The following is a 57671-nucleotide window of genomic DNA, read 5'->3' as shown; positions in this document are numbered from 1 at the left end:
AAAATTACACCAAAAGGAGAATCAGATCCAACTCCAGAGGAGAAATTGCTTCGTGCAATCTTCGGAGATAAAGCAGGTGATGTAAAAGATGCTTCATTAAAAGCTTCTCCATCTTTACATGGTGTAGTTCTTGACAAAAAATTATTTGCAAGAGCCGTAAAAGATAAACGTAAACGTACTCAGGATAAAGATGCTTTAGGCGCTTTAGAAATGGAGTTCGAAACTAAATTTGTTGAATTAAAAGACAGATTGGTTGAGAAATTATTCTTGATCGTTAACGGAAAAACATCTCAAGGTGTAATGAATGATTTGGGTGAAGAAGTTTTACCAAAAGGTAAAAAATATACTCAAAAAATGCTTTACGCAGTAGAAGATTTTGCTCACTTAAGCAAAGGTCAATGGGTTGCTGATGATGCTACTAATAAAATGGTTAATGATTTAATTCATAACTATAAAATTAAGCTGAACGACTTACAAGGAGCTTTAAGAAGAGAGAAATTCACTATTACAGTTGGAGATGAATTACCATCTGGAATCTTGAAATTGGCTAAAATCTATATCGCTAAAAAACGTAAGTTAAAAGTTGGTGATAAAATGGCGGGTCGTCACGGTAACAAAGGTATTGTTGCTAGAATCGTTCGTCATGAAGATATGCCTTTCTTAGAAGATGGAACACCAGTAGATATCGTATTGAATCCACTTGGGGTACCTTCACGTATGAACATTGGTCAGATTTATGAGACTGTTCTTGGATGGGCTGGTATGAATTTGGGTAGAAAATTTGCTACTCCAATCTTCGACGGTGCTTCTCTTGACGAAATCAATGCTTTGACTGATGAGGCTAATGTACCACGTTTCGGACATACATATCTTTATGATGGTGGAACTGGAGAGCGTTTTGCACAAAAAGCAACTGTGGGTGTAATTTACATGCTTAAATTAGGACACATGGTTGATGATAAGATGCACGCACGTTCTATCGGACCATACTCATTGATTACGCAGCAGCCACTTGGAGGTAAGGCTCAATTTGGAGGTCAGCGTTTTGGAGAGATGGAGGTTTGGGCACTTGAGGCTTATGGAGCTTCTAGTACACTACGTGAAATCTTAACTGTTAAGTCTGATGACGTTATTGGTAGAGCTAAAACTTACGAAGCTATCGTTAAGGGAGAAACTATGCCAGAACCAGGTTTACCAGAATCATTCAATGTATTAATGCACGAATTGAAAGGTCTAGGATTAGATCTTCGTTTGGAAGAATAAATAAAAAGTTTCCAGTTACAGTCTCAGTATTCAGTTTAGCGCTGAACACTGGGACTGAGACTGTTTACTAAATGTTAGAAGTTTTTAAAGATTTATACCCGTAAACCGTTCCGATTTTTTATAACAATGCAAGGCATTTTATAACTAGCACTTCAAATAAAAATTTGAGGTTTAGAGAAGTAACCCGAGGTAGTGTTTTAAGTCAAAAGTTTAAAAGTCCAAAGTCTAAAGTCGTTCATGACTTTATAACTTTATGACATTTGACTTTCGACTAGGATAAGAATCAATTTTTTAATTGCAAATAAATCAATAGTAAAAACTATGATGAATAACAGAAACAATAATAAAGATAAGAATCCAGTAAAAAGATTTAATAAAATTTCTATTGGATTGGCTTCACCAGAATCTATCTTGAAAGAATCAAGAGGAGAGGTTTTAAAGCCAGAAACTATTAACTATAGAACTCACAAACCAGAGCGTGACGGACTTTTCTGCGAAAGAATCTTCGGACCAGTAAAAGATTTCGAATGTGCTTGTGGTAAGTATAAAAGAATTCGTTACAAAGGTATCATCTGCGACCGTTGTGGTGTTGAAGTTACTGAGAAAAAAGTACGTCGTGATAGAGTAGGACACATCAACCTTGTTGTGCCAATTGCTCATATCTGGTACTTCCGTTCTCTTCCAAACAAAATTGGTTATATCCTTGGTCTTCCATCTAAGAAATTAGATATGATCATTTACTACGAAAGATACGTAGTTATCCAAGCGGGTATTGCTAAAAATGCAGATGGAGAATCTTTACAAAGACTTGATTTCTTAACTGAAGAAGAATACCTAAATATTTTAGATACTCTTCCACAAGAAAACCAATATTTAGATGATTTAGATCCAAATAAATTTGTTGCCAAAATGGGAGCAGAGTGTATTATGGATTTATTAGCTCGTATCGACTTAGATGCTTTATCTTATGAATTAAGACACAGCGCTAACAACGAAACATCTAAACAACGTAAAACTGAAGCTTTAAAAAGATTACAAGTTGTTGAGTCTTTCCGTGAGTCTAACGAAAACCGCGAAAACCGTCCAGAATGGATGATCATGAAAGTGGTTCCAGTTATCCCACCAGAATTACGTCCACTTGTGCCACTTGATGGAGGTCGTTTTGCAACTTCAGATTTGAACGACTTATACCGTCGTGTAATCATCCGTAACAACCGTTTGAAAAGATTAATGGAGATTAAAGCTCCTGAAGTTATCTTAAGAAACGAGAAACGTATGTTACAAGAATCTGTAGATTCATTATTTGATAACACTCGTAAAGCTTCTGCTGTTAAGACAGAATCAAACAGACCATTAAAATCATTATCTGACTCATTAAAAGGTAAGCAAGGACGTTTCCGTCAAAACTTACTTGGTAAACGTGTGGATTATTCTGCTCGTTCGGTAATTGTTGTTGGTCCAGAGTTAAAATTATATGAGTGCGGATTGCCAAAAGATATGGCTTCTGAATTATACAAACCTTTCGTTATCCGTAAATTGATTGAAAGAGGTATTGTAAAAACAGTAAAATCTGCTAAGAAAATCATTGACAAAAAAGAGCCAGTAGTTTGGGATATTTTAGAAAATGTAATTAAAGGACACCCAGTATTACTGAACCGTGCTCCTACTTTGCACAGACTTGGTATTCAGGCTTTCCAGCCAAAATTAATTGAAGGAAAAGCAATCCAGTTACACCCATTAGTATGTACGGCTTTCAACGCCGATTTCGATGGTGACCAGATGGCGGTTCACTTACCATTAGGACCAGAGGCTATTTTAGAGGCTCAATTATTAATGTTGGCTTCTCATAATATTTTGAACCCTGCAAATGGTGCTCCAATTACTGTACCTTCTCAGGACATGGTCTTGGGTCTGTACTATATGACCAAAGAACGTATTTCTACAGAAGATCACATTATTTTAGGTCAAGATTTGACTTTCTATTCTGCTGAAGAAGTAAACATTGCATTAAACGAAGGAAGATTAGAACTAAATGCTCGTGTTAAAATTAGAGCAAAAGATTTTAATGACGCTGGAGAATTAGTGTACAAAATCATTCAAACAACTGCAGGACGTGTATTATTTAACGAAGTAGTACCTGAAGCAGCTGGATATATCAATGACGTATTGACTAAGAAAAACCTTAGAGATATTATCGGACACATTTTAAGTGTGACTGATGTACCTACAACGGCAGCTTTCTTGGATAATATGAAAGATATGGGTTATAAATTCGCATTTAGAGGAGGTTTATCATTCTCTTTAGGTGATATTAGAATCCCAGAACAAAAAACGAAGTTAATTGCAGATGCCAGAGAACAAGTTGAAGGTATCTCAACTAACTATAACATGGGTCTTATCACAAATAACGAGCGTTACAACCAAGTTATTGACGTATGGACTTCAGCAAATGCTCAGTTAACAGAATTAGCAATGAAAAATATTAGAGAAGACCAACAAGGTTTCAACTCTGTATATATGATGCTTGACTCTGGGGCGAGGGGTTCTAAGGAGCAGATTCGTCAGTTAACTGGTATGCGTGGTTTGATGGCTAAGCCTAAAAAATCTACTGCTGGTGGTGGTGAGATTATTGAAAACCCGATTCTTTCTAACTTTAAGGAAGGTCTTTCGATCCTTGAGTACTTCATTTCTACTCACGGTGCTCGTAAAGGTCTTGCGGATACGGCTCTTAAAACGGCCGATGCTGGTTACTTGACAAGAAGGCTTCATGACGTTTCTCAAGATGTTATTGTTAACATCGAAGATTGTGGAACTCTTAGAGGTGTTGAAGTTGCTGCATTGAAGAAAAATGAGGAAATCGTTGAATCTTTAGGAGAGAGAATTTTAGGACGTGTTGCATTACAAGACGTTATCAATCCTCTTACTAATGAAGTAATGGTTCAATCAGGCCAGCAAATTACTGAGGCAATTGTGAAAACTATCGAAGCTTCTCCAATTGAAAAAGTAGAAGTTAGATCTCCATTAACTTGTGAGGCTTTAAAAGGTATTTGTGCTAAATGTTACGGTAGAAACTTAGCTACTGGTAAGATGACACAAAGAGGTGAAGCTGTTGGAGTTATTGCTGCTCAGTCTATTGGAGAGCCAGGTACACAGTTAACACTTCGTACGTTCCACGTTGGAGGGGTTGCTGGAGGTATCTCTGAAGAGTCTAGTATTGTTACAAGATTCGCAGGTAGACTTGAGATTGAAGATTTAAAAACAGTTAAAGGTGAAGACAGTGAAGGTAATGCGGTTGATATCGTAGTATCACGTTCAACTGAATTAAAATTAGTTGATGAAGGAACTGGTATCGTCTTAAATACACATAATATTCCTTATGGTTCTAGTATCTTTGTTAAAGATGGAGAAACTGTTGGAAAAGGAACTGTAATTTGTAAATGGGACCCTTATAATGGTGTAATTGTTTCTGAGTTTACTGGTAAGATTGCTTACGAAGATTTAGAACAAGGACAATCATTCATGGTTGAGATCGATGAGCAGACTGGTTTCCAGGAAAAAGTAATTTCTGAGGCTAGAAACAAAAAATTAATCCCAACTTTATTAGTTTATGGTAAAGAAGGTGAATTGATTCGTTCTTACAACTTACCAGTAGGTGCACACTTAATGGTTGAAAATGGTGAAAAAATTAAAGCAGGTAAAGTATTAGTAAAAATCCCTCGTCGTTCTTCTAAAGCAGGCGATATCACGGGAGGTTTACCAAGAATTACTGAGCTTCTTGAGGCTCGTAACCCTTCAAACCCAGCAGTTGTATCTGAAATTGATGGAGTTGTATCTTTTGGAAAAATTAAGAGAGGTAACCGTGAGATCGTTATCGAATCTAAATTTGGTGAGATTAAAAAGTATTTAGTTAAACTTTCAAGCCAAATCTTAGTACAAGAAAATGACTTCGTAAGAGCGGGAGTTCCATTGTCTGATGGTGCAATTACACCAGATGATATCTTAAGAATTCAAGGACCAGCGGCTGTTCAACAGTACTTGGTAAATGAAATTCAAGAGGTTTACCGTTTACAAGGGGTAAAAATTAATGACAAGCACTTTGAGGTTGTAATTCGTCAAATGATGCGTAAAGTAAAAGTTGAAGATCCAGGAGATACTCTATTCTTAGAAGATCAATTGATCCATACTAAAGACTTTATCCTTCAAAATGATAAATTATACGGAATGAAAGTGGTAGAAGATGCTGGAGATTCTTCAGTATTGAAACCAGGTCAGATTATTTCTCCTCGTGAATTGCGTGATGAAAATTCATTATTGAAACGTACAGATAAAAATCTTGTTGTAGCAAGAGACGTAATTACTGCAACTGCAACGCCAGTTCTACAAGGTATTACAAGAGCTTCGTTACAAACTAAATCATTCATTTCTGCGGCTTCATTCCAGGAGACAACGAAAGTACTTAACGAAGCTGCAGTAGCTGGTAAAGTAGATGATCTAGAAGGATTAAAAGAAAATGTAATTGTTGGACACAGAATTCCTGCGGGAACTGGTATGAGAGAATACGATAACACTATCGTAGGTTCTAAAGACGATTATAACGAAATGATGGCTAATAAAGAAGAATACATTTATTAATTAGGGAAACTATGAGTAATCCGAAACAACAACAAGAGCAAATTAACATTGAGTTAGACGAAACTATCGCAGAAGGAATTTATTCTAATCTTGCGATTATTAATCACTCATCATCGGAGTTTGTTTTAGATTTTGTGAGCATTATGCCGGGTATTCCTAAAGCCAAGGTAAAGTCAAGAATTGTCTTGACACCACAACATGCTAAAAGATTATTGAGAGCAATTGGTGAAAATATCCATCGATTTGAAGCAGCCCACGGCGAGATCAAAGAGACAGAACAAGCACCAATACCGCTTAATTTTGGTCCGGCAGGACAAGCATAAATTTTAAAGCCCCATTTTAATGGGGCTTTTTTTTTGCTCTATAATGAAAATTAAATGTAGTTTGTCTGATTTAATTTACTTTAGTCGACAAAATTTCTTTTTGCAGTCCTGTTATTCTAAATTGGCTGTTCCTATGATAGATTAATTTTTGAAATATAATGACTTAGTAAGGTTGATTTAATTCAAAGTTTAAAAAAGCGCTAACCTAATTAGCGCTTTTTTTGTTTTTGAAAATGAAGTGATTAACTTCTTAATTGTAAAATATTTTATTTTCTTCCCAACCTTTTTATAAAAAATATACTCTATATAAGTAAGAGCGATTCAGAAGTTTTTTAACTTAAATAAAGTATACTATGAAAAAGAAATTCACCTTAGAAATAGCAAATCCTTGTTCTGAAAATTTTGATAAAATGATTCCTAATGCAAATGGTTCATTTTGTAATTCCTGCATGAAAAATGTGATTGATTTAAGTAAGAAAACAAATTCTGAAGTTGCTAAATTCATTGCAGAAAATAAAGACAGATCTATTTGTGCGAGACTAAAAACTACACAGTTAGAAGAACAGTTCGAATACAATGAAACTTCTAAAATCAATACTTTAAAATATGCAGCAGTTGCAGCATCCGTTTTATTGGCGTCAAATCTTTCAGCGCAAGAAAAAGAGCCTGTTAAAACAGAAATAAGCTGTACGAAACCTAATGCTTATAAAGTAGGGAAAGTGGCTTATAACCATACTGCAAATCAAGAAATTTCTATAATTATAAAAGGAAAATTACTGGAAGTAAATACAAATAAACCTTTTAACAGAGAAACATACCCTAATTTAATGCTTGCTGTTGACGGTTCACAAAATCCTGTAAAAGTTAATCCTAAAACTGGAGAATTTTCGATAGAAACTAAAATTTTAAAAAACAGTAAATCACTAATGGTTACAATTACCGGAAATGATTATTATCTGTCAAAAGAAATAGATTTCGATTTAAAGTCAGTTAAAAATAATGTTTTGACACAAAATATAATTATTGGAGCAGAAGAACTTACTAAAATCTATATTGCTGGCGGATTAGGAATTAATTACACAAAGCAATAATTAAATTTACATTTTGGGGAATGTAAATGAAAAAGGCTGTCTAAATCATAGACAGCCTTTTGGTATTTTTGATCTAAAGGATATTAATCAAATTCAGATGTAAAGTATAATTTCACAGTAGGATATTTACTTTGTGTCATTTGTATTGTAAAATCAGAATCGGCTAAGAAAACTAATTGGCCATATTTATCATGAGCCAGGAATTTTTGTTTAATACGCTTAAATTCTTTGAATTCTTCATTTTTAGAATCGTCAGGTTTTACCCAGCATGCCTTATGTACAGGGAAGTTTTCATAAGTACATTTTGCGCCGTATTCATGCTCTAAACGATATTGAATTACCTCATATTGAAGTGCTCCAACGGTTCCGATAATTTTACGATTGTTCATTTCTAATGTAAACAACTGCGCTACACCTTCATCCATTAACTGGTCGACTCCTTTTTCTAATTGTTTAGCTTTCATCGGATCGGCGTTGTTGATGTATCTAAAGTGTTCTGGAGAGAAACTTGGAATTCCTTTAAAACTCATGATTTCGCCTTCAGTTAAAGTATCTCCAATTTTAAAGTTTCCAGTATCATGTAAACCAACAATATCACCTGGATATGAGATGTCTACGATTTCTTTTTTCTCAGCAAAGAATGCATTTGGACTAGAGAATTTTAAATTCTTTTTTTGGCGTACATGATAGTAAGGTTTGTTTCTTTCAAAAGTTCCAGAAACAATTTTGATAAAAGCCAGACGATCACGGTGTTTAGGATCCATATTTGCGTGGATTTTGAAAACAAATCCAGACATTTTTTCTTCTGTAGGTTCAACTGTACGAGTCTCAGAATCTTTTGCTCTTGGAGACGGAGCGATTGTAATGAAACAATCTAACAATTCACGAACTCCAAAGTTGTTCAAAGCTGAACCAAAGAATACAGGCTGAATTTTTCCATCTAGATAATCCTGACGTTCAAATTTTGGATAAACTTCATCAATTAATTCTAACTCTTCACGAAGTTTGTTAGCGGCTTTTTCTCCCACAATTTTATCCAATTCAGGATTGTTCTGTACATCAGAAAAGGCAATAGTTTCTTCAATATTTTTACGGCTGTCTCCACTAAAAAGGTTAATATTTTCTTCCCAAAGATTATAAATTCCCTGAAAATCATAACCCATTCCAATAGGGAAACTTAAAGGAGTAACTTTCAATCCTAATTTTTGTTCTACTTCATCCATTAGATCAAAAGCATCTTTACCTTCACGATCTAATTTGTTGATGAAAACAATCATAGGAATATTACGCATTCTACAAACAGCAACCAGTTTTTCTGTTTGTTCCTCAACCCCTTTTGCAACGTCAATTACAACAATTACACTGTCAACAGCAGTTAAGGTTCTAAAAGTATCTTCGGCAAAATCCTTGTGTCCGGGTGTATCAAGGATATTGATTTTTTTATCTTTATAATTAAAAGCAAGTACAGAAGTTGAAACCGAGATACCTCTTTGGCGTTCGATTTCCATAAAGTCACTCGTTGCTCCTTTTTTAATTTTGTTATTTTTTACCGCTCCAGCTTCCTGAATAGCACCTCCAAATAACAGTAACTTTTCCGTTAATGTAGTTTTACCGGCATCAGGATGCGAGATAATTCCAAATGTTCTTCTGCGTTGTATTTCTTTTAAAAAGCTCATATTTTGTATAAATAGGTTGCAAAAGTACTATTAAATACGACTTTATAAAAATATTCACTTCTTAAATTTAGGAAGTCTTTTCTATTGAGAGATTTTTAGAAAAAAAATAAGGCTGTTTTGCAACAGCCTTAGATAGTCATTTTTAAAATTACTGATTAATTGACCAAATTGAATATCCTCTTGGAGGGCATTGTATTTTTACCCATTTGTCAGCCTGAGTAGTTGGGTACCAAGATGAGTTTCCTGTAAAATCTTTAATTTGAGTATTTGCCCAATTGGTTTGAATCCATCTTTCCTGCCACGAGTCAGAATTGTTTATGTAAACAACCAATCCGGGATTTCCGTTGTATCCGTTTCTTCTGGCAACATATTCATCATTATCAGAATATAAAATAGAAGTTGTTCCAGTTGCTTTATTGTTGTGAATCCAGATTAGATTATTAAGTTTGTTCTTGTCTAACCATTCTTCATAATCTCTATAAAAAATTGTTGGATAACCTTCGTGCGTTAATATATAGGAGTAAGCTAACATTTTGCTCCAGATTTCGTCAGTATCATGATTGGTTACAAAAGTTACTGCTTTGTACGGATTGCGTTTCCACATCATATCATCATTTAATAATGCCAGATTATTTCCGTCAAAGGCATCATTCATTTTATAATAACATGCAAAATCAAATACAGAACTATTCGCATTGTTTGCCCAGTCATTTAATACATTTACATTAGAATCCCATAATTCTCCTACAGAAAACCCTCCAACATTAGAATTCCAGGCATTTACAACCCATGCACCAAAACCTTTTACATAGTCGAATCTCCAGCCGTCAAACTTCATAGTATTTTTGTAATATTTACCAACTCCGTCAGCACGCAGCCACAGCCAGTTCTGAACGTTAGGTGCAGCGTGGCATAAATCAGGAAACCCTCCAAAAGAGCCTTCGTCATTATTTCCGTAACTGTTTTTATAAAAATCATTATAGTTACGAGGAAATTTACCCGAAGCAACTCCTGTAAAATTAGTCCAGGTATTTGTTCCTGTAAATGGATTTGCTTCAGATTGTCCGCCGCTGTTATGATTGATTACGATATCTGCATAAACTTTGATATTCTCATTATGAGCAGCTGTAATTAAACTTACTAATTCAGTTTTTGATCCAAATCGTGTTTGAGTGCTTCCGTTTTGATTATAATCTCCAAAATCAAAATAATCAGTAGGATCATATCCCATAGAGAATGCTCCATTTTGAGCTTTTGAAGCAGGTGGGAGCCAAATAGAACCAATTCCGGCATTTCCCCAAGCGGTTACTTTCCCCTTTACAGTATCCCACCAAGTTCCTCCAGCAGGTACATCCCAATAAAAGGCCTGCATCATAACTCCTCCACCTGGGTTATCAACATATTTTCCAGTTAGAGAAGAAGATATTCCTGTACTGAAAGGCTTTCCGTCGTGATGTGTGACATTAATGATTTTAAACTGCTGACTTTCTGTTTTTGAGTCAACATCGTTTGTTTCGTTTTGCGAACAAGAGTACAAAAATCCTGTAAGCGCCATAACAAAACACAATCTTGCAATAGGTTTTTTCATAATAGATGTGGTTAAGGTTAAATTAATAAAGTTTGTAATTGTTTAGTTTTTAGTTTTTAAAATAAGATATTCTTAATTTTTACACGTTTAAATTATCAATTACGCATCTAAAGTAGGAGTTTTTTGATTCGATTTAGTTTTGTAGGAAAATAGTTTTACAACGAAAACGTTGTAGTGTTTAAAACTTTTTCAGAACATTTAAATTTCAGATTTCAATTTAAATTAAGTACATAGTAATTTGTCTGCAGATGAAAAGAATAAACATTTATATATTCGATTTAATTATCATCCACATAATTTTTTGTTAATACTATGGCTGATAGTTGTATTATGTAATTGAATTGTTATTTTTGTTCGTTTTATATAAGATAAAGAAATTTACTATTTGATTTTTCAGAATAACTTTTGAAAGAACAAATAAGGTCTTATTAAATTTTAAAGCACTGATCTTTAACATCCAATTAAATTTAAAATAATGTTATTAAAAAAATTACAGCTAAAAACAATTGATTACAAGTTAGTCTTAACAATGTGTTTTTTACTTTTTTTCACTTCAATAGTTTCAGCTCAGGAAATTATTAAGGATGTTGTAGCTGAAAAGCCTGCAGAACCAGTGCATGGTAAACAAAAAATAGACGGTATTATCGCAACAGTTGGAGATTATATTGTTTTAGATTCTGATATTGATAAAGGTTATTTAGAGATTTCAAGCCAGGGAGGTAATATTAAAGATATTACAAGATGCCAGATGCTTGGTAAACTTCTTGAAGATAAATTATATGCGCATCAGGCTATTCAGGATAGTATTATTGTGAGTGATGCCGAAGTTAGAGGTATGATGGAAGAACGTTTGAATTATATGATTCAACAAGTTGGAGACATCAATAAAGTAGTAGAATACTATAAAAAAAGTTCTGTAGAGGAATTTAAAACATATTTTGCTGACATCTTAAAAGAGCAGAAGTTGGCTTCTGAAATGAGAGATAAAATTGTTAAAGATGTAGAAATAACTCCTGAAGAAGTTCGTAATTTCTTTAGAAAAATTCCTAAAGACGAATTACCAACTTTTGGAGCTGAAATGGAAGTAGCGCAAATTGTGGTAGAACCAAAAGTTTCTAAAGAAGACAAACAAAAAGTAATCGATAGATTAAATGCTATTAGAAAAGATGTTTTAGAAGGATCAAGCTTTGCAACAAAAGCTGTTTTATATTCTCAGGATCCTGGATCTGCACCAAATGGCGGTTACTACAAAATGACACGTAAAACACCTTTTGTAAAAGAGTTTAAAGATGTTGCATTTAGTTTACAGGAAGGCGAAATTTCTGCACCATTTGAAACTACTTTTGGATATCATATTATAATGGTAGATAAAATAAAAGGACAGGAAGTAGAATTACGTCATATATTAATTGCTCCAACCGTTTCTGAAAGCGCTTTAAAAGAAGCAAAAGAAAGAATTGCAAACATTAGAGCTAAAATTGTAAGCAAAGAATTGACTTTTGCAGACGCTGCAAGAACAGAATCTGATGAAAAAGAAACCAGAGCAAATGGAGGAACATTAATAAATCCTAATACTCAGGATACTCGTTTTGAATTGACTAAAATGGATCCAACTTTATACGGTCAGGTTTCAAATTTAAAAGATGATGAAGTTTCTCAGCCGCTTTTAAACACAGACGATAAAGGAAAGAAAACGTATAAGTTGATAACTGTAACTAACAGAATCGACGAACATACAGCTGATTATGCTAAAGATTATACTAAAATTAAAGAATTAGCATTAAAAGAAAAACAAATCAATGCGATAGCAAAATGGTTTGATACTAAGATTAAAGATACTTATATCAAAATTATTGGAGAATACAAAGATTGTACGTTTGCTAATAATTGGTTGAAAAAATAATTTTTATTAAATAAAGAAAAAGAGTTAGTTTTATGAATTCATTAAACTAACTCTTTTTAATTTTAAATATATTCATAAATGTCTGACGTAACAGCAATTCATAATTTAGTTCAGAAACGCACCGAATTAAAAAACGAAATAGCAAAAATAATTGTAGGGCAGGATGCCGTAATTGACGAAATTTTACTTTGTATATTTTCTGGAGGACACGCTCTTTTAATTGGTGTTCCGGGGTTGGCAAAAACGTTAATGATAAATACTTTATCACAGGCTTTAGGTTTAGATTTTAAAAGAATTCAGTTTACACCAGACTTGATGCCTTCGGATATTTTAGGAAGTGAAATTCTGGACGAAAACAGACATTTTAAATTCATAAAAGGACCAATATTTTCTAATATTATTCTGGCTGACGAGATTAATAGAACTCCTCCAAAAACTCAGGCAGCTTTATTAGAAGCAATGCAGGAACGTTCAGTAACAATTGCAGGGCAGAATTACAAATTAGATCTGCCTTATTTCGTTCTGGCAACACAAAATCCAATTGAGCAGGAAGGAACGTATCCTTTGCCGGAAGCTCAGTTAGACCGTTTTATGTTTGCTATTAAACTAGAATATCCAACTTTTGAAGAAGAAGTAAAAGTGGTTAAACAAACCACATCAGATAATAAAGTAGAAATTAGACCATTGTTTACGGCTCAGGAAATTATTGATTTCCAGCATTTAATTCGTAGAATTCCAGTAGCAGATAATGTTATTGAATATGCTGTGACATTAGTGAGTAAAACTCGCCCCGATAATGCGTTAACGAATGATTTTGTAAAAAACTATCTGGATTGGGGAGCAGGGCCGAGAGCTTCGCAAAATTTAATTTTAGCAGCAAAAGCCCACGCTGCTTTTAATGGTAAATTTTCACCCGATATTGAAGATGTAAAAGCAGTAGCAACCGGAATTTTACGTCACAGAATTATTAAAAACTACAAGGCAGATGCAGAAGGAATAACTGAAGAAGTTATTATTAAAAAGCTGATGTAAATTATAATATAATAAATTGGAAAAAGCCTGATAATCTTATCGGGCTTTTTTGTTTTTTATTTGAAATCAATATTAAGAATTTGTCAATTTTGACATGAATAGATGAAGGTCGAAATGACGTTAAAAATTGCAACTATAACGTTATAATTATTTATTTAGAAAGATTCTTTATCAAAATAGGTGTAAAATCTTACTTGCTTCCTAACATTAAATTTCGACTTTGTTAATGAAAAGATTTTAAAATATCAATAATTCATTTTTTTAATACAAAATTGATATTTTAGCAAAAACAAGCAGTGAAAATCGTTTTTTAACAATAATAATTTTTGAAAAGGCGACTTCTATTATATTTTTTTTAATTATCGGCTTTAATGCTTAAATTTGCATAAAAAAAATAAATCTGCCTTAATTATGAACATTTATAAGGATTATATCCAAGAAATTGAAGAACGTAAAAATCAGGGACTTCACCCAAAACCAATTGATAGTGCTGAATTATTAAGCGAAATTATTGCACAAATTAAAGATACAAATAACGAATACAGAGAAGATTCTCTTAAGTTTTTTATTTACAATACTTTACCAGGAACTACAAGTGCTGCTGGTGAAAAAGCTAAGTTTTTAAAAGAGATTATTCTGGGTCAGTCTGTTGTAGCAGAAATTACACCAGCATTTGCTTTTGAATTATTATCTCACATGAAAGGCGGGCCTTCTATCGAAGTGTTGCTTGATTTAGCTTTAGGTAATGATGCTGCTATAGCAAAAGAAGCAGCAAAAGTTCTTAAAACACAAGTTTTCCTTTACGAAGCAGATACAGATCGTTTAGTAGAGGCATTCAAAAATAATAATACAATTGCTAAAGAAATCCTTGAGAGTTATGCTCAAGCAGAGTTCTTTACAAAACTTCCAGAAGTAGCTGACGAAATTAAGGTAGTTACATTTATTGCTGGTGAAGGTGATATTTCAACAGATTTACTTTCTCCGGGTAACCAAGCACACTCTCGTTCAGATCGTGAGCTTCACGGACAATGTATGATTACGCCTCAGGCACAGCAGGAAATTAAAGCATTACAAGCACAGCATCCAGATAAAAGCGTAATGTTGATCGCTGAAAAAGGAACAATGGGAGTTGGTTCTTCTAGAATGTCAGGTGTAAACAACGTGGCACTTTGGACAGGAAAACAAGCAAGTCCTTATATTCCATTTGTTAATATTGCTCCAATTGTTGGAGGAACAAACGGAATTTCTCCAATTTTCTTAACAACTGTAGATGTTACTGGCGGTATTGGTTTAGACCTTAAAAACTGGGTTAAAAAAGTTGATGCTGACGGAAATGTTATTCGTAACGAAAATGACGAACCAATTTTAGAGCAAACTTATTCTGTTGCTACAGGAACGGTTCTTACAATCAATATTAAAGAGAAAAAGCTTTATAACGGAGATCAGGAATTGATCGACATTTCTAAAGCATTTACTCCTCAAAAAATGGAATTTATCAAAGCAGGTGGTTCTTATGCTATCGTATTTGGTAAAAAACTTCAAACATTAGCGGCAAAAGTTTTAGATGTTGAGGCTCCTCTTGTATATGCTCCGTCAAAAGAAGTTTCTTATGAAGGACAAGGTCTTACTGCAGTAGAAAAAATCTTCAACAAAAATGCAGTTGGAATCGCTCCGGGTAAAGTATTACACGCTGGTTCTGACGTTCGTGTTGAAGTTAATATTGTAGGTTCTCAGGATACTACAGGTTTAATGACTGCTCAGGAATTAGAATCTATGGCAGCTACAGTAATTTCACCAATCGTTGATGGTGCTTACCAGTCAGGATGTCATACTGCTTCTGTTTGGGATAAAAAAGCACAGGCAAACATTCCAAAATTGATGAAATTCATGAACGATTTTGGTTTGATCACAGCTCGTGACCCAAAAGGTGTTTACCATGCAATGACAGACGTAATCCATAAAGTACTTAACGATATTACTATCGACGAGTGGGCTATCATTATTGGTGGTGACTCTCATACAAGAATGTCAAAAGGTGTTGCTTTTGGTGCTGACTCAGGAACTGTTGCTCTTGCATTGGCTACTGGTGAGGCTTCAATGCCAATTCCAGAATCTGTAAAAGTTACTTTCAAAGGAGATATGAAAGGGTATATGGACTTCCGTGATGTGGTTCATGCTACTCAAGCGCAAATGCTTCACCAATTTGGAGGAGAAAATGTATTCCAAGGAAGAATCATTGAGGTTCACATTGGAACATTAACTGCTGACCAGGCATTTACATTTACTGACTGGACTGCGGAGATGAAAGCTAAAGCTTCTATCTGTATTTCTGAAGATGATACTTTGATCGAATCATTGGAAATTGCTAAAGGCAGAATCCAAATCATGATCGACAAAGGAATGGATAACGATAAACACGTTCTTCAAGGATTGATCAACAAAGCTGATAAGAGAATTGCTGAAATTAAATCGGCAGAGAAACCAGCTTTAACTCCAGATGCAAACGCTAAATATTATGCTGAAGTTGTAGTTGATCTTGATTTGATTGCAGAGCCTATGATTGCTGATCCAGACGTAAATAATGCTGATGTTTCAAAAAGATATACGCACGATACTATTAGACCTTTATCTTTCTACGGTGGAGTGAAAAAAGTAGATCTTGGATTTATTGGATCTTGTATGGTTCATAAAGGAGATATGAAAATCCTTGCTCAAATGTTGAAAAATGTTGAAGCACAAACAGGAAAAGTGGAATTCAACGCTCCTCTTGTTGTTGCTCCTCCAACATATAACATTGTAGATGAATTGAAAGCTGAAGGTGACTGGGAAGTATTACAGAAATATTCTGGTTTTGAATTCGATGATAATGCTCCAAAAGGTGCGGCACGTACAGAATACGAAAACATGTTGTATTTAGAGCGTCCAGGCTGTAACCTTTGTATGGGTAACCAGGAAAAAGCTGCAAAAGGAGATACGGTAATGGCAACTTCTACGCGTCTTTTCCAAGGAAGAGTTGTAGAAGATAAAGAGGGTAAAAAAGGAGAATCATTACTTTCTTCTACCCCGGTTGTAGTATTGTCTACAATTTTAGGAAGAACTCCTACGATTGAAGAATATACAGCAGCTGTAGACGGTATCAACTTAACTAAGTTTGCGCCTTCAAACAAATCGTTAGTAATGTAATCTTACGATTATTAATATTATAAAGCCCGAGTGATAAACTCGGGCTTTTTCTTTTATAGCTCTTCTATTTTTTGTAACTTGTCATGTTCAAAATAAAAAAAACAAAACAATAAACTTATGGCTTTTGATATTGAAATGATAAAAAAAGTGTATGAGAACATGCCGGAACGTGTTGATAAGGCACGCGAGCTAGTTGGTCGTCCACTTACTTTGACAGAGAAAATTTTATATAATCACCTTTGGGATGGAGCACCATCTCAAGTTTTTAAAAGAGGTGTAGATTATGTTGATTTTGCACCAGACCGTGTAGCGTGTCAGGATGCTACAGCACAAATGGCATTATTGCAGTTTATGCATGCCGGAAAATCTAAAGTAGCAGTTCCAACAACGGTGCACTGCGATCACCTGATTCAGGCAAAAGTAGATGCCGCAACTGATTTGGCGAGAGCTAAAACGCAGAGTAATGAAGTTTTCGACTTCCTATCATCTGTTTCTAATAAATATGGAATTGGTTTCTGGAAACCAGGGGCGGGAATTATTCACCAAGTAGTACTTGAAAACTATGCTTTCCCTGGCGGAATGATGATTGGTACCGATTCTCACACAGTAAATGCCGGAGGTTTAGGAATGGTAGCAATTGGAGTTGGTGGAGCAGATGCTGTTGATGTTATGTCTGGTATGGCTTGGGAACTTAAATTTCCTAAACTTATTGGAGTGAAATTAACTGGTAAATTATCAGGCTGGACAGCTCCAAAAGATGTAATTTTGAAAGTAGCAGGTATTTTAACTGTAAAAGGTGGTACTGGAGCTATTGTAGAATATTTTGGTGAAGGTGCGACGGCTATGTCTTGTACTGGTAAAGGGACTATTTGCAATATGGGTGCTGAGATTGGAGCTACAACTTCTACTTTTGGTTATGATGCTTCAATGGGGCGTTATCTTCGTTCTACAAACCGTGCCGATGTTGCTGATGCTGCAGATAAAATTGCGCCATACCTAACAGGAGATCCCGAAGTCTATGCTAATCCTGAAGAATATTTCGATCAGGTTATCGAAATTAATTTATCTCAATTAGAGCCACACTTAAACGGACCATTTACTCCAGATTTAGCTACGCCGATTTCTAAAATGAAAGAAGAAGCAATCAAAAATAACTGGCCGCTGCAAATTCAGGTAGGATTAATTGGTTCTTGTACAAACTCTTCTTACGAAGATATTTCTCGTGCAGCTTCTTTAGCAAGACAAGTTGCTGCGAAAAACTTAAAAACAAAAGCCGAGTTTACCATTACTCCGGGTTCTGAAGTAGTACGTTCTACTATAGAAAGAGACGGATTTATAGATACGTTCCATAAAATTGGAGCAACTGTTTTTGCTAACGCCTGCGGACCATGTATTGGTATGTGGGATAGAGATGGAGCAGAGAAAGAGGAAAGAAATACAATTGTTCACTCTTTCAATCGTAATTTCTCAAAACGTGCAGATGGTAATCCTAATACACTTGCTTTTGTTGGTTCTCCAGAATTGGTAACTGCAATGGCAATTGCGGGTGATTTAGGTTTTAATCCATTAACAGATAAGCTGATTAATGAAGATGGAGAAGAAGTAATGCTGGATGCTCCAACAGGAGATGAGCTTCCTGCTAAAGGCTTCTATGCTGAAGATCCAGGATTTCAGGCTCCGGCAGCGGATGGTTCAGGTGTTCAGGTTGTGGTAAATCCAACATCAGAGCGTTTGCAGCTATTAGCTCCTTTTGACGCTTGGGATGGAAAAAATATTACTGGTGCTAAATTGTTGATCAAAGCATTCGGAAAGTGTACAACTGACCATATTTCTATGGCTGGACCATGGTTACGTTTCCGAGGACATTTGGACAATATTTCTAATAATATGCTTATTGGAGCTGTAAATGCTTATAACCAAAAAACAAACTCTGTTAAAAATCAATTGACAGGTCAATACGATGCTGTTCCTGCGGTTGCTCGTGCATACAAAGCAGCTGGGGTTCCTTCTATTGTGGTTGGGGATCATAACTACGGAGAAGGTTCTTCTCGTGAGCACGCGGCGATGGAGCCTCGTTTCTTAGGTGTTAAAGCGGTATTAGTGAAATCTTTCGCTCGTATCCATGAAACTAACCTTAAAAAACAAGGTCTTTTAGGATTGACTTTTGCAAACGAAGCAGATTACGATAAAATTCAGGAAGATGATACAATTAACTTCTTAGATTTAACTGAATTTGCTCCTGGTAAGCCATTAACATTAGAGTTTGTGCATGCAAATGGCACAAAAGATATCATTTTGGCAAACCATACTTATAACGCTGGGCAAATCGGATGGTTTGTTGCAGGTTCTGCATTAAATTTAATTGCAGCAGGAAAAGCTTAATTTTTTAAGATTCGATTATACTTAAAAGGCGCTCTGTATATACAGAGCGCTTTTTTATTTTATTAATTAATTTTGTCTGATTTGATTTCTAATGTTTTAATTCTATTTGGTTTTGTTGTTTGAAATTCATCAATTGAGATACTGTATGTATTTGAAGAAGGAGTTTTAGAATAATCATTATGTGTATAGCCGCCAATTATATAAAGTTTGTCATTGTAAAAATGCATAGAACAAGATTTTAAACCCAGATCAATTTTATATTCTTTAAGCTGTTTTGTTTTTAAGTGATAGGTGTATATTACTGTGTCTTCAAAAAAATAAATGATATTGTCATGATAAGTTATTGCTGGTCTTTCTAATCCCGAAAATAATTCACCTTCAATCTGCCATTTTTGTGTAATCAAATCAAAAGTTTCAATTTCAGGCAGAGACGGGCTGTTATTTCCTCCAATAAGATATATTTTATCATTAAGCAGAATTCCTGTCGTTTCTTTTGCAGTTGGCATGTTGTCTAGTTCATACCAATAGCCGGAAGTAATGTTGTACATATGTACTTTATTAGTAAAAGTTTTTTTACCGCTTTCGGTCATTTTTACAGAACCGCCCATTATAATAATATTGTCTTTGTAAGTAAACGAAGCAAAATCTGCAGCTTGATGCGGATTTGTATTGTCGACTTTTGTAGTTTGATTACTAAGGTTTAAAACTTCAATCTGATCTTGTAAATATTCAAATTTTCCATTTACAGAAATCCTTTTTCCGCCTAATACATACACTGAGTTATCATATAAATGTGTGTTGTGATATGCTCTTTTTATGAATTTTATGGGAGAATCTTCCCAAGTATCAGTTTTAATATTGTATGTAGAAAAATCTCCTTTGTAAAACAAAAAAGTTGAATTTCGACTTAACTCATCCTGAAGATCTTTTAAAGTGGGTGCGGCTTTTTCTGCAGTAACTTTTTTCCATGAATCAGCTTCACGTGATCCATTCCCGCCTATAACATAAATTTTATCGTCCTTTAAAAACGATCCAAAAGAGAAGATAGGGAATTTTAAAGGAGCCAGTTTATTAAAGTTCAGCTTTGATTTTAATTTTAACTGATGATTGGCTGTAATTGTCAATTCAGATAAATTCTCGACTTCATTAACTAGAAAGATAGTGAAATTTGCTTTCTTAAGGTCTTCTAGGTGTACTTTTAGGCTGGTAAAACCAATATGAGAGAATTCTAAAATTTCATCATTTTTAAATTGCGGCAGCAGCTTTAAATAGAATTTTCCATTCAGATCAGTTATTGTTCCTACTTTACTTGACAAGGCAAATACATTGGTGTTTTCAATAGGAAGATTTTCTTTTTGAGAAAATACTTCGCCATTTATGTTTTGCGAGAGAGAAAAGAAAGGAATGAAAATAAAAATCAAGAGTAATTTTTTCGCCATTTTTAGGTTTCAAATTTTGGATTTTTTGAAAAAAAGAATGCTAAATGTAAAAAACTGCATTTCAAAAAGTTGGCTCAATTTTTATGCCGAGGTTGTTAATTTGAAGTAAATTAGTTGTTAAAAAACGTGGAAATTTTACTTTAAAAAGTTAAATTCGCCTTTTAGGCAATATATTTGTGCTTTTTGAGTTTCAAAATAGTGTCTAAACTTAAAAAAGGAGTAATAACTTTAATAGGTGAGTATGGTTTTTAGATTAATTATAGTATTGTTTTTTTTTAGTGTTGGTGTTTTTTCTCAGGAAAAATTTACCAAACATAAAATTTCAAAAGGAGAAAACCTTACTGTAATTGCTAAAAAATATGGAGTAAAGGCAAAAGACATTCAAGAAGCGAATCCAAATGCTCCTAAAATTTTAAAACTAAATTCGGTTTTATTGATCCCGAATAAAAATGCAAAGTCTGCTCAAAAATCTACACCATCAATAGCCAACAATACTTCTGTAAATACTACTCCTGGTTCGCACGAAGTTTTACAAAAAGAAACACTTTGGGGAATCTCTAAAAAATACAATGTTAGTGTTGATGATTTGAAAAAAGCAAATCCTGCGCTGGAAACAGAGGGACTGAAAATTGGACAGCAAATCGTTATTCCTGTAAATACAGCAGCAATTGCTGAAAATACAGCTCAGGAAACAGAAAAACCTGAAATCATCTCTTCTACAGATGTTGACCTTGAGGTTAAAGTACAGCCAAAAGAAACAAAATACGCAATCGCAAAAAAATACGGAATAACGGTAAAAGAACTGGAACGCCAAAATCCTTCTATAAAAGCTAAACTTCCCGTTGGATATGTTTTGAAAATCAAAACAACAAAAGAGAAAGCAGATGCTGTAAATGCTTTAAATGAACCTAAGACTTTATTAGACGAAAGTTTTGGTTCTGAGCCTCAAATTGCAGATAATAATACAACAGTTAAAAAAGATTCTACATTTGTTTATAATGGAAATCATTCTGATTTAATCGACCAGATTATTGTAAGTGCGACTGAAAATATTGGAACCCGTTATCGTTCAGGTGGTACTACAAAAGCAGGTTTTGACTGCTCAGGTTTAATGTTCTGCACCTTTGGAAATTTTGATATAAAACTGCCAAGAAGTTCAATCGAACAATCTCGTATGGGAACTAAAGTAGCTTCTGCAGAAGCGCAAAAAGGAGATTTGATTTTCTTTAAAACTAATGGTAGACGTCATATTAATCATGTAGGAATGGTAGTTGAAGCAGCTGACGGAGAAATTAAGTTTGTTCACTCATCAACACATGGCGGAGTTATGATTTCTTCTACAAAAGAACCTTATTATCAAAGAACTTTTTCTCAGGTAAACCGTATTTTAGAATAAGAAACTATTTAAAAATTGCTTTTTTAATTCTTCAACCGGAATAGGTTTGTTTAAAAAATCACAAACATATTCGTTTTTTCTAATTTGTTCTATTTCGTCAGAATCTAAAGTTGAAGAAACCACATAAATCTGAGTTTCCTTTTGAATTTCTGTATTAAGCGTTTGAAATATATCTAAAAATTCAAAACCATTCATTATAGGCATTTGTATGTCTAGTAGAATGACTAATTTCTGCTTTGCCTTTTTATTCTTTATAATCCATTGCAGGCCTTCTAATCCATTATTCGCAATAGCAACTTGGTTTATATCAAGAATTTTTTTCAGTAATTGTTTTGTAACAAGCTGATCAATTAAGTTGTCTTCAATTAATAATATAGTTGAGTTAAATTCCATAAGAAGTTGGGATAGCTACAATAAATTTACTTCCAATGTTGTTTTCAGAAACAACTGAAATATTTCCTTTAATATTTTCGACAGCTTCTTTTACAATATAAAGACCTAATCCAGATCCTTTATTTTTGTTTGTTCCAAAGTACATTTCAAAAATATAATCTTTACAATCTTCTTTAATACCTATTCCGTTGTCAGAAACCTCAATTCTGTTAAAGCCGTCAGAAAGATAAGTCTTAATTGAAATAAACATTTCTTGTTTGCTGTTGTCGGCATATTTAATTGCATTAGAAAGTAAGTTGCTGATAATGATTTTTAAACGCAGACCATCGCTCTGAATTTGATCTATCTCTAATTCTTGTTTAAAAGTAATTTTGCTTGCATTTTCAATGTGCATTAATTGAGAAATAGCTTCGTTGAAAATCTCCTTAAGGCTTACAGGTTCAATAACAATTTGTTTTCTTTTGTTTTTAGAATAATCAATAATATCACTTATGAATTTGATCCTGCTTCGTTAAACTTTGATGCATTAATTTTAAATAGTCTTTTATTTGATCGATGTCATCCTCTAATTGTGTAATCTCAATCAGCCCTTTTAAAGATGTAATAGGAGATCTTAAGTCGTGAGAGGCGCTGTAAACAAAGCGGTCTAATTCATGATTAACTAAAGTTAGATTCTCATTTTTAACTTCAATTTCCTTTTTAGAAATAGTCAGACGTTTTACCATTATTGAATAATAAGAGCAAACACTTAAAACGATTATTAAAATAAAAACGATGTTGGTAATTGTTAAAAGTGTTTTTATTTTTCGGGTTCCTTCTCCCAGAGTATTCGAGAAATTACGCTGATTAATAGTAAGCTTATCGCTGATACGGCTGATTTTAAGAATGAATTTCTTTTGATCAGCTTCAGTCAATGAATTGTGTTCGATTTTTGCATTAATTTGAGTTCCAATTATAAAAAGTTCATCAATTAAATTATCTCCCTGTTCCCATTCGTGAATTGCTTTTGCCAGAAATGAAACTTTTTTAAAATTTACAAACAGCCAGACAATATCATCTAAATCATCTTTATGATTACGACCGGCTAAAAAACCTTTTCTCGCTACCTCATTATCATCTGCCTTTAAAAGAGTTTTTCGGGCAATTCCATCGCCTTGAGGGACTTTTAATTCTTCTTTGTATAGTTTCCATTGATTTGGGTCTTTGTTGTAGAGATAAGTGATAAGATGGCGTGAAGCATCTTTTTGTCCCTTAGAATAATGTGATTCTCCATTAACATAAGCCCTGTTGGCAGATAAAATTTTAATCGTGAAAAAATTAATGCAGATCAATAGTGCACATGAAATGAATACAATTAATATTAGAATAAAAACATTTGGCAAACGGAGGTTTCGTAAAGAGCGAACCTTATGCATGATTTTCATATTAGTAGGTTTAATATTAATGTTCTGCCTTATGTTTTGATTGTTTAGTTTATTCTTAAAATAATCTTGAGGCTGATTATTTATAAGAAATTAAAATAAACAATTGTTAATAAAAATATCTAAATTTTAAGACTAATGAAGTCTTTTATCAAATTTAGTAAAAAATACGAATCTTTTTACAAGACTAGTTATTTTTTGTTTCTTATTTTTGTTTTAAATATAATTAATTGATTTTTAATATTTTAGTATTGTATTTTTCTGTATGAATTAAAACGTGTAATTTTATTTCTGCTGTTTTTAAATGAAAACACAGAAATTAATATTGGATTTTTGTTTAATTATATTCAATAAAAAAACTGCAAAAATATTTGCAGTTTTGATGTAATTATAGATTCAGTTTATTATTAAATTATAATTGATCGCTTTCCTTTTATATTATCATTAGATACAGTATCCCAAGAAACTCCAGATGCAGGTACAGCTCTCTCGCGTCCCCAAACTCTAATAGCTTCGATTTTTTCTGGAGCAGTTTTACTTAATGGTACAATGTTTTTAAAACATTTTTCAAAAAGATTATCATCTACAAGATCATCTCCATGAATTACAGCCTGAATAGCAACATCTCTTACTGCACCTTCAATATCTGATCCGGCAAATCCATCCGAAATTTCTACAAGATGATTTAATGTAGGCGGGGATGGTTGAGGTAACAAATTGCGATTTATATAGAGATTAATAATATCTTTTCTTTCTGCTTCTCCGGGCAGATCAACAAAAAACAATTCATCAAAACGCCCTCTTCGTAACAATTCTGGAGGTAATTTACTAACGTCATTTGCTGTAGATACAACAAAAACTTTTGCCATACTTTCCTGTAACCAAAACAAAAACTGTCCAACCATTCTTGTTGATGTTCCCCCATCATTTGAGCCAGCTGCGCCAGAAAGGCCTTTTTCTATTTCATCAATCCACAATACGCAGGGAGCAGCATTATCTGCAGATGCTAATGCTTCTTTTAATCGATTTTCAGATTGTCCAAGATATTGCCCTTGAATAGCAGCAAGATCGAGACGATACAAAGGAAGATTCCAATTAGCAGCAATAAATTTAGCAGATAGAGATTTACCGCATCCAGGAACCCCTACAAGTAAAACTCCTCTTGGAGGACGCATTTTTCTTGCTTTTAAATCTGCTGTTAAAAGTTGCTTTTGATTATCCAGCCAATGCTGTAAACCTGTCAAACCTGCAACCGAGAGAGTAGATGAGTCAATTTTTACTTTCTCTAAACCAGATATATTACTAAACAACTTGTCTTTGGCATTGCTTAATTCTCTAATGTCTTCTTTAGTTAAAGAACCTTTTGCCATTTGGGTTGCTAAAACATTTTCGGCTTCAATTTTAGTCATATTTGCTAAAATAGTTGCGGCCATTTTAAAATCTGTTTCGTCCCACTCGAGCGGAATAGAACCTTTATATGGAGTAACACATTCTTTAACAACTTCTAACATTTCATCTTCATTAGGAGCGTCTAATGTAATTGTCATTCCTAATCGCTGTAATTGGGGCCATATTGATTTAGTTGTAATTAAGCAAATGCTTCCGCCTCTTTCAATGGCTTGAATTACACAATCATAGAGATGTCTGGATACTAAATTATCATCTTCAATATCACTTACTTCAGTAAAAACAAAGGTCAAATTTTGTCTTTGAGAAATGTTTTGAACGGCATAGTCCAGACCGCCGGCGACAGAACGATCATCGTTGACACTTTTCTTTGTTTTTATATCAATTGTTCCATGAGATAAATTATGAAAATAAATAGGAATATTGATTTCTTCAGCTAATTGTTGAATAACCTCAAGTACTCTTGCCCGCTCAATACTTTTAATCGATATAAAAGGTATTCTTGCTCTAAACATTCGCAAAAGCGAAGTTTTGAATTCTGATTTATTTGCCATTTAGAATAGTATTTTTCTGCCCGTTGGAGCAATTATTTCATTAAAGCTTTCTTTTTTAATTTCTGTAGAAGTTGTATTAAGTTGAAAAGAATTTAATAATACTTGTATTTTTTCACTTCCTGAAGTTTTAGAATTGTTCTTTTTTAGAGATGTTCTTATTTCAGTAATAAAATCTTCCAGATCTTTTTGAAGCATTTTTTTTAAATCTTCTGGTAATCCCTTTACATTAATAAAATGGTTCAAGACAATAAGGTTTTGTTTTCCATTTCTTAAGGCAATTTCAAAATCATCTTCAGTTTTAAGACTCTGTAACTGAAAAGATTTTTGAAATTTATCCAGCCAATTTTGTTTTCGTTTTTTATATACTTCTTCTACTTTATGATAGAAACGATTTGCAGTGCCGGCATCAATTAAAAAGCTTCCTGAATTTAATTGATCTAAAACTGAATCATTTCCATCCCCAAATTGATTAAGTAAATTTACCCATTCAGAATATGTTGTTGGAGCTTTCATTATTGTGCTTTAATTCTGGGATTAATGAATTGATTTGGAGGCACAATATCCCATTCTGGAAATTTAGCGTTCTCTAAATCAGCTTCTGTTCGACCTTGAAAAAGATTTGGTTTAATACTAATTTCTTTTTTTAATTCTTGCGGGTTATCTTCAGTTTTTTCTGAATGATTATCTAAAATTATTTTTGTCATAATTGATTTTTTAGGTTAAATAATACTTCTGGCTGTTTCGTGTGATACACTTGAAAAATCTTCTGGGGTAATTGATGAAATAAGATTTCTTAGTTCTTCTGCATTATTGTCTTCTGTAGAGTGTTCTATTCTATAATCTACTGTTTCGGCAATACATCCTCTTAGTACTTCTTTTGCTTTTCGTTTTCTTTCTTCTACAGTTTCAAGAATTTTATCTTTAGATTTCTTGTATCCAGATATAGAGTTCCAAATTATAACTGCCCCAATTCCGCTGCCAATAATGCCAAGTATTGCATGAACGCTGAAAGCCCAAAAACCTAAAAAACAGATCAGGATTCCAATAATAATTGTGGCGTAAGGAAAAGAAATTTTACTTAATTCTGTTTCTAACACTTTATCATAGTAAGTTTCTTGTTCTTTTAAAAGTTCATTTTCTTCACTTCCATCTTTTGTAGAAGTTTTAAAATCATCGATTGAAAGTTCAATGCATTGTGGAATTCTATTTCTGCATTGTGCCGTAAAAGTGTCATAAGCTTCTAATATCCAAGGCTGACTTATAGAAACTGCAAGGGCTTGAGTTACTTTAGTTGCTCCAGATAATTCAGGATTAAATGATGCATTTGTTAAAAGTTGTAAAAAGTCTACTTTTTCATCAAAAATATGTTTTTCTGCATCCATTATGGCCTGAGCCGCAGCTTTGTCTCCATCCATTTGTATGATAAGCTGATTGAGTCTGACTTGTTCTTGCAGCGGAAGTTCTTCATCATCAAAATTTGTAACAAGAAGAGATAATATTTCATCTAATTGAACTTTAATTCCTTTTGAAAAATCAGATGAAGAAGAAATTATATTTTTAAAATGTGTATTTAAGATATCATGTGTTCTGGCTTCTTTTAAAGAATTTTCCAGTGAGTTCCAGTTAGTGGAAAACTTTTCTAATAAAGGATATTTGCCTTCTGGTAAAGGTCCTAATGCTTCGAAAAACTTAATCCATTGGGATTTTTGTTTATCTATAAAATTATCACCTTGTGTAAGTTGATCAATCCAGTTTTTAACATTTATCATCATTAATTGTTTCGAAGCTGGTGGAAATACTCCTGTAGAAACAGCTTCGAGTATTATGATAAATTCCCTATCAAGATTATGCGGATTTTGATGCATAAAATAACGCTCCAGCCATTTTAGACTTGCATCATTTCTGGTTAATCTCCGCATAACCATCATAAAGAATAAAGTAGTTTTGTAATCATCTCTTTTTAAAGCTTCTTTTAAAGCTTTTTCGGTTGTGATCTTGTCGTTTCTTATCCAGGCACTCAAAGAAACTAATGCTGGCGCGAGCCAATATCCTGGTGCTTTTATCATTACTTCTTCAGTTGTAAATCGTAAAGTATCTTCACTTATTACGCCTGTATCAACTCCTTGCAAAATACCTGTTGCCATTCTTCTAACTTCGGCGTAATAACCAAACTTGATTTGCAGGTCTTGTTTTAAATTTCCTTGACGGGTTTCTGCCAGCTGCAACGATTTATGTTTTAAATCAGCTTCTACAAAATCAGCAAAAGAATCAGCTAGTTTTACCAGCTCACTTTCTAATTGATCTTGTTTGAAATTTAATGTTCCTAATTCAGAATGAACTCCTTTCATATCTGAACTAATTGACCTTAGCGCACTATTTATGATCGAAAGGTCTGCGTATGAGATTACTTGTTGAGACATAATTATTTGTTTGTTGATGTTATAGTTTTGTTGCTGTTCCGTCTTCTCGAATTAAAATGATTTTGTCTTTGTAGATTTCAACCAAAGCGTATGCATTATGTATGGCGGCAGATCGCGCTTTTTCAAAATCAGCTTCCATTGTTTCTGTATTTTTATAATGTTTGATAATTTGACTTCCGCTTAAATCTAAAGTATGTACCTCGTATGGATGTCCTAGAAAACATTTTGAAAGAATTCCTAATGGTAAATTAGAAAGCTCAGCTGTGCCGAATTCCTCTTGGATTGATTTCATGAGTTCATCCATTCCTTTCGTATCGGTTAATGTTTTTGTATCGAGTCCGCTAATAAGATCAAGATATTTTTTTGAACGTTTTTTTAAGAGGTCTCTGTCGCTAATAAAACCACTAGTTAGTTTAGGGTTATCTGTGCCAAAACTTATATTCTCGTTTTGTAAAATGATTCTTGCCATATTTATTGATTCTTTTATGTTTTCTATTCTCAAAAGTAACTACCACAATAAGTTATATTTTATGGAAAACCGTAATGCTGTTTTTTATTCTAAAAACGGTTATGGAAAAGTCTGCGTAAGGGATAGAAGCGGCAACCTTTTATGGTGGGGTTCACCATAAAAGATAGAGTGGATAGCACGGCCCGAAGGGATACGCCCAGAATATTTTTCGATAATCTAAAAACTATGATCTAAAATCTAAATTTTCTAAAAAAAGTATATCTTTAACCAACCTAAAACCAAAAACAATGCAAGAAGAGAACCAAGAACATTTTAAAAGAGAACTCGGATTATTAGACGGAACCATGCTTGTGGTTGGTTCAATGATTGGGTCTGGAATATTTATTGTAAGTGCCGATATTGCCAGGCAGGTAGGATCTGCAGGATGGCTTACTTTAATTTGGCTGATATCAGGATTAATTACCATTATTGCTGCTGTAAGCTATGGAGAATTGAGTGCCATGTTTCCAAAAGCCGGAGGACAATATGTCTACTTAAAAGAAGCGTATAACAAATTAATAGCTTTTTTGTATGGCTGGAGCTTTTTTGCAGTAATTCAAACCGGAACTATTGCAGCGGTTGGAGTAGCTTTCTCAAAATTTGCTGCTTATTTATACGAACCATTGAGTGATGAAAATATACTTTATGAAATAGGTTCATTTAAACTAAATGCTGCACAGTTAGTATCGATATTCACTATTATTTTATTGACTTATATTAATAGCCGTGGTGTTAAAAACGGTAAAATTCTTCAAACTGTTCTTACGATTATCAAAATTTTATCATTACTGGGGTTAATTGTTTTCGGGCTAACATTGGCAGCAAAAGCTTCGGTTTGGGATGCGAACTGGGCCGATGCATGGAATACTCGTGCATTTGATAAAGAAAGCGGCTCATGGATGCCAATAGGAGGAACTGCATTAATAACCGGAATTTCAGCTGCAATGGTTGGATCTTTATTTTCGAGTGATGCCTGGAATGGTGTTACTTTTATTGCTGGAGAAATTAAAAATCCGCAGCGAAATGTTGGTTTAAGTTTGTTTCTGGGAACTTTTATTGTAACCATTATTTATGTTTTAACGAATATTATGTATTTAGCCGTAATTCCGTTAGAAGAAATTGCAACAGCAAAATCAGATCGTGTTGCCGTTGTAGCATCACAATATATTTTTGGAAATATAGGAACGCTGATTATTGCAATTATGATTATGATTTCGACTTTTGCCTGCAACAACGGATTAATTATGGCTGGAGCGAGAGTGTATTATACAATGGCAAAGGATGGTTTATTCTTTAAAAAAGCAGCTGTTTTAAATGAATCAAGTGTTCCTGCATGGGCGCTTTGGGCACAATGTTTTTGGGCTTCTGCTTTATGCCTTACAGGAAAATATGGTGATTTGTTAGACTTTGTAATTATCATTGTCTTGATTTTCTATATTTTAACGATATACGGAATCTTTATTTTGAGAAGAAAAATGCCAAATACCGAAAGACCTTATAAAGCTTTTGGATATCCGTTTTTACCAATGCTTTATATAATTACAGCTGCAGCAATATGTGTTTCGTTACTTATTACAAAATTCTCAACCTGTGGATGGGGAGTTTTAATTATGCTGACAGGAATTCCGGTTTATTATTTTACTAAACCAAAAGAGTAAACTTTTATTTGATCTGAAATTTTTAAGTTAAATTATAAAAAGCGTCTTTATATAAAGGCGCTTTTTTAGTACAAACAAATTTATAATCGAGAATAGGCGTTTTTTCGAGGTAGTCTAAAAAGCAGTAATTGTGATTTAATAGAATAAAAAAAGACACTGTGTTTTAGCAGTGTCTTTTGATATTAAATAATCTATTGAAATTTGTTATACAACAGCAGGTTCAACAGATGATTTTATAGATGAATTAATAATAGATATAGTAAGCGGATCAATTTCTCCGGAGAAAAAAGCATCCAAAACTTCCTGAAATATTGGATTTGCATTTTCTGTTAAAGAAAACAAAGTCATACAAGAACGTAATTTACGGGCATCTAAATCTCCAAAAATTCCGTCAGCAGATTTCATTTTAAAGGTTAGTAAAAGTTCTGATATTTCGATTAAATGTTTTCCTAAAATTGGATGTTCTAAATAATCAGAAGCTTCTTTTAAGTCATTAATGGCATATAGATTGGCAGTATCGCTTTTTCCCAAACCTTTTATTTGAGGAAAAATAAACCACATCCAGTGTGTTTCTTTTTTTCCTTTGCTGATTTCAGAAAGAGCAGTAAGATAAAGTTTGTTCTGCGCATCTAAGAAGCGCGCTAAATCATTGTTTGAATAAGCCATTACGGTATTATATTTTAAAAAAGGGTTGCAAAAGTAGTAAAAAAGAAAGGCTCTGCCTAATAAAACGATCATACAATCAGTATTTTAACTTTTTTCGACAGAATTTTCCTCGTCGTTGCAGCGTTAAAAAACGGCGTTGTTTTTCGTTATTAATAAATTACAGATTTCTGTGTGTTTGTCTAAAAGTTAAATTTATTCTTGGTAAAACATTTCGTGCTGTTTTGGGAACTTGATGCTGCCAAAAGCTGTTTGTAGTTCCGGCCATCAGCAAAAAAGACCCATGATGTAACGGAATTTCGATCTGCGGAATTTCTTTACTGTATTTATGACGCAGCCTGAACATTCTGGTTTCTCCAAAAGTCACCGAAGCGATAATTGGGTTTGGTCCCGTATTATGTTCTTTATCGCTGTGCCACCCTACGCCATCATTTCCATCTCTGTACAAATTAAGCAGTACAGTATTAAAATCCTGCTGTGTTTCTTTTTCTACACGTCCTCTAATAGTCAGCAATTCATAATTCCAGTCAGGACCTTTTAGATCTGCTCCCGGATTATCTTTATCTTCATACCAGGCAATCATTCTGGGAACAGTATAGGTTTTATCATAAATTTCCATTTCGTATTCTCTCCATTTCGTTTTGCGAAGCAGTCTTTCATAAAAACGATCAGATTCTTCTTTTGTGAAGAAATTATCAATTAAAATCAATTCAGAATCAGGAATGTCAAATACTTTTTTTCCTGCCAAACCTGTGGTAAATAATTCGGTGTCGTTAAATAGTGTCATTATTCCATTTATTTTTTGTCAATTTGAATCCATACAGGTGCATGATCGCTTGTTTTTTCCCAGCCTCGCACATGACGATCAACACCGCCGGAATGCAATGCCGATGCTATTTGCGGGCTTAATAAAAAATGATCGATTCTAAGACCTGCATTTCGCTGATAAGCATTTCTGAAATAATCCCAGAAAGTGTAAATTTTCTCATCAGGATACAATGTTCTAATCGCATCTGTCCATCCTTGTGAAACTATAGCTGCAAACGCTTTTCTAATTTCTGGTTTGAAAAGCGCATCATTTATCCATTTTTCAGGTTTATAAACATCCAGCTCTGCTGGCATCACATTATAATCACCAATTAATAGTACAGGAACTTTTAAGGATAATAATATTGCTGCACGCTCAGCCAGACGATCAAACCATTTCAATTTATATTCAAATTTTGGTCCCGGCACTGGATTTCCGTTTGGGAGATAAAGACACGCAATCACAATTCCATTAATTAAAGCTTCAATATAACGACTTTGAACATCTTCGTCATCACCCGGAAGTGTGCGGGTTATTTCTTCTATTTTCATATTTCGGGCAAGAATAGCAACACCGTTCCATTGTTTTTGTCCGTGCCAGACGGCATTGTAACCTGCATCATTAATAGCCTTAAGAGGAAAGTTATCCTGAGGTGCTTTTAATTCTTGTAAGCACACAATATCCGGAGCTGCTTCGTCCAGCCATCGAAGTAATACATTTAACCTTCCGTTGATTCCGTTTACGTTATAAGTCGCTATTTTCATAGTACATTTAATTTTAAAATCTATATTAAATTTACTGATTATTTATGTTCTTATTTTATAAACTGCTTGTTAAAGAATACTTTACCGGGATGTTTTTCTGCATAAGCAAAAATTAAATGTTCTATATACTGATTGCTTTTATATTGTGTTACATAACTTTTTACTTCATCATAATCGTTAATGGCGATATCTCTGGGTATGTAGCCCATTCCGTGAAAATGCCCATTTTCAACCCAGACACAGCTTCGTTCGTCAGCAGATCTTCCTTTATCGATAATCGCAAAACTAGGTCTGTTGTTCAGTAAATAATCAATTGCATTATCTACTTGCTCGTTATGAAGCAGAACATCAGGCAGACTTTTTACATCATTATTTTGAAATAATTCTCCTTCTTCTGGTCTTGTATATTTACAAAATCTATGATCAATTTCGAACTGTTCTGCCAGACTACGCAGTAAATTGATACCATCATATTGTGTATTAAATTCATGAATGCAGATTTGAAATTTACTCACTTTTCCAATAGCGAGATATTTATAACCATTTCTGGCTTCGTATTGATAAATGCCAAATTTAGCCTCAAAACGTTTTAGAGCTCTGTTGTAAGTAGGCCAGAGTTTTTTGATTTCGGTGCATTCTAAAAGAAGCGCCATTAATTCAGTTGCGCAGATCTCAAAAGAAATCCCGTAAATGTCTCTTAAAAAATGTTGTCTTTGCGGATTGATATTATTGCCTGTAAAATGCGATGTAACACGTTTTTTTAGATTAACAGCTTTTCCAACATAAATTACTTTTTTTGCCTGATTATAAAAATAATAGATTCCTGGTTTTTCGGGTAAATTATTAAAATCATCAGGCGGAAGGTTAGGAGGTAAGCGCTGATCTTGTGCCGTTTTCTTGATCATTTTTTCGATTTCTCCAGCATCATCCCATTCTAATAAAAGCGAAAATAATATGGCTGTTGCATCTGCGTCTCCTCCGGCACGGTGCCTGTTTTCTAAAGATATATTTAAAGAGTTACAAAGATTACCTAAACTGTATGAACCTAAACCCGGTTTGATTTTTCTGGCGGCACGAACTGTACAAAGTTTTTTTGCCGACCATTTGAAACCTGCCTGTTCCAGCTGATGATGAACAAATGAATAATCGAAGTTAACATTATGAGCTACAAAAATGCGGTCTGTAAGCATTTCGAGAACTTTTTCAGAAATATCATCAAAGATTGGGGCATTAGCTACCATTTCGTTATTTATACCTGTTAATCCAAAAATTGAAGGAGGTATGTCCTGTTCAGGATTTACCAGTGTTTCATAACGATCCAGCACATTTTTACCATCATGAATAATAATGGCAATTTCTGTTATACGGCTTCCACTGGCATTTCCTCCTGTGGTTTCAATATCGACTATGGCATATTCCTGATTCTTCATTTCTATATAACGTAAAATCGATTGGTTTTCTGTTGTTTATTAAAATTTTAAATCTGTAATAATTTGTTTTTTAGGCTTTAACAGTAATAACGTCTTTAAGTGAGGTAGAAAACTTAGGAGATAATCTGTTTTGTTTCATTTTCCATTGTCTTCCAAGAGACTGCACACCAAATTTAATTTTATTATTACCATAATTTTGGTTCATTTTGTCGATAACACTCATTAAAGGCTGATGCTTAGGATTTGAAGTTTCAAATAAATTAAGCTGTGTTTCGCTGTTTGGCGTTAAGCCCATTACAATTACGCCTGCTTTTTTATAGCGATAACCCTTTTTAAAAATAGCTTTAAATCCTTTTTGAGCTGCAGCATTAAGTTCTATCGTCGAATTAGTTGGGAAATCTGTTGTAATCGTAATGCTTCTCGAATAGTGTGATTCTTCATTTTTTATAAAACTCGTTTGGATAAAAACAGTCACCATATTACAATGACAATTTTGTCGTCTTAATTTCTCGGCACACGAGGCCGTAAACGTGCTGATTCGCTCTGATATTTCTTCATAAGAGGTATATCTTTTTTCGAAAGACCTTGTTGTAGCGATCATTTTACGATCTGCAGCTTCTTCTAATTCTAAAGTTGGTTTACCTTCTAATTCATGCTTTAACCTAAGCCCGACTACTGACATTTCTTTTCTCACCCAGGCATCTGGAAGCTGAGTAAATTCATAAGCGGTATTAATTTTTTTTGCTTTAAGACGTTTCGCGTGTTTTCTTCCAATTCCCCAGACATCTTCAATTTTAGACCATTTTAAGGCTTTAACTCTTTTTTCTTCAGAATCAATACAATGAACATTCTGTGTACGATCTGCAAATTTTCGGGCAATTTTATTTGCCATTTTAGCCAGAGCCTTAGTAGAAGCAAAACCTATGCTGACAGGAATGCCCGTTCCTTGTGTGACTTCTTTACGCATTTTTAAACCCAAGGTATTCATATCAAATAAATCGTAACCTGAAAATTTTAAGAAAGCTTCATCGATACTGTAGATTTCGATTTCAGGAGTATAAGTTCGAAGCAGGTTCATTACCCGATTGCTCATATCGCCATATAGAGGATAATTAGAAGAATACACAAAAATGTTCTTTTCCTTAAAAACAGATTCATATTTAAAAGCCGGAATAGCCATTGGTATGCCCAAAGCTTTAGCTTCATCAGACCGCGAAATAACACAGCCGTCATTATTAGAGAGAATAACTATAGGTTTTTCTCTTAAATGCGGTTCAAATACCCTTTGGCAGGAAGCATAAAAATTATTACAATCGACTAAAGCAAACATTTTTAATTTGTTTTCTATTTCTGTTTTGTCACCCTTAGCAAAATCGAAGGGGTCTTCAACTTCACTCAGACTAACAATAACTTAAAAAGTTTTGATACTATGAGTTACAATTCCCCAGATCACGAAATTATTTTCCGGAGTCACTTTTATTGGTTTATAATCTTCATTTTCGGCAATAAGCCAGATAATGTCTTTTTCTATTTTAATGCGTTTTACCGTAAATTCACCATCAATTTGGCAAACAGCAATTTTATTGTTTTGCGGTTCCAGACTTTTATCAATAATTAATAAATCACCATCATGAATGCCGGCATTTTTCATAGAATACCCTTTTACCCTGGCAAAATAAGTAGTGTATTTATGTTTGATGAGTTCTTTATTGAGATCGATTGATAATTCGATAAAGTCATCAGCAGGCGAAGGAAACCCCGCACTGATACCAACATCAAAAAAAGGCACTTTTACTTCCGTGCTTGTATCCGGTATATAAAATTCTATTGATTTTGTGGTATTTATATTTCTCAGATTCATAATCACTTCAGAAACTTAATTTTTTACATTTACAAAATTAGCACAGACAGTAACATTTTTTTATATATTTGCTGTTCCAAATTATAACAAAATTAATTATGTCCTTATTTTCAGACAACATCAGAGCATTAAGGGTGAAGCATAAAATATCGCAGGAGAAATTAGCTGAAAACCTTAGTATTACCAGAGGAAGATACGTGAAATACGAAGATGGAACTTCGGAAGCACCGTATGACATTTTAAAGAAAATTGCGTTATATTTTCATATGAGTATTGACTTGATATTATCTGTCGATATACGCAAAATTGATGTACAAAATTTGATAAAACTGGAAGGTAACCGACTTATTCTTCCTATTCAGGTTGATAGTTTTGGAGAAAATTATATCGAAATTGTATCTCAAAAAGCAAAAGCAGGATATTTAAACGGATATGCTGATCCAGAATATATTGAAAGTTTACAGCAGATTACACTTCCGTTTTTAGGACCTGGAAAACATCGCGGATTTCCCGTTGAAGGCGATTCAATGCCTCCACATGAAGATGGTTCTATTATTATTGGCCGTTATGTGGAAAAACTGGGAGAAGTTATGGATGGCAAAACCTATATTCTTATTACGAAGAATGAAGGAATGGTATATAAGCGTCTCAATAAAAACAAAAAGAACGCCTTGGTTTTGGAATCGGATAATAGTTTTTATCCAAATTATGAAGTGAAAGCTTCTGATATTTTGGAGATTTGGGAATACGAATGTAATATCGGCCGTTCTGATAAGAAACAAGAAATAACAGAAACTGGAGTAATGAAAGATTTGCTTTTAGAATTGAAAAGGGAAGTTCGAGAGATTAAGAATAATACTTCGAATACATAAAAAGAGTTTTTACCACTCCCGATAGCTATCGGGATTCACAGATTAAAAGGATTGTTTTTTCGCCACGAATTGCACAAATTTTCACAAATTTTTTATTCAAAATATAATCAACATAATTCGTGAAAATTTGTGCAATTCGTGGCAAACAAACTATACAAAGTAGTAAAAAATCCTTTTTAATCTGTGGCTTAAAAAACTTTGTGTCTTAGCGCCTTTGTGGCAAAAAAAAACTAAAAAACCTTCACAAATCCCAATCCATATTGCTGCCCGTTATAAAAAGGCATTATCATAGAAGTTGATTTATTTTCGGCTGATGACTTGAACAGTTTCTTGGTAATATATGGATTGACCCAATAGGCAATTTTCGTACTCAAAATTCCAATTCCAGCTCCGGCAGCAACGTCTGTCAGCCAATGGCGGTTATTGTAAATTCTGAAAAGCCCAGTTCCGGTTGCAACAGCATAACCTGCAATTCCGTACCAAATCGATTTGTCTTTGTATTCTTGATATAAAAATTCGGCACCCATAAATGCAGTTGCAGTATGCCCGGAAGGAAAAGAGTTATTCGAACTTCCGTCAGGTCTTTCTACATGCGAAATCGATTTTAAACCCAAAACCGTTGTAGCCATAATTGCATACGAAGTCACAAGGATTACAGAACGGTCACGCATATTATTTTTACCTTTTACGCCAAAAGCATTCAATGCATATACTGATGCAGCGGGAGCGTATTGAGAAAAATCATCAATCGTAATTTTCTCGTCAATGTCTTCAGCAACTTCATCTTTAATCTGGTGATTAAAACTCAAAAGCTGATCATTTTTTAAACCAATTACACCATAACCAATTAATACACTCGGAATAATTAATTGTTTGTAATTGAATTTTAAATTATGAGAAGTACTGTCAATTTTTGTGATCGAATCATTTTGCTGTGCATTCGCAGAAAATAATACGAATAAAAATACAAGGGAAATCGTTTTGTGGAACATTGTTTTTGTCGTTTATATTTTGCAATAGTAACGAATGTTCAACGCTGTTATTTTGGTCTTAATAGAACCTTAAGCTAACTTTAATTTGTTGGTTTTAAATGAGGTAGTTGGATTAAGATTGGCTTATTTTTATTTTATTCAGATTGATGATTTTAAGTAAATAAGTCCCAGCGGGACGATATATTTATAGAAAATTTATTAGGCGTGTTTTTTAAGCCCCAGCGGGGTGAAATATGTCGCTCCGCTGGAGCTTATTATCAACGTGAATCAAATTAGCTGTAAATATCTCGCTTCTCCGAAGCTTTTTTAATATTTTTTCTTTTAATAATTCACAATTCTTCTAAACCTTCAGCGAAAACCAAAACGTACTTCCTAATCCCAAATTACTCTCGACCCCAACACTTCCGTTTTGGGCTTCAATAAATTCTTTGCTTATCGCCAAACCTAATCCCGTTCCAGATTTTTGACTGCCCGGAACTTGAAAATATTTATCAAAAACCTTGTCTTTATATCTCGTGTCAATTCCTTTTCCGGTATCAATAACCTGAAAAACCATCTGATTATTTTCTTCTTTTAATTTAATGAGAATCGTGCTTTTTTCAGACGAATATCTAATAGCATTCGATAAATAATTAATCAAAACCCAGCCTGTTTTTTCGGCATCGGCTTTTACATTTTTGAGATTTTCATTGGCATCAATAACTAACTGAATCTGTTTTTGATCTGCCTGAACTTTTACAGCTTCTACGGCATATTTTACAATTTCATGCGGATTACTTTTTCCAATATTCAGCTGAATATTTCCAGTTTCCAATTGCGATAAATTCAATAATTCTCCCGTAATTTTCAACAAACGCTGACTGTCATCTTTTATACTTTCAACCAATTGTTTCTGGTCGTCGTTCATGTCGCCTGTTTTGCCATTTTCAAGTAATTGTAGACTTAGTTTTATAGAGGCAATTGGTGTTTTTAATTCGTGCGAAACGGTGGCAATGAAATTCGTTTTAGCAAAATCCAATTCTTTAAAAAGCGTAATATTTCGCAGAATAATTACATCACCAATATTAATTTCTTTTTCTTCGCCAGTTGGCGTTATGGTTATGTTGTGAATCTCTTTTTCGAAATAACTCTCTTTTCCGTGAGCAAAAATTTTGAGAGGCTGTTTTTTTGGAGTTTCACCTTCTTTCAGAATCAAAGAACGAATCAAATCATTAGAAACTGCCAATTCAGAAGCGGTTTTTCCAATAATATCTTCGGATTTTAGACCAATAATTTTCAATGCTTCATCATTTACAAACAAAACAATTCCTTCGTTATCCAAACCAATAATAGGATCATTCATATTATTGATGAGGGTTTCCAGCCGTTTCTTTTCAAAAAGAAGTTTGTAAACATTGCTGTCATGATATTCTTCAAGCTTTTGCGCCATGGTATTGAATGATTTCGCAAGATCTCCAAATTCGCTATGACTCGTAAAATGAACACGTTCGGAATAGTTTTTATTGGCAATTTCCTTAATACTCTGAGTTAACTCTCTAATAGGATTCGCAATATTATTAGGCAGATTAACCAATAAATTAAAAGCAATCAGAAAGCATAAAGTTCCCACAATGGCAATCGACAAATTAGCTGTTTCAGCCGAATGTTTAGCGATATCGCTTTTCTGTTTTATGGCGTCCAGATTCAGCTTCATAATCGCAAAAATATCATGACGAATCTGAGCTTTTACAGATTCATCAGCATTGTTTTTTGCTAAAAGAGCAAAACTAGCTTTTAGTTTTTCGGTAGCTTGTTTTTCGCCCGGTTCTGTAATATTTTGAGTCTGCTTTTCGAGATTTTCCTCAAAACTCTGAATTGTTTCTTTTGAATCGGACTTTATTCCGTCTAAAGCAAAAATCATATTTCTGGAATATTCCAGTGTATTATAATTGGATTTCAGAATATTCTCGGTGTCCTGCTTAATCAGAAAAACCGAATAAGCACTCACTAACGAGAGAATGATGATCATTAAAAATAACAATCCTACACCCAGATTCAATTTGGTTTTAATTCTCATGATGTTTATTTAAAAACAAGTTTTTTTTATTTGAACCATTAAGATATTAAGGAAATTAAGCTTTTGAACTTAATGAAACTTACAAAGAGAAAATTAAGTATAGCCTTTATTTTCTTAATATCTTAATGGTTAGAAAAATTACGACAGTATTACAAGATCAACATTAGATAAAGACAATTTGTTTAGCAAACGCCTAAAAATTGTTGTAGACAAAATTACTTTAAACAAATTAAAATGCGGTTTTCCGATGCACACAGTTGTAATTTGTTTTTCTTCTACCGTTGTTAAAATAGCATCTGTAATATTTGAATTTTCCAATTTAATAACCTCTGCACCTAATTGCACTGCGAGTTTAAAGTTATTAATTAAATGTCTTTGTTTATCAAGTGCAATCCTATTACTGCTTTCTTGTGGCGTTTCTACATACAAAACATACCAAGAACCGTTGTAATAACTCGCCAATCTAGCTGCTTTTCTAATAATGATTTTAGCAGTTTTCTCATTACTGCTTATACATGCCAAAAGCTTTTCATGCCGTAAAGCATGCAGATTAGGAACTTCATTTTCAACTTTTCGAACCACCTGACTCGCTACTTCTTTCAAAGCCAATTCCCGAAGTTGTAAAATCTGTTCCGATTTAAAAAAGTTCGTTAAAGCCGTCTGAATTTTATCTGGAGTATAAATTTTTCCTTCTTTCAAGCGCGCAATTAAATCTTCAGATGTCAAATCGATATTCACGACTTCATCTGCCAATCGCAAAACATTATCAGGGATGCGTTCCTGAACATCAATATTGGTAATTCGTTTTACATCTTCATTTAAACTTTCAATATGCTGAATATTAACCGCCGAAATCACATTAATTCCCGCTTCCAGAATCTCTAAAACATCCTGCCAGCGTTTTTCGTTTTTGCTTCCTTCAACGTTCGTATGCGCCAATTCATCAACAATAACTACTTCTGGACGAAGATTTATTATAGCCTGAACGTCGAGTTCTTCCAGTTCTTTTCCTTTATAGAAAATGGTCCGCCTCGGAATTATAGGCAAACCTGCTAATAATTCATGCGTTTCCTTCCGCATGTGCGTTTCGATGTAGCCGATTTTCACATCGATTCCGTTTTTCAATAACGAATGCGCTTCCTGAAGCATACGAAAAGTTTTGCCCACACCGGCGCTCATCCCAATGTAGATTTTAAACTTCCCCTTTCGTGATTTCTGGATTAAATCGAGAAAGTGCTGTGCGTTATTATTTTCGTTTTCCATAATTTTTGCTTTAAGCAATAAGCTTTAGGCTTTAGGCAGTATAACTCTAAAAAGCTTACTGCTTAAAGCCTATAGCCTAAAGCTAGAAAGAAATCGCCAGCGAAGTCGTTACAAACGTATTCGTGTCCGTTAGGAGATTGTCTTTATTGGTGAAGATTTCGTCTTTACTCGAAAGATTTCTTGCTTCAATTCTAAACATAACATTATCAGTAACTAAGTAATCAAAGTTAGCTGAAAATCCGTAAGTTTTAAAACCGTTTGGCGTTTCAGTTGCGATAATTACACCTTTTTCATCACTATAATATTCACCTCGTACGGCAAGCTGAATCTTGTCAACTGGTTTATATTGCAGAATCAAAACAGGCGAAAACCAAGTATCGTATTTGTTACTATTTTTAGCCGATTGCTGAGATCCAATATCAAAACCAGCCGTAATATTTGTCTTTTCCGTTACCTTAAATTGTCCATAAAAGTTGTTGAAATAACGCCACTTTTTGTCAATATCCGGCTGTTCATTTCCAACATAAGTACTCCAGTTCAAAATAACTCGGTCAGATGGTTTGTACGTAATCTGAGTTCCAAAAGCCGGAGTTTGATTGCCTTTTACTTTCTCAATTCTTTGCCAGCCATTTAAGTACATACCCGCCAAATACCATTTTCCAGATTCAGATGTATAACCAATTTTAACTCCCGTTTCATAATAAGGAGAATTCTCAGCCATAATACTTCTTGTTAAAGTCTGGCAGTCTTTTCCGATTGCACTTTCAAATCCAATATGCGAAGGCATGATTCCCGCATCAACCCATAAATTATGGTTTTTCGAAATCTTTACACCAACATTTGCTTCGTAGATATTTTTCAGCAAACCTTGTTCTGCCGACATGTTATACTCGGCATAAGTTCCAGCCATCAAGGCAAAATTCCCTCGAATATTTTCCTTCGAATAATTCACTTTCGCCATTCCCAAATTCAGGTTTACCTCGTTGCTTTTATTATAACTGTAAAAAAAGTTTGGCCGAGCATGATTTTCAGGTTTCCCGAAATCATAACTGTAATAAGCGTCTACATATCCTGAAAATGTTAGCGGACTTTTAGATTCTTCTTGTGCTTGTAAATTGCTATAACCAAAAGCGATTAAAGCTGTAAGTATTATTTTTTTCATTTTTGTGGTATTCTATTATTTATTAGTAGATTTTTTAGGAGCTAATCCCGCTATCCGTTTCAATCTTTTCCTGGCTAAAGAAGCCAGAAAAAGGATTTCCACTACTATCGGGGCTAGGGCATTTGGGGTAAAAAGGCGTTTTTGTATTATAATATTTTCATATCCTAACAGGTTTCCAAAACCTGTTAGGTATTATTGTAAGTTTAGTTTTTCGATTCCAATTCTCGCCACAGTTTGTCATTTCGACGTAAGGAGAAATCTTAGCAAGTAGCTCCGCAAAGAATGTCAATCTGTGTCGATCTTGCAACGAAGATTTCTCCTTACGTCGAAATGACAAGAATGCGCATAGAAAAACTTAGAATATCAGTATCTTAGAACCTTAGCATCTTAGAGCTTTAGCGAAGCTGATCCAGCGCCACATTCAATTCCAAAACATTAACCGTTTCTGGACCAACAACAGCAGTATTAATTTTAGATTCCACCAAAGCTTTTACTTTAGCTTCGTCCAGTTTTCTTTCTTTAGCAATTCGTTTCACCTGAATCAAAGCCCCTTGGGGAGAAATATTCGGATCTAAACCACTTCCAGAAGCCGTAACCATATCAGCAGGAATATCAGATTTTTTCAAGTACGGATGAACCAATAAAAGCGTATCAATTCTTTTTTGAACCAAAGCTAGATATTCAGCGTTGCTTGGACCTTTGTTGCTTCCGGCACTTCCCGCTGCGTTATAATCAACAGCCGAAGGTCTTCCCCAGAAATAATTCGACTTATCGAACTTTTGTCCAATTTTTTGGTAACCAACCACTTTTCCGTTAACCGAAATAGTTTCTCCTTTTCCTTGGTTTGGAGCAATTTGTGCGATTCCGTAAATCGCAAGAGGATAAATAACTGCGAACAAGATTAATGTAGCGACAGTAAGTTTTATTATAGAAAATAGATTTTTCATTTTTTTTGAGATTCTAAGGGACTAAGTTGCTAAGGTTCTAAGTTTTTTTTCAGAAGCTTAGCAAATCGAAGTCATGTTTTTAATTAGAGTTTTTAAAGATTCCTGTATTTGCGATTCTAAGAGAAAACCTTAGTTCCTTAGAATCTTAGCATCTCAGTAACTTTTTTCAGGTTCTAAGGAGCTAAGATTCTAAGGGACTAAGAAAAAAACTTAGCGCCTTAGCATCTCAGAACCTTAGCAACTTTTTTTACATAAATAAGACAACTAACAAATCAATTACCTTAATTCCGATAAAAGGAACAATCAAGCCACCTAAACCATAAATCAAAAGATTTCTTTTAAGGATGGCACTTGCTCCAATTGGTCGATAATCAACACCTTTCAGCGCAAGCGGAATCAATATCGGAATGATAATCGCGTTGAAAATTACAGCCGATAAAATCGCACTTTCGGGACTATGCAAATGCATGATATTTAAACCTTGAAGCGCAGGAATCGCAGTAATAAAAAGAGCAGGAACAATAGCAAAATATTTCGCAACGTCATTTGCAATAGAAAAAGTAGTTAAAGTACCTCGAGTCATTAAAAGCTGTTTTCCAATTTCAACAATCTCGATTAGTTTCGTTGGGTCATTGTCAAGATCGACCATGTTTCCTGCTTCTTTTGCTGCTTGAGTTCCGCTGTTCATGGCAACTCCAACATTCGCCTGAGCAAGGGCAGGAGCATCATTTGTTCCGTCACCCATCATGGCTACTAGTCGTCCTTCGGCTTGTTCTTTTCTGATGTAATTCATTTTATCCTCAGGCTTAGCCTCGGCAATAAAATCATCAACACCAGCAGCTTCGGCAATAAATTTAGCTGTAAGCGGGTTATCTCCCGTAACCATAACCGTTTTGATTCCCATTCTGCGCAAGCGCTCAAAACGTTCTTTCATTCCGGTTTTTATAATATCCTGAAGTTCGATAACACCTTGAACTTCATTGTTTTTGATTACGACTAATGGAGTTCCTCCGTTAGACGAAATAGAAATTACTTGCTGTGCTGTATCTTCAGGGAAAGAATTCCCGGCTTGCTGTGCAATGCTTTTTGCGGCGTCTTGTGCACCTTTTCTAATGTTGGTTCCGTCTTTTAATACTACTCCAGAAGTTCTGGTTTCGGCAGTAAATTTTATTGTGTGTGAAATATCTGAGGTAGTTTGTAAAAAGCTTGCTTTAACTTCATTTTTTACATCGATCATCTCACTCAACTCCAAGATACTTTTTCCTTCCGGGGTATCATCTGCAAGGGAACTCAAAACAGCCGATTTTACAAAGTCATCAAAAGAAATTCCTTTTGTTGGATAAAAATTGGTCGCTTTTCTGTTTCCAATAGTAATGGTTCCGGTTTTATCCAAAAGCAAAACATCAATATCTCCAGCAGTTTCAACCGCTTTCCCCGATTTTGTAATTACGTTAGCTCGTAAAGCTCTGTCCATTCCCGCAATACCAATCGCAGAAAGTAAACCTCCAATTGTAGTTGGAATTAAACAGACAAACAAAGCAATAAAAGCCGCGATCGTGATGGGTGCGTTTGCATAGTCGGCAAACGGTTTTAGCGTAACGCACACAATCACGAAAATTAAAGTAAATGCGGCTAATAAAATGGTTAAGGCAATTTCGTTTGGTGTTTTCTGACGGCTCGCACCTTCAACCAAAGCAATCATTTTATCCAAAAAGCTTTCGCCTGGTTCAGAAGTTACTTTCACTTTGATTTTGTCAGATAATACTTTTGTTCCTCCGGTTACAGATGATTTATCTCCGCCTGCTTCCCGAATTACAGGAGCACTTTCTCCGGTAATGGCACTTTCGTCAATGGTAGCCAGACCTTCGATAATCTCACCATCGGCAGCAATTAAATCACCGGCTTCGCAAACGAAAATATCGTCTTTTTTTAATGCCGAAGAACTAATGTTTTTAATTTCTCCGTTAGGTAAAATTTGTTTTGCAGGAGTTTCTTCTCGTGTTTTTCTTAAACTGTCTGCTTGTGCTTTTCCTCTTGCTTCGGCAATAGCTTCGGCGAAATTGGCAAATAAAAGCGTTGCCAGTAAAATTAAAAACACAATTAGGTTATAAGTAAAACTTCCCTGATCGTTTGCACCCATTAATATCGAAACGCAGACAGCAAACATAATGGCTGTTCCAATTTCTACGGTAAACATTACCGGATTTTTGATCATCATTTTTGGATTAAGCTTCACAAAAGACTGCACTAAGGCTTCTTTTACTTGTTTACTTTCAAACAATGATGTGGATTTATTAGTTGTCATTTTTATATTATTTTGTTTAACTGATTTTTTTAAACACATAGAGACATAGATTTTAACTTTCCGAAAAAGGCGTTTCACTTGCATACATTCACATAGCTATGTGTTAGAACTAGTTTCTTTTGATTTTCTTTTTTAGATAAAGAAAAGACTATGTTTCTATGTGTTTAAGATATTTTCAGCATTGAAAAATAGTTATTAATTTAAAGTAAAGAATTCTGCCAATGGACCTAAAGCCAGCGCTGGGAAGAATGATAAAGCAGCGATAATTGCGATTACGGCAAAAGTCATAATTCCGAAAATTGAGGTGTCGGTTTTTAAAGTTCCTGCACTCTCTGGAATGTATTTTTTACCTGCCAGTAAACCTGCAATTGCCAATGGACCAATGATTGGAATAAAACGGCTTAACAGCAATACAATTCCTGTAGTGATGTTCCAAAACGGATTATTATCTCCCAGACCTTCAAAACCAGAACCATTGTTGGCAGCACTTGAGGTATATTCGTATAACATTTCTGAGAATCCGTGATTACCAGGATTGTTTAACCAGCCTGTTGCGTTGCCGTTAAACCAATAACCCATTGCAGTATCATGCGCAGCAAAATAAGAGGCTAAAGCAGTTCCGGCTAATATTAATAAAGGGTGAAGAATCGCGATAAAAGCAGCAATTTTAACCTCCCGCGCTTCGATTTTCTTCCCTAAAAATTCGGGAGTTCGGCCAACCATTAATCCGGAGATAAATACAGCCAGAATAATGAAAACATAGTAGTTCAAAATACCAACACCACATCCGCCGTAAAAGGCATTTACCATCATAGATAATAATTGCATAGCACCAGAAATAGGCATAGAACTATCGTGCATACTGTTTACAGAACCTGTAGAAATTACCGTTGTAGCAATACTCCAAAAACCTGAAATTGCCGGACCAAACCGAACTTCTTTTCCTTCCATCGCTCCGGTTGCTTGTGCAATTCCCATTTTTTCGATAGCAGGATTTCCATTGATTTCACTCATAACTGTTGGAACAACCAAGAGTAAGAAACCAACCGTCATAACTCCAAAAATAATATTCGCTAATTTTCTTTTGTTTAGGAAAAACCCAAGCGCAAAAATCATCGCAAACGGAATAATCATTTGCGCCCAAAGCTCAACTCCATTCGTAAAATAAGTTGGGTTTTCTAATGGATGCGCTGAGTTGGCTCCAAAAAATCCACCACCATTTGTACCAATATGTTTAATTGCAATAAATGCTGCAGCTGGTCCGTGCGAAACTTCTACATGATCACCTTGAAGCGTTGTAATAGCATCTTTACCTTCAAATGTCATTGGAGTACCGCTAAATACTAGTGCTACAGCTACAATTGCTGAAAGTGGTAATAAAATACGAGTACAGCTTTTGATGAAATAATTATAAAAATTGCCCAGTTTTTGTGTAGTTCTTTCTTTCATTGCTGTAAAAATCATAGCGGCAGCAGCCATTCCGATACCAGCAGAAACAAATTGAAGGAACATCAAGACGATTTGTGAAAGGTAAGAAACCCCGCTTTCGCCTGAATAATGCTGTAAGTTACAATTGACTAAAAATGAAATGGCAGTATTAAATGCCAAATCTGGCGTCATAGAAGGGTTATTATCTGGATTAAGAGGTAAAGATCCCTGAAACAATAAGACAAAAAAGCAAAGAAAGAACCAAACCATATTAATGCTTAAAAGTGCTTTTAAGTGTTGTTTCCAGTTCATTTCTTCAGCCGAATTGATACTGCTGATTTTAAAAATAAATTTTTCAATTGGATTGAAAATCGGGTCAAGAAGTGTTTTGTCTCCCAAATACACTTTAGCAATATATTTTCCTAAAGGGATCGCTAAAACAATGGTTAGGATAAAAATACCAATGACGCCAAGTAACTCTGTGTTCATATTATTTAATTTTAGATTGTTGATTTTAGATTTTAGAGTTCTTTGAAAGAATCTTAAATTCTAAAATTCTTTTTTTAAAATTTTTCGGGTTTGATTAGTACATAAACCAAGTACACGAAAACGGCGATTGAAATGATAAATAGTGCAGTCATGATTTAGATTTTTTCAAAAAATTCAACTGACAGAAAACAAATTGCAAACAGTAAAACTGCTAAAGCAAGAAGAAGGATTGTGACCATGATTTTTATTTTAGATTTTTGAGTTCAGATTTCAGATTATGTTGAAGCGATTAAACGATTAAACACCAGAAGCATTAACCTGCTTGATATATTCCGCTTTAAGCGTTTGAGGAAAAAGATGAGAAATATTGCAGTGGCGCATTTCCATAAAAGAAGAAACCGAAAAAACATACACATTAGAAATGGCATTTTTAGTTTCGATGCTTCCGGTTATGAATAAACGTTCGGCAAGAGCCAGACATTTCTTAGCTCTTACTATATTTCCAGAAATAATAGATTTTTTGGTTATCTCAGCAAACCGTTCGGCTTGTTTGTAGATTGAGGTTACTTGATTTTTCATTTGGAATGAATTTTTAATGTTCTTCCTCCTTATGCCAAAATATGTTCCGAAAAAGTTGAGTCACAGCTAAAGTGCTGTCAATAAAAGGGATGTAGTTTTGTGCCAAAAAATAGGCATAAAAAAAGCTTATCATTTTGATAAGCTTTTCTCGTTTTGATATGTTGTTATTGTCAAGCTCCAGAGGAGCGAAATATTTATAGAAATGATGAATCCACATTTATCAGAGCCCCAGAGGGGTGACATATTTTTTTATATTGCATAGGTGTCGCTCCGCTGGAGCTTTTTCTCATTGGCAATAAAATAATCTATAAATATGATGCTTCTCCGAAGCTTTGAGAATTGTAATTGATATTGTTATTGAATTTGATATTCTTCCAGTTTTCTATACAAAGTCGCAATACCAATTTCTAATAATCGAGCCGTTTCTGCTTTATTCCCTTTAGTATAATTTAGAACCTTTTGTATATGCAGTTTTTCAACACTCTGCATGGAGAAAGCCGACATAGGTTTTGAATTATTTTCAGCTTGATGTTGCATTTCGTATGGCAGAACATCCGAAGTTAAAGTATCGCCATTACTCAAAATAACCGATCTTTCGATGATATTTTTAAGTTCGCGGATATTTCCTGGCCACGAATAATTTTCTAATTTCTGCAGAAAATCATCAGAGATATTTAAAGCTTTTTTATTCGTTTTTTCAGAAAATTGCTTCACGTAATAATTAGCCAAAAGCGGAATATCTTTAATTCTTTCTCGCAAAGAAGGCAATTTGATTTCGAAAATATTTAAACGGAAATACAAATCAGAACGGAAACGATGTTCGTCGCTTTCGGTTTTTAAATCTCGGTTTGTAGCGGCAATTAATCTGAAATTTGATTTTTTAGGAGTCGTGTCACCAACCGGAATATATTCGCTGGTTTCTAAAACACGCAATAACTTGGCTTGAAGATCAATTGGCATTTCACCAATTTCATCCAAAAATAAAGTTCCGCCATTGGCTTCCTCGATAAAACCTTTTTTATCTTTTACAGCTCCGGTAAAAGCTCCTTGTTTATGACCGAAAAGTTCGCTTTCTAAAATTTCTTTACCGAAAGTGCTGCAATTCAACGCCACAAAAGATTTTCCTGCACGATTGCTGTTTTCGTGAATTGCCTGTGCAAAAACCTCTTTTCCGGTTCCCGTTTCGCCCATAAGTAAAACAGTCGAATCGGTTTTGGCTACTTTTTGTGCAAGATCAATGACTTGTTCTATTCCTTTCGATTTTCCAATAATGGTATTGAAAGAATATTTATCATTAATGCGTTTTTCTAATTGCTGAACTTTTTTCTGTAAATGTACTTTTTCGACCGCTTTATAAAGCAGCGGAATAATTTTATCATTATCATCGCCTTTTACAATATAGTCGAAAGCACCATTTTTCATTGCCTGAACGCCGTCTGGAATATTTCCAAAAGCAGTCAGTAGAATAACTTCTGTAAGCGGAAAGCTTCCTTTTATATTCTGAAGAAAATCAACGCCGTTTCCGTCGGGAAGTTTTACGTCGCACAAAACGACATCAATTTCGGTTTGTTCCAATTTTTTGAAACCTGACTTTAAATCTTTTGCTTCAAAAACTTCAAATCCTTCTGATTTTATAATACGCGCCAACAGACTTCTTAGTTTTTCTTCGTCGTCTATAATTAAAATTTTGTGTGTCATTTTGCAGATAAGCTAAAACCGAATTGGTGTTTTGATGTACAAATTTAGGTTTAAAATCTGTTCTCTTTTTTGATTCAGAACAAATTATTTTTAAGGACAGAATCAGTTTTAAAATATTTTTTCAAAAAGAAATGTACTTTTAGATCGTAAAAGAACCACTAAAATTTATGTCAAAACGAATTCTACTTATAATCGCTGCCACAATCTTCGGAAGCTTTAATGGCTTTTCAAACGGAATTATTCAAAAAGATTCTTCAAAACCGAAAACTATTTCATTCAAAATAAAACTGAAATCGGCTGATAAGGTAAAAATTGCCGTTTCTCCTTTAAAATACAACAAACATTTTGCGTATAGTTTTACGCTTGATGATGGCTACAGATCGGCTTATTTAACCGCTTTTCCATTATTGAATGGAGGAAAAATCAGTAATCCATCCATTAACGAATGGAAAATTGATCAAGGTGGAGACGGAACAGTTTCAGAAGGACTTTTTTATTCGGACGGAATGGGAAATAAAATTCCGTTTAAATTGGCATTAGCGATCAATGGAGGTTCAATTCGTGATTTGCCTGAAAATCGCGGACATCTTTCTTGGTCAGAAATTAAAGAAATGTACAATGCTGGTTGGGATATTTTGAATCATGGTTTTCATCATGCCACAAAACATGGAACGAATTATTTAACAGAAGTAACCGAAAATACAACTTCGATTAAGCAAAATCTTGATTTTACAATGTCTCATTTTGTAGTTCCTGGCGGAGAAGGTGATGAGAAATATTATTTGGAATACGAAAAAGAAGCTTTGGTCAATGGAAATTTATCTGTTGCTTCTTATTATGGTGTTGGTCCAGTTTTTAAAGTAGATTCAAAAGTAGATTTAGATAAAATGATTTCTGCCCGAACTTTTGTTCAGAGTTCAAAAGACACAACAAGTTTTAAAACAATGGATAAATATTTAAAAACGATAGATTCTATTGTAAAACAAAAAGATCCAGTTTGGTTTAACGAATTCACACACGGAACGGGAAATACAAATCTGTGGAATCTAAGTATGCGTTTTCCTGATTTCAAATACTATATGACAACGCTTGCCAATAAATACGGATTAAAAGGAAATGATTCGATCTGGATGGCACCGTGGCAGGAAGTTTACGAATACATCTGGTTAAGAGACCGAATAAAAGTCGATTTCCAGCAGAAAAATAAAGAAGTAATAGTAACAATTCTGCGTCCAGAAATTCCAGAAACTTTTAGAAATCGAGATATTTCATTAAACATAGAAACTCCATCAAAATTTGAAATCGAATCAAGCAAAGATTTGAAAATAAAAGACGATGGCAAAACAACTCACAAACAGATTTTCATTCAATTAAAATAAAAAAAAATAATAGCCACAGATTAAAAAGATTATTTGGATTTTTAATTTTAGCGAAAGAAAAAAAATCATTTTAATCCTTTTAATCTGTGGCAAAAAAATAATTAGTGAAAATTTGTGGAATTTGTGGCAAAAAAACTAATCAATTTCCTTTTCGTTATCCTTTATAAAAGTGTCAATATTCATTAAAAGAGGATCAATAACAATACGATGAGGTTTGTTTTTGAATTTAATTTTTCCTCCAACTATATTGTTTTTGATTGGAAATGTGTAGCGAAATAACTTTCCGTTTTCATCATAAATTCCAATATCAATTGTTTTGTCATTGTCAATTTGCTTTCGAACTCCCGTAGCATTTTCAATATATTTTTCAGAATCAGCTTTAAAGGAGATTTCATATAAATTATTCTTTTTCACACTTTCAACTTTAGAAATCTTAGAAGAATAAGTAATAATCTTTTTAAACATTTCATCCAGTTTTGAATAGAGTTTAGAATCTGTAACCAAATAAATCTCTTTCAATAAATCTTCAGAATCTGGAATTGGATTAGGATATTTGTAATGATTCAAGAAATTTTTCAAAGCCAGATTTACTTTTTCTTCACCAATTAAAACTCGAAACTGATGCATCACCAGCATTCCTTTATCATAAGGTAAATGCGGAGTTTCATAATTTGTTTTATATAAAGGAGTTTCGGGCTCATAACTTCGACTGCTCAAATACAAATCCAAATGAATTTTTAAAGTTTCTAAGGCTTTTTCCAAACCATGTTCTTTTTCATACAACATCAATTCGGTGTATTGCGCCAGCGTTTCGGTCAAAATCCAGCTTCCTTCTTTTTGTTGGGGACTGATTTGCGAATTTCCCCACCATTCATGCGACAATTCATGAGCTGTCAATTGATTGATGATATCTTCTTTATCGTGATTATTCAAGTTACTGTAGAATCCAAAATTCTCTTTCATAAAAACTGTGGACGGATACGAAGTCGCCGCAAATCCATCCGCGAAAGCAGAAACCTCGGCATAACGAATTGTTTTATATGGGTATTTGCCAAAATTGTTTTGACAATAATCTAAAGTATTTTTTACATCTTGAATTAGTTTGGCAACGTTTCTCGAATGTCTTTTATCATAAAAAACTTCAATAGAGATGCCTTTGTAATTTGTTTTTTGAATTTGATATTCAGCAGAAGAAAAAGCAAAGCGAAACGGAATCTTTCCATTAGATTTATAGTGAAAATAATTTCGGCCGTCTTTTTTCCAATTTCCAATTAAATCCCCAACGCCAATTGCTGTTTGATTTTTAGAAGTCGAAACCACAGCATCATAATCAATAAAATCGTTTGTTGTTTTCGATTTATCCTCAAGTTTTTTAAGCGGAGTCTGTGGTTTTAAATGCCTTTTTGCTCTCTCTTTTTTACTGCTGATTTCATTCGATTCTTGATAACCAAAACATGGAAAATAACGGCTTATTCGCATAAACGAACCATTTTCAATGATAGAATTAAACGCAGTATGACCTTTAAACGGCGACCACGAAGATTTAAAAGAAAAACTCATTTTTATTTTCTGATGAGGTTCTAAAGGTTTTTCTAATCGATACCAATAATGCTGAAATTCAGAAACATCATCTAGATTTTTTGCATTCTCAATTTCAACAGAAGTCAGTTTCGAATTTCGATCTATATATAGGAGTAAACTATCAATAGGTTTTTCAGTATTATTCACCAATTCATAAGTGCCTTTTACATCATAACGATTTTCTTCTGGGAACAAATCGACATTACTTTTTACAGAAACTATCGTTGGCTGTAAAAGATTTGTATATTTTTTAAATTGCTTTTCGTATTGCTCGCTCCAATTGTTAACGTCATCTTTGGTCAAATACGGATATTCAATATTAGTTTTATAAAAAAGATAAGTTCCAAAAGCGATGAAAAGAATACTTCCAAAAGCAAAAGTTGTTTTTTGAATAGTATTAAATGAATTTCTACGAAAGGTTTTTACAATTGAAGCGTTTCTTTTCCATAAAATTCCTGTCAAAGTAAGAAGCATTAAAGCCAATCCAAAATTGTAAAGCATTGAAATATGAAACGGAAAAGTATAACTTCCGAAACCATTCAAATCAAAATATTCTCTTTTAAAAGAATCTCCGAATCGAAATAACGGATGCGAAATTCCTAACTGTTCTCCAATTCCAGTACAAAATAAGAGAACAAAAAATGCCGAAATTCCCAACCCTAAATATTTGTTTTTGATGAAAGTCTGAATTGCGATCACTAGAATAGAAATCAAAAACAATGGAAATCCGATATAATAAAACATCGAAAAGTAAAGTCCAGCTTCAATCGGTGCATTTGCATGTATGATTTGAAAAGCAATTCCAATAAAAATGCTAATTCCAATCAAGATCAATGGAATTATAAAAAGCGCTGTCAGTTTCGAAAGCAAAACTATAAATTGAGAATACGGCGCTGTATTTTCAAGCATTTCAAATCTCGAATTTTCACTTCGATTCAATAATTCACTGCTATAAAAAAGAGTAACCAGAATTAATATGAAAGGCAAACGATCCATTATGGTTGAAATCATCAAAGCTGTATCGGTAATTTTTTCTGCCAATCTGATTCCGCCGTCAATTTCATCTGAAATCTCAATCATTAATAATCCCGAAAACAGAAGAACAATCAGTAAAAATGGAATTCCTTTTAAAACCAAATAAATATCCATTTTCAAATTGCTTGTAAAAACAGCCCAATTGTGTTTTGAAGTTTTAAATTGCTGTTTCGGAATTACAGCAGAAAATATTTGTGTCTCTTTTTTACTGATTTTAACTGATTTTATCTTTTTAGTTTTTGTTTTTCGAAATGAAAACAATTTATACGAAACAAAAATTAGAAGAAAAGAAACACAAGTCCACAGGATTCGATTGAATAAAAAGTTTCCTGAAAGCGTAAGTAGTTGTGTGTTTTTTTCTATCGATGTCCAATATCTCGTTTGTTCCAAAAAAGCGGCCAACCCAAACGGATCTATTTTTGTTGCCAAAGACATTGCTTTCGCGGAAGACGGAGAAGCATTTGCAAATAAAGGCGAATTAGAAAAAATAGAACCCGCTATATATAATATGTAGATGAATAAGCCGCCAACATAAACAAAAAGTTTACTTCTTGTAAGCCAAGCCATCGTTGCAAGAATTGAAAGGCACAAAAGAATATTAGGAATTACAATTACAAAATAAGGCCAAACGTAATTTAGGATTTCAAAAGGACCAATTTCGCTTTTAGGAATCCATGACATTTGATGTCCGATAATCATTCCTATAATAAACATTCCAAATGAAGAAACGGAAATTATAAAGGCTGTGATAAATTTACTTCCCAAAAAATAAAACTTAGAAATAGGAGTAGAGAAGATTATTGAATCAAATTTGGTTTCATATTCTTTTAAGAAATGCTGTGCAACTTGAAGCGTGGTAGAGAAAATTGTCATTAGCGAAATCAAACCAATCGCATATGTAAGCACATATGGGCTATTTTTGTAAGCACCCGAAAAAGAAAAGTTCGCAAAAGCACTCACAAAAAAGCCTAGAATAAGATAAATAATAAATGTGGCATAAAATGTCCAGCTTCTGGTATTGTTATGCCATTCAAATTGAATTAATTTCGAAAGCATAACGTTATTTTTTAAGTTGATTTTGAGCTAAAACACTAAAATAAACATCGCTTAAATCTGGCGAGATCAATTCGAAACCGGAATCTGGGCGTTGATGGGAGAAAACGTGAATATTGATTTTCCCTGAATTTAAGTTGGACGAAATGATGTTAAATTTCGATTGATATTCTTTCAGTTCTGTTTTCTGAACCGCTTTCATCCAAATTTTATCTTTCAAAGAATCGATTGCTTCATTTGGTTTTCCTTCCAAAATCAATTTTCCGTTGGAGATAATTGCCATTTTTGGACATAAATCGCGAACATCTTCTACAATATGAGTCGATAGAACTACAATAATGCTTTCGCCAATTTCACTCAAAAGATTATTGAAACGGTTTCTTTCCTCAGGATCAAGTCCAGCAGTGGGTTCATCCACAATAATAATCTTCGGATTTCCCAATAAAGCCTGAGCAATTCCAAAACGCTGACGCATTCCACCCGAAAAAGAATGTACGGCTTTGTCTTTGTGTTGTAGTAAATTAGTTTGTTCCAGCAAATACAAAATTTGATCGTGACGTTCTTTTTTATTGACAATTCCCTTCAAAATTGCCAGATGATCCAATAAACGATAAGCAGAAATCTTTGGATAAACGCCAAATTCCTGCGGAAGATATCCAAGATTCTCCCTAATAAACATTGAGTTTTCGAGAATATTGATTCCGTTAAACTCGATAATTCCCGAAGTAGGTTCCTGCAAAGCAGCAATGGTTCGCATTAAAGTCGATTTTCCTGCGCCATTCGGACCCAATAAACCAAACATACCGTTTGAAATTTCAAGCGATAAATGGTCAATCGCCTGCGTGCCGTTCTCATACGTTTTGCTTAGATTTTTGATTGATAAACTGTTCATTTTTTGATTGATTTAGATGATTGAATTAAACTATGATTTGAAAAATTTAGGCAATAGAACGCCTGTCGGCTTCAAAAACCGATTTATTAAGAGTGAAATAAAATTTTAAAAAAAAAAGCTATTCTGCCACGTATTCTAAAATATCGCCAGGCTGGCAATCCAATATTTTACAAATAGCTTCGAGAGTATCAAACCGAATTCCTTTTGCTTTTCCAGTTTTTAGAATCGATAAATTGGCAGGCGTAATATCTAGTTTTTCTGCCAACTCTTTACTCTGCATCTTGCGTTTAGCAAGCATTACATCAACATTTACAATTATTGGCATAGCTATATAAATAAGTCTTGTTCGTTTTGAAGGTTTAAACCTTGTTTAAAAATGGCAGCTAAAAAATAAGCAAAAGCGCCGAGCATTCCGTGCAATATGATAAAAAGAGCGACTTCATTATCTAGAGGAACAAAGAAGAACGCAAAAAATATCACGATGCTCGGAATTAATAGATTTGATATATAAAAACGTTTTAAGTGTACAACTCCATTTTGAGTGAATAATTTTGGCTGAAAGAAAACCTTAAAGACATTACTGCTCAATAAAAAGAAAAGTCCGTACAAACTGAGCGGTGCTAAAAAATCAAAAAGAATATAGGGCAAATTGTAATCTCCAAGCATTAAAGGATGAGAAGTAAAAGGATAACAAACCTGAAAATACTTTCCGTTGTCCTTAAAAGTCAAGAATAATCCTGTTATCAGTGTAAAAACAGAATATGCAGCCAAAAAGAAATAAACCACAGCCAAAAAACGGGTAAAATAAAATAATATTCTGGATACAATATGAGTTGTCTTCATATATTGAAAAGTTTGATTGATATTGCAAATGTATAATTAATTATTGTAAAACAATAATTAATTATTAAAAACTGTACTTTTAGAAAGCTTTAGAAATATTATAAATCTATTAACATTAGAAAATAAAAGGCATCCATATAAATGAGTTAATTTTGTAGACTAGCATTTTTTTATATGAAAAACCCAATTTCAGTCTCATTATTAGACCTCGCTATTATCACTCAGGATAGCAATGCCACAGAAACATTTCAAAAAACAAAAGACATAGCGCAATTAGCAGACAATTTAGGATACAAGCGATTTTGGCTTGCAGAACATCACAATATGGCACACGTTGCAAGTACAGCAACAGTGGTTTTAATTGGTTATGTAGCAAGTCAAACCAAAAATATTCGTGTAGGTTCTGGCGGAATTATGCTTCCAAATCATTCTCCTTTAGTAGTTGCCGAACAATTTGGAACTCTGGAAACGCTTTATCCAAACCGAATCGATTTAGGTTTAGGAAGAGCACCGGGAACAGATCAGCCAACTGCCGAAGCAATTCGTAAAGATTTTTTCGAACAAGCACAGCGTTTTCCACAAAACGTAAGCAAACTTCAAGAGTATTTTTCAAGTGAAAATGAAACAGGAAAAGTTCGTGCATTTCCAGCCGAAGGCTTAAAAGTGCCAATTTGGATTTTAGGATCAAGTATGGATAGCGCAGCTTTGGCAGCAGCTTACGGATTGCCTTATGCTTTTGCCGGACATTTTGCTCCAAAACTAATGATTCAGGCATTTGAATTTTATAGAGAAAACTTCCAACCTTCAGAGTATTTAGACAAACCAAAAACAATGGCTTGCGTGAATATCATTGCAGCAGACACAAACGAAGAAGCAGAATTATTGTCTACAAGTTTGTATCAAATGTTCCTCAACCTAATTAGAAACGACCGCAAAGGTTTACAACCACCGGTTCCATCATTAGACGATATCATGAACGAAGCAGAACGTTTCCATGTCAATCAAATGACAGCCGGAACCTTCACAGGAAACAAAGAGCAATTAAAAACCGATTTGAAAAAATTCATCGACTACGCCAGAATAGACGAACTAATGGTAACAAGTCCAATCTTCGATCATCAGGCAAAATTAAAAAGCATCCAGATCACAAAAGAAGCAATCGACAGCCTAAACGAAAGTATACATATATAAGTATACTATATATAAGAGTAGATTTCATTCTCATAACCCGACAGTTTTTGAAAATCTGTCGGTTTTTTTTTTGTGTATACATATATAAGTATGGTATTATGATTTTCAGGA

General features: G+C 34.0%; 44 protein-coding genes (1 of these 44 running past the window's edge). 13 read left to right on the top strand and 31 right to left on the bottom strand.

The window, feature by feature from the left end:
- The 4 genes from rpoB to ACTJIW_RS11915 form a co-directional block, all read left to right on the top strand.
- Window positions 1–1263: the 3' portion of a DNA-directed RNA polymerase subunit beta gene (gene rpoB, locus ACTJIW_RS11930; RefSeq protein WP_121362078.1), read on the top strand. The gene continues 2550 nt to the left of window position 1, outside the view; 1263 of the gene's 3813 nt are visible here — the last part of the coding sequence; the start codon falls outside the window, past its left edge; the stop codon is at window positions 1261–1263.
- A 321-nt stretch (window positions 1264–1584) separates the two neighbouring features.
- Window positions 1585–5895, top strand: coding sequence for a DNA-directed RNA polymerase subunit beta' (gene rpoC / locus ACTJIW_RS11925; protein WP_012024016.1), 4311 nt, complete (start codon window positions 1585–1587; stop codon window positions 5893–5895).
- Between the two features lie 11 nt (window positions 5896–5906).
- Window positions 5907–6218, top strand: coding sequence for a DUF3467 domain-containing protein (locus ACTJIW_RS11920; protein ID WP_012024017.1), 312 nt, complete (start codon window positions 5907–5909; stop codon window positions 6216–6218).
- Window positions 6219–6571: 353 nt separating this feature from the next.
- On the top strand, window positions 6572–7309 hold the full coding sequence (locus ACTJIW_RS11915) for a hypothetical protein (RefSeq protein ID WP_440714341.1): 738 nt from the start codon (window positions 6572–6574) through the stop codon (window positions 7307–7309).
- A gap of 83 nt (window positions 7310–7392) precedes the next feature.
- On the opposite strand, the gene ACTJIW_RS11910 is transcribed toward ACTJIW_RS11915, so the two are convergent.
- On the bottom strand, window positions 7393–8985 hold the full coding sequence (locus ACTJIW_RS11910; RefSeq protein WP_012024019.1) for a peptide chain release factor 3: 1593 nt from the start codon (window positions 8983–8985) through the stop codon (window positions 7393–7395).
- A 148-nt stretch (window positions 8986–9133) separates the two neighbouring features.
- The gene (locus ACTJIW_RS11905) at window positions 9134–10573 is read right to left on the bottom strand and encodes an alpha-amylase (RefSeq protein WP_440714340.1); all 1440 of its coding nucleotides are present in this window, start codon (window positions 10571–10573) and stop codon (window positions 9134–9136) included.
- A gap of 475 nt (window positions 10574–11048) precedes the next feature.
- On the opposite strand from ACTJIW_RS11905, the gene ACTJIW_RS11900 reads away from it, so the two are divergent.
- The 4 genes from ACTJIW_RS11900 (at window position 11049) to ACTJIW_RS11885 (ending at window position 19073) form a co-directional block, all read left to right on the top strand.
- Window positions 11049–12476 carry a peptidylprolyl isomerase gene (locus ACTJIW_RS11900; RefSeq protein WP_012024021.1) on the top strand — a complete coding sequence of 476 codons (1428 nt, stop codon included), beginning with the start codon at window positions 11049–11051 and terminating at the stop codon, window positions 12474–12476.
- Between the two features lie 78 nt (window positions 12477–12554).
- Window positions 12555–13508, top strand: coding sequence for an AAA family ATPase (locus ACTJIW_RS11895; protein WP_440714339.1), 954 nt, complete (start codon window positions 12555–12557; stop codon window positions 13506–13508).
- 411 nt (window positions 13509–13919) lie between these two features.
- Window positions 13920–16691: a bifunctional aconitate hydratase 2/2-methylisocitrate dehydratase gene (locus tag ACTJIW_RS11890; RefSeq protein ID WP_440714338.1), complete on the top strand. Its 2772-nt coding sequence runs from the start codon at window positions 13920–13922 to the stop codon at window positions 16689–16691.
- 117 nt (window positions 16692–16808) lie between these two features.
- Complete coding sequence (locus ACTJIW_RS11885; RefSeq protein WP_149208311.1) at window positions 16809–19073, top strand: aconitate hydratase; 2265 nt, start codon at window positions 16809–16811, stop codon at window positions 19071–19073.
- Window positions 19074–19135: 62 nt separating this feature from the next.
- Here the strand turns inward: ACTJIW_RS11885 and ACTJIW_RS11880 are convergent, their stop codons facing one another.
- On the bottom strand, window positions 19136–20512 hold the full coding sequence (locus ACTJIW_RS11880; protein ID WP_440714337.1) for a Kelch repeat-containing protein: 1377 nt from the start codon (window positions 20510–20512) through the stop codon (window positions 19136–19138).
- Between the two features lie 241 nt (window positions 20513–20753).
- Here ACTJIW_RS11880 and ACTJIW_RS11875 point away from each other — a divergent pair, with 241 nt between their 5' ends.
- Window positions 20754–21908: a C40 family peptidase gene (locus ACTJIW_RS11875; RefSeq protein WP_440714336.1), complete on the top strand. Its 1155-nt coding sequence runs from the start codon at window positions 20754–20756 to the stop codon at window positions 21906–21908.
- Here the strand turns inward: ACTJIW_RS11875 and ACTJIW_RS11870 are convergent.
- The 8 genes from ACTJIW_RS11870 to ACTJIW_RS11835 all read right to left on the bottom strand — a co-directional run bounded on the left by ACTJIW_RS11870 (window position 21900) and on the right by ACTJIW_RS11835 (window position 28572).
- Window positions 21900–22301: a response regulator gene (locus ACTJIW_RS11870; RefSeq protein ID WP_073410839.1), complete on the bottom strand. Its 402-nt coding sequence runs from the start codon at window positions 22299–22301 to the stop codon at window positions 21900–21902. The two genes, ACTJIW_RS11875 and ACTJIW_RS11870, sit on opposite strands and share 9 nt — an antisense overlap.
- Window positions 22291–22695, bottom strand: coding sequence for a sensor histidine kinase (locus tag ACTJIW_RS11865; RefSeq protein WP_440714335.1), 405 nt, complete (start codon window positions 22693–22695; stop codon window positions 22291–22293). The genes ACTJIW_RS11870 and ACTJIW_RS11865 overlap by 11 nt, the downstream gene beginning before the upstream one ends.
- Before the next feature lie 91 nt (window positions 22696–22786).
- Window positions 22787–23725 (bottom strand): histidine kinase dimerization/phospho-acceptor domain-containing protein, encoded by a 939-nt coding sequence (locus ACTJIW_RS11860; protein WP_440714334.1) that lies wholly within the window; start codon window positions 23723–23725, stop codon window positions 22787–22789.
- A 404-nt stretch (window positions 23726–24129) separates the two neighbouring features.
- A complete protein-coding gene (locus ACTJIW_RS11855) occupies window positions 24130–25683 on the bottom strand; it encodes an ATP-binding protein (protein ID WP_012024029.1) in 1554 nt (517 codons plus the stop codon).
- Window positions 25684–26196, bottom strand: a complete 513-nt coding sequence (locus ACTJIW_RS11850) for a hypothetical protein (protein ID WP_440714333.1) — start codon at window positions 26194–26196, stop codon at window positions 25684–25686.
- A complete protein-coding gene (locus ACTJIW_RS11845) occupies window positions 26196–26387 on the bottom strand; it encodes a hypothetical protein (RefSeq protein ID WP_121362071.1) in 192 nt (63 codons plus the stop codon). Before ACTJIW_RS11845 ends, ACTJIW_RS11850 begins: the two co-directional genes overlap by 1 nt.
- 15 nt (window positions 26388–26402) lie before the next feature.
- Window positions 26403–28103 (bottom strand): hypothetical protein, encoded by a 1701-nt coding sequence (locus tag ACTJIW_RS11840; RefSeq protein ID WP_440714332.1) that lies wholly within the window; start codon window positions 28101–28103, stop codon window positions 26403–26405.
- Between the two features lie 19 nt (window positions 28104–28122).
- Window positions 28123–28572 carry a hypothetical protein gene (locus ACTJIW_RS11835; RefSeq protein ID WP_440714331.1) on the bottom strand — a complete coding sequence of 150 codons (450 nt, stop codon included), beginning with the start codon at window positions 28570–28572 and terminating at the stop codon, window positions 28123–28125.
- 287 nt (window positions 28573–28859) lie between these two features.
- Here ACTJIW_RS11835 and ACTJIW_RS11830 point away from each other — a divergent pair, with 287 nt between their 5' ends.
- Window positions 28860–30269, top strand: a complete 1410-nt coding sequence (locus tag ACTJIW_RS11830; RefSeq protein WP_274252561.1) for an APC family permease — start codon at window positions 28860–28862, stop codon at window positions 30267–30269.
- Window positions 30270–30473: 204 nt separating this feature from the next.
- Here ACTJIW_RS11830 and ACTJIW_RS11825 read toward each other — a convergent pair whose 3' ends face one another.
- The 6 genes from ACTJIW_RS11825 to ACTJIW_RS11800 all read right to left on the bottom strand — a co-directional run bounded on the left by ACTJIW_RS11825 (window position 30474) and on the right by ACTJIW_RS11800 (window position 35795).
- The gene (locus ACTJIW_RS11825) at window positions 30474–30935 is read right to left on the bottom strand and encodes a DUF1810 domain-containing protein (RefSeq protein ID WP_440714330.1); all 462 of its coding nucleotides are present in this window, start codon (window positions 30933–30935) and stop codon (window positions 30474–30476) included.
- Between the two features lie 157 nt (window positions 30936–31092).
- Window positions 31093–31719 (bottom strand): alpha-ketoglutarate-dependent dioxygenase AlkB family protein, encoded by a 627-nt coding sequence (locus ACTJIW_RS11820; protein ID WP_012024035.1) that lies wholly within the window; start codon window positions 31717–31719, stop codon window positions 31093–31095.
- Window positions 31720–31727: 8 nt separating this feature from the next.
- Window positions 31728–32504, bottom strand: a complete 777-nt coding sequence (xth, locus tag ACTJIW_RS11815; RefSeq protein ID WP_149208302.1) for an exodeoxyribonuclease III — start codon at window positions 32502–32504, stop codon at window positions 31728–31730.
- A 50-nt stretch (window positions 32505–32554) separates the two neighbouring features.
- On the bottom strand, window positions 32555–33934 hold the full coding sequence (locus ACTJIW_RS11810; protein WP_012024037.1) for an exonuclease domain-containing protein: 1380 nt from the start codon (window positions 33932–33934) through the stop codon (window positions 32555–32557).
- A gap of 70 nt (window positions 33935–34004) precedes the next feature.
- Window positions 34005–35264: a Y-family DNA polymerase gene (locus ACTJIW_RS11805; protein WP_044048277.1), complete on the bottom strand. Its 1260-nt coding sequence runs from the start codon at window positions 35262–35264 to the stop codon at window positions 34005–34007.
- A gap of 81 nt (window positions 35265–35345) precedes the next feature.
- Window positions 35346–35795 (bottom strand): LexA family protein, encoded by a 450-nt coding sequence (locus ACTJIW_RS11800; protein ID WP_012024039.1) that lies wholly within the window; start codon window positions 35793–35795, stop codon window positions 35346–35348.
- A gap of 98 nt (window positions 35796–35893) precedes the next feature.
- Here ACTJIW_RS11800 and ACTJIW_RS11795 point away from each other — a divergent pair, with 98 nt between their 5' ends.
- Window positions 35894–36667, top strand: a complete 774-nt coding sequence (locus ACTJIW_RS11795) for an XRE family transcriptional regulator (RefSeq protein WP_121362064.1) — start codon at window positions 35894–35896, stop codon at window positions 36665–36667.
- Window positions 36668–36897: 230 nt separating this feature from the next.
- On the opposite strand, the gene ACTJIW_RS11790 is transcribed toward ACTJIW_RS11795, so the two are convergent.
- The 10 genes from ACTJIW_RS11790 to ACTJIW_RS11745 form a co-directional block, all read right to left on the bottom strand.
- Window positions 36898–37659 carry a phosphatase PAP2 family protein gene (locus ACTJIW_RS11790; protein ID WP_121362063.1) on the bottom strand — a complete coding sequence of 254 codons (762 nt, stop codon included), beginning with the start codon at window positions 37657–37659 and terminating at the stop codon, window positions 36898–36900.
- Window positions 37660–37999: 340 nt separating this feature from the next.
- Window positions 38000–39715, bottom strand: a complete 1716-nt coding sequence (locus ACTJIW_RS11785) for an ATP-binding protein (RefSeq protein ID WP_440714329.1) — start codon at window positions 39713–39715, stop codon at window positions 38000–38002.
- 138 nt (window positions 39716–39853) lie between these two features.
- Window positions 39854–40978 carry a sensor protein KdpD gene (locus ACTJIW_RS11780; RefSeq protein WP_149208299.1) on the bottom strand — a complete coding sequence of 375 codons (1125 nt, stop codon included), beginning with the start codon at window positions 40976–40978 and terminating at the stop codon, window positions 39854–39856.
- Window positions 40979–41060: 82 nt separating this feature from the next.
- Complete coding sequence (locus ACTJIW_RS11775) at window positions 41061–42140, bottom strand: porin (RefSeq protein WP_121362061.1); 1080 nt, start codon at window positions 42138–42140, stop codon at window positions 41061–41063.
- Window positions 42141–42535: 395 nt separating this feature from the next.
- Window positions 42536–43087 (bottom strand): K(+)-transporting ATPase subunit C, encoded by a 552-nt coding sequence (locus ACTJIW_RS11770; protein ID WP_440714328.1) that lies wholly within the window; start codon window positions 43085–43087, stop codon window positions 42536–42538.
- A gap of 247 nt (window positions 43088–43334) precedes the next feature.
- A complete protein-coding gene (gene kdpB / locus ACTJIW_RS11765; protein WP_440714327.1) occupies window positions 43335–45392 on the bottom strand; it encodes a potassium-transporting ATPase subunit KdpB in 2058 nt (685 codons plus the stop codon).
- Between the two features lie 195 nt (window positions 45393–45587).
- Window positions 45588–47309: a potassium-transporting ATPase subunit KdpA gene (kdpA, locus tag ACTJIW_RS11760; RefSeq protein ID WP_440714326.1), complete on the bottom strand. Its 1722-nt coding sequence runs from the start codon at window positions 47307–47309 to the stop codon at window positions 45588–45590.
- 74 nt (window positions 47310–47383) lie between these two features.
- Window positions 47384–47461 (bottom strand): K(+)-transporting ATPase subunit F, encoded by a 78-nt coding sequence (kdpF, locus tag ACTJIW_RS11755; RefSeq protein WP_081909388.1) that lies wholly within the window; start codon window positions 47459–47461, stop codon window positions 47384–47386.
- Window positions 47462–47606: 145 nt separating this feature from the next.
- Window positions 47607–47888 carry a DUF7674 family protein gene (locus tag ACTJIW_RS11750; RefSeq protein ID WP_012024048.1) on the bottom strand — a complete coding sequence of 94 codons (282 nt, stop codon included), beginning with the start codon at window positions 47886–47888 and terminating at the stop codon, window positions 47607–47609.
- A gap of 354 nt (window positions 47889–48242) precedes the next feature.
- Window positions 48243–49586: a sigma-54-dependent transcriptional regulator gene (locus tag ACTJIW_RS11745; RefSeq protein ID WP_440714325.1), complete on the bottom strand. Its 1344-nt coding sequence runs from the start codon at window positions 49584–49586 to the stop codon at window positions 48243–48245.
- A gap of 167 nt (window positions 49587–49753) precedes the next feature.
- Between ACTJIW_RS11745 and ACTJIW_RS11740 the strand changes: the two genes are divergently transcribed.
- The gene (locus tag ACTJIW_RS11740; RefSeq protein WP_440714324.1) at window positions 49754–50965 is read left to right on the top strand and encodes a polysaccharide deacetylase family protein; all 1212 of its coding nucleotides are present in this window, start codon (window positions 49754–49756) and stop codon (window positions 50963–50965) included.
- 135 nt (window positions 50966–51100) lie between these two features.
- On the opposite strand, the gene ACTJIW_RS11735 is transcribed toward ACTJIW_RS11740, so the two are convergent.
- From ACTJIW_RS11735 to ACTJIW_RS11720, 4 genes are all read right to left on the bottom strand, one after another.
- The gene (locus ACTJIW_RS11735) at window positions 51101–54637 is read right to left on the bottom strand and encodes a M1 family aminopeptidase (RefSeq protein WP_440714323.1); all 3537 of its coding nucleotides are present in this window, start codon (window positions 54635–54637) and stop codon (window positions 51101–51103) included.
- A 4-nt stretch (window positions 54638–54641) separates the two neighbouring features.
- Window positions 54642–55526, bottom strand: a complete 885-nt coding sequence (locus ACTJIW_RS11730; protein WP_440714322.1) for an ABC transporter ATP-binding protein — start codon at window positions 55524–55526, stop codon at window positions 54642–54644.
- Between the two features lie 118 nt (window positions 55527–55644).
- Window positions 55645–55851, bottom strand: coding sequence for a helix-turn-helix domain-containing protein (locus ACTJIW_RS11725; RefSeq protein ID WP_012024053.1), 207 nt, complete (start codon window positions 55849–55851; stop codon window positions 55645–55647).
- A gap of 2 nt (window positions 55852–55853) precedes the next feature.
- Window positions 55854–56369: a DUF2975 domain-containing protein gene (locus ACTJIW_RS11720; protein WP_440714321.1), complete on the bottom strand. Its 516-nt coding sequence runs from the start codon at window positions 56367–56369 to the stop codon at window positions 55854–55856.
- Between the two features lie 174 nt (window positions 56370–56543).
- On the opposite strand from ACTJIW_RS11720, the gene ACTJIW_RS11715 reads away from it, so the two are divergent.
- Entirely contained in the window at window positions 56544–57560 is a 1017-nt protein-coding gene (locus ACTJIW_RS11715; RefSeq protein WP_440714320.1) for an LLM class flavin-dependent oxidoreductase, read from the top strand.
- The last annotated feature ends 111 nt before the right edge of the window (window positions 57561–57671 follow it).

The organism is Flavobacterium sp. 22659 (assembly GCF_052044235.1).
Taxonomy (GTDB): Bacteria; Bacteroidota; Bacteroidia; order Flavobacteriales; family Flavobacteriaceae; genus Flavobacterium; species Flavobacterium johnsoniae.
The sequence above is the reverse complement of the archived record's forward strand: the minus strand, read 5'-3'. Positions and strand labels throughout refer to the sequence as shown.

Bases quoted from the DNA above. Each gene is read 5' to 3' on its own strand.
- rpoC (WP_012024016.1), top strand. From the start codon at position 1,585: ATGATGAATAACAGAAACAATAATAAAGATAAGAATCCAGTAAAAAGA.
- ACTJIW_RS11920 (WP_012024017.1), top strand. From the start codon at position 5,907: ATGAGTAATCCGAAACAACAACAAGAGCAAATTAACATTGAGTTAGAC.
- ACTJIW_RS11915 (WP_440714341.1), top strand. From the start codon at position 6,572: ATGAAAAAGAAATTCACCTTAGAAATAGCAAATCCTTGTTCTGAAAAT.
- ACTJIW_RS11910 (WP_012024019.1), bottom strand. From the start codon at position 8,985: ATGAGCTTTTTAAAAGAAATACAACGCAGAAGAACATTTGGAATTATC.
- ACTJIW_RS11905 (WP_440714340.1), bottom strand. From the start codon at position 10,573: ATGAAAAAACCTATTGCAAGATTGTGTTTTGTTATGGCGCTTACAGGA.
- ACTJIW_RS11900 (WP_012024021.1), top strand. From the start codon at position 11,049: ATGTTATTAAAAAAATTACAGCTAAAAACAATTGATTACAAGTTAGTC.
- ACTJIW_RS11895 (WP_440714339.1), top strand. From the start codon at position 12,555: ATGTCTGACGTAACAGCAATTCATAATTTAGTTCAGAAACGCACCGAA.
- ACTJIW_RS11890 (WP_440714338.1), top strand. From the start codon at position 13,920: ATGAACATTTATAAGGATTATATCCAAGAAATTGAAGAACGTAAAAAT.
- ACTJIW_RS11885 (WP_149208311.1), top strand. From the start codon at position 16,809: ATGGCTTTTGATATTGAAATGATAAAAAAAGTGTATGAGAACATGCCG.
- ACTJIW_RS11880 (WP_440714337.1), bottom strand. From the start codon at position 20,512: ATGGCGAAAAAATTACTCTTGATTTTTATTTTCATTCCTTTCTTTTCT.
- ACTJIW_RS11875 (WP_440714336.1), top strand. From the start codon at position 20,754: ATGGTTTTTAGATTAATTATAGTATTGTTTTTTTTTAGTGTTGGTGTT.
- ACTJIW_RS11870 (WP_073410839.1), bottom strand. From the start codon at position 22,301: ATGGAATTTAACTCAACTATATTATTAATTGAAGACAACTTAATTGAT.
- ACTJIW_RS11865 (WP_440714335.1), bottom strand. From the start codon at position 22,695: ATGCACATTGAAAATGCAAGCAAAATTACTTTTAAACAAGAATTAGAG.
- ACTJIW_RS11860 (WP_440714334.1), bottom strand. From the start codon at position 23,725: ATGAAAATCATGCATAAGGTTCGCTCTTTACGAAACCTCCGTTTGCCA.
- ACTJIW_RS11855 (WP_012024029.1), bottom strand. From the start codon at position 25,683: ATGGCAAATAAATCAGAATTCAAAACTTCGCTTTTGCGAATGTTTAGA.
- ACTJIW_RS11850 (WP_440714333.1), bottom strand. From the start codon at position 26,196: ATGAAAGCTCCAACAACATATTCTGAATGGGTAAATTTACTTAATCAA.
- ACTJIW_RS11845 (WP_121362071.1), bottom strand. From the start codon at position 26,387: ATGACAAAAATAATTTTAGATAATCATTCAGAAAAAACTGAAGATAAC.
- ACTJIW_RS11840 (WP_440714332.1), bottom strand. From the start codon at position 28,103: ATGTCTCAACAAGTAATCTCATACGCAGACCTTTCGATCATAAATAGT.
- ACTJIW_RS11835 (WP_440714331.1), bottom strand. From the start codon at position 28,572: ATGGCAAGAATCATTTTACAAAACGAGAATATAAGTTTTGGCACAGAT.
- ACTJIW_RS11830 (WP_274252561.1), top strand. From the start codon at position 28,860: ATGCAAGAAGAGAACCAAGAACATTTTAAAAGAGAACTCGGATTATTA.
- ACTJIW_RS11825 (WP_440714330.1), bottom strand. From the start codon at position 30,935: ATGGCTTATTCAAACAATGATTTAGCGCGCTTCTTAGATGCGCAGAAC.
- ACTJIW_RS11820 (WP_012024035.1), bottom strand. From the start codon at position 31,719: ATGACACTATTTAACGACACCGAATTATTTACCACAGGTTTGGCAGGA.
- xth (WP_149208302.1), bottom strand. From the start codon at position 32,504: ATGAAAATAGCGACTTATAACGTAAACGGAATCAACGGAAGGTTAAAT.
- ACTJIW_RS11810 (WP_012024037.1), bottom strand. From the start codon at position 33,934: ATGAAGAATCAGGAATATGCCATAGTCGATATTGAAACCACAGGAGGA.
- ACTJIW_RS11805 (WP_044048277.1), bottom strand. From the start codon at position 35,264: ATGTTTGCTTTAGTCGATTGTAATAATTTTTATGCTTCCTGCCAAAGG.
- ACTJIW_RS11800 (WP_012024039.1), bottom strand. From the start codon at position 35,795: ATGAATCTGAGAAATATAAATACCACAAAATCAATAGAATTTTATATA.
- ACTJIW_RS11795 (WP_121362064.1), top strand. From the start codon at position 35,894: ATGTCCTTATTTTCAGACAACATCAGAGCATTAAGGGTGAAGCATAAA.
- ACTJIW_RS11790 (WP_121362063.1), bottom strand. From the start codon at position 37,659: ATGTTCCACAAAACGATTTCCCTTGTATTTTTATTCGTATTATTTTCT.
- ACTJIW_RS11785 (WP_440714329.1), bottom strand. From the start codon at position 39,715: ATGAGAATTAAAACCAAATTGAATCTGGGTGTAGGATTGTTATTTTTA.
- ACTJIW_RS11780 (WP_149208299.1), bottom strand. From the start codon at position 40,978: ATGGAAAACGAAAATAATAACGCACAGCACTTTCTCGATTTAATCCAG.
- ACTJIW_RS11775 (WP_121362061.1), bottom strand. From the start codon at position 42,140: ATGAAAAAAATAATACTTACAGCTTTAATCGCTTTTGGTTATAGCAAT.
- ACTJIW_RS11770 (WP_440714328.1), bottom strand. From the start codon at position 43,087: ATGAAAAATCTATTTTCTATAATAAAACTTACTGTCGCTACATTAATC.
- kdpB (WP_440714327.1), bottom strand. From the start codon at position 45,392: ATGACAACTAATAAATCCACATCATTGTTTGAAAGTAAACAAGTAAAA.
- kdpA (WP_440714326.1), bottom strand. From the start codon at position 47,309: ATGAACACAGAGTTACTTGGCGTCATTGGTATTTTTATCCTAACCATT.
- kdpF (WP_081909388.1), bottom strand. From the start codon at position 47,461: ATGACTGCACTATTTATCATTTCAATCGCCGTTTTCGTGTACTTGGTT.
- ACTJIW_RS11750 (WP_012024048.1), bottom strand. From the start codon at position 47,888: ATGAAAAATCAAGTAACCTCAATCTACAAACAAGCCGAACGGTTTGCT.
- ACTJIW_RS11745 (WP_440714325.1), bottom strand. From the start codon at position 49,586: ATGACACACAAAATTTTAATTATAGACGACGAAGAAAAACTAAGAAGT.
- ACTJIW_RS11740 (WP_440714324.1), top strand. From the start codon at position 49,754: ATGTCAAAACGAATTCTACTTATAATCGCTGCCACAATCTTCGGAAGC.
- ACTJIW_RS11735 (WP_440714323.1), bottom strand. From the start codon at position 54,637: ATGCTTTCGAAATTAATTCAATTTGAATGGCATAACAATACCAGAAGC.
- ACTJIW_RS11730 (WP_440714322.1), bottom strand. From the start codon at position 55,526: ATGAACAGTTTATCAATCAAAAATCTAAGCAAAACGTATGAGAACGGC.
- ACTJIW_RS11725 (WP_012024053.1), bottom strand. From the start codon at position 55,851: ATGCCAATAATTGTAAATGTTGATGTAATGCTTGCTAAACGCAAGATG.
- ACTJIW_RS11720 (WP_440714321.1), bottom strand. From the start codon at position 56,369: ATGAAGACAACTCATATTGTATCCAGAATATTATTTTATTTTACCCGT.
- ACTJIW_RS11715 (WP_440714320.1), top strand. From the start codon at position 56,544: ATGAAAAACCCAATTTCAGTCTCATTATTAGACCTCGCTATTATCACT.